This is a genomic window from Bifidobacterium magnum, assembly GCF_000741255.1.
GTDB classification, from domain to species: domain Bacteria; phylum Actinomycetota; class Actinomycetes; order Actinomycetales; family Bifidobacteriaceae; genus Bifidobacterium; species Bifidobacterium magnum.
In genome coordinates this window covers 402174-459844 of record NZ_JGZB01000004.1, presented here as the reverse complement: position 1 = coordinate 459844, position 57671 = coordinate 402174, and the positions used below count along the sequence as shown (strand labels likewise).

The following is a 57671-nucleotide window of genomic DNA, read 5'->3' as shown; positions in this document are numbered from 1 at the left end:
TTTTCACGCAGGAACGTGGTATATACGTTGCGGTCGTTCTGCGCTACGTCGATCACGCGCGTCTGACGTTCCTCGTCCCACGAAATGTATGCCCAAGACCAGAACATGTCCGCATAATAGTTCGTCAGACCGGCCATTTGCATATAGGTCGAAGGATTGAATTCCACGCAGGTCGTGGCCGTGAACTGGAACGCGCGCCAGCGGCGGGCAACGAGCGACAGCTCGAAGAGGTTGCACAGGGATCCCTGTCCATACAGCGTCAACGCGCCGTCGCCCACGGTGCCCATCGTCTCGTCGAACGGCACGCGCAGCGTGTTCCATCCGATTTCAAGTTCAGTGCTCGTGAAATCGTCTTCAATATTGTGCTGTTCAGGTTCGGTCGCGATGGCATCCACAGGTTCGGGCACATAGCGCTGTCCTGCCGGTCCTCCGACCACATACGGCCAGCCGTCCTCATCCCATTCGACTTTCTGGATGGAAGTCTCACGGCCCAGCGGGCACCAGCCGCGCGTACCGTGCACGGGTTCGGTGGCGTCATGCAGCGGACGGCCCGTCAGCGACGCGTAATACCACTCGCCGCTCGGCGTGTCCACGAGGGCGCCATGGCCCTGCTTCTGCAGATAGGATTCAGGAGTCACATAGTTGCCGATGAACGGGTTGTTCGGCATGACTTCGAAGGAATCGGCATCCAGCGTGCGTGAGCGCGCCACGGATTCCTGGTGTTCCCACATCGTGCCGCCTTCCGCGGCAAACAGATAGTAGTATCCGTCCTTCTTGTAGATGTGCGGGCCTTCGGTAACCTTGACGGCCGTACCCGCCCAGATGCGGCGTGCGGTTTCGGGCATGAGCTTCATGGTTTCCGTATTGAGCTCGGTAAGCGTGATGCCGTTGAACGGGTGGTGCCATTCACGGTAATCCCATGTCTGCTGAACCAGATACTTGCGGCCGTCATCGTCATGGAACAGGCTGGCGTCGAATCCCACGCCGTCGAGGCGGTAGGGATCGCTCCACGGTCCTTCAATGGACGGCGCGGTGATCAGATAGTTCGTGCAATCCTTGAAGGCGCCGTTGACGACTTTCACATCGGTGTAAATCAGCCAGAACAGGCCGTCGGCATAGGACAGGTCGGGGGCCCAAATGCCGCCCGAAGACGGATTGCCCTTCATGTCGAGCTTCGTGATGGAGTTGAGCGGGCTCGCGACGGGCTGCCAGTTGGCCAAATCTTTGGACTGGTGCAAAGTCACGCCGGGCCACCATTCAAAGGTGGAGTTCGCAATATAGTACGTGTCGCCCACGCGAATCATAGAAGGATCAGCATAGAAACCGGTGAGCACAGGATTAGAGATAGTCATAAGAGGCTCCAGTAATGAAAATGGCGCAATATGTGCCATGAAAAGAACTATGTGTGCGTACTGCAGCGAGGCAATAAATGACGCAATAATAGGGAAACCATGACGGATACCGCGTCGGCAACCGCAATATACGTCATGGTTTCATTTGTGGAGGTGGAAGAGAACGGATATCAGCCCTTCACAGCACCGGTCAGACCGCCCACGATCTTCTTCTGGAAGATCGTGAAGCAAATCAGCGCGGGCAGCATAGCAAGCGATGTGAAGGCAAGCACCTGAGCGGTATCCGCGGAATGCTGGGAGCTGAACATCTGCACGCCCAACGGAAGCGTGTAGTTATTCTCCGTGTTGAGCACGAACAATGGCAGCATGTAGGAATTCCAGCTCGACACGAAGGTCAAGATACCTACCGTGGCCACGCCTGGCATGGCAAGTGGCAATGCCATGCGCCAGAAGAAGCCGAGACGGGAGCAACCATCGAGCATGCAGGCCTCTTCCAACTCCAACGGAATGGACTGCAGGAACGGAACGAGAATGATGATCGCCTGAGGCAGACCAAATGCGATCTGCGGCAAAATGATGCCGCCCAGCGAGTTGGCCAAGCCCAGGTTGCGCACCATGAGGTACAGCGGCGTGATGGCGACGGTCATCGGGAACATCAGGCCTGCGGAGAACAGGGAATACATCGCCTTGGACATCTTGAAGTGGTAGCGCGAAATGGCGAAGCTCACCATAACCGCAAGCACGACGACGCCCACCACGGTGCAAATGGCCACGATAATCGAGTTGACCATCTCGATCCAGAACGTGGAGCTCGTGACCACGCTGATGTAGTTCTGCGCATTCCACGGGTTCGGCCATCCGGCAGGATCATTGGTGATCTGCGAGTTGGTGCGGAAGCCGCCGAAGATGATGTACAGCACGGGCGACACGCAGATCGCCACAAGCAACAGCGAGAAGAAATAGACGATCGGATTGCCCCACGGCGTCTTCTGCGAAACGCGGTAGCCCTCTTTCTTGAGGTTGCGCGGGGAATTGTTCTTGCGGGAGCGACGTCCCGAAACGGACAATGTTGCTGCGGACATATCACTTCACCTCGCTGTCTGCAATGGCGATGGCTTCCTTGGCCATCTGCTGTTCCTTCATGAGCTTCTTCTTGCGCTTCTTTTCGGACTTGGCGTCCGTCAGCGCGCCGTCAAGATCGCGGTTCAGCACGAAGTGCTGGTACGTGAGGGCGACGATGAGGGAGATGATGAACATGATGAGGGCGACTGCCGAGCCGTAACCGTAGTTGCCGGCGATGCGGCCTTCGCGCACCATGTAGGTAGCCATCGTGGATACGCCAGCCGTATCGGCAACGTACTGGCCCCAAATGATGTAGACGAGATCGAACAGCTGCAGGGAGCCGATCATGGAGAGGAACGCCCAGATGCGGATCGTCGGAGCCAGCAGCGGAAGCGTGATGTCCTTCTGCATCTGCCAGAATCCGGCGCCGTCCACCTTGGCCGCCTCGTACAGTTCTTCAGGAATCGACTGCATGCCGGCAAGCATAAGGATGACGGCGAAGCCGATGTACTTCCACGTAATGATCACGAGCAGCGTCCAGATGGCGTACTTCGGGTTGGCGATCCAGTCGATACCCGCGAGGTGCATCTTCTCGAGCAACGCGTTGATGGCGCCAGCCTTCTGGAGCAGCAGGCTCCAGCCCGTACCTACGATAACTTCCGAAACAACGTAGGGAACGAAGATCAGCGTACGGATCAGTGCGCGACCCTTGAACTTCTGGTTGAGCAGCAGTGCAAACAGGATGGAGAGCGGTCCCTGAAGAATAAGCGAACCGATGAGCACCAGGAAGGTGTGACCGATTGCCGACTGGAAAGTCGGGTCTTTCAGGGCCGTAATGTAATTCTGAAGTCCTACGAACGTTCCCGTAGTGGACGGGCTACCGAAACCCTTCCACTTATACAAACCGTAATATGCGCCCAAAATAATAGGCACGATCACAAAGAACACAAAAACAATGATGGCCGGTGCCGACAGCACCGTAATTTCAAATCCGTTGCGGACCTTGGCGCTCCGTGCCGACGCCTTCTTCTTATCTTGCGCATTCTTATCTTCATCGAGCGGCCGAGCGGTAATCGCCGCGTCCATACTTGCGCTCATAACGTATCTCCTGGCTGTGCAAACCTTTTACGTACTTCTGTTTGTGCATAAGTAACCGGTGCCGGTTTTTCACCGGCACCGGTTGCCTAGAGGGTGTGAACCAAGTTCACTGATGGGGTTACTTCGCCGCCGCGGACTTCATGGTAGAGATGATGTCGTCCACAGTGCCCTTGCCCGTGAGCATGTTGACAATCGCCGTGTTCAGGGCGTTGCCGACGTTGGAACCAAGATCGGTATCCATCCACTGCTGCATGGTCGGGGCCTTGTCGAGGTAGGAGATGACGGTCTTGAGGGCCGGGTCGGTGACTACGTTACGTGCCGGTTCGGAAGCCGGGATCGTGGAGAACGCCTTGGCGTAGTTCTCCTGGTTTTCCTTGCTTGCGATGAAATTCACGAACTTGACGGCGTTGTCGCCGGCGAGAGCGTTGACGGAGAAGAAGGTAACGCCGCCCATGAGAGCGCCTTCCTCACCCTTGCCGCCTTCGACGGACGGGAATGCGAAGTAGCTCAGATCCTTCATGGCGGTCTTGTCCGGGGTCAGATCCTTGACGACGCCCGGTTCCCAAGCGCCCATGAGTTCCATAGCCGCCTTATGGTTAGCCAGAAGGCCTGCGGAGGAGCTTGCGCCCTGCTGTGCGGAGGTGGTCAGGAAGCCGTCGTTGAACACGCCGAGTTTGTTGAGATCTTCGAGCTTATTGCCTGCGTCAACCCAGCACTGGTCAGAGAAGTCCTTGTCGCCGACTGCGCTCTGGAAGGCTTTCGGAGAGCATTCGCGAAGGGCGAGCCAGTAGAACCAGTGCGCCGCCGGCCATGCGTCCTTGGCGCCGAGGGCGATGGCGTCGATGCCGGCGTCCTTGAGCTGGGTCGCATCCTTGAGCAGATCATCCCAAGTGGTGGGGGTGTCGGTAATGCCGGCCTGCTTGAACAGGTCCACGGAATACCACAGGCCGCCCGGTTCCACGGAAACCGGCACGCCATAGACCTTGTCGTCAAAAGTGGCGGCGGTCAGCGCCGTCTTCATGTCCGTCTTGATGGTGTCGTCGATCTTGTCCGAAAGATCCATAAGCTGGCCGGCTTCAATAAGATCTTCCGTCTTTTCGCCACCACGCTGCATGAACACGTCCGGGCCCGTGGAAGGATCCTGCATAGCGGTCTGGAGCTTGCCGTCAAAGTCTTCGTTCTGGATGGACTGCACTTCCACCTTCACGCCAGGATTGGCCTTTTCGAAAGCGGCGGCCACATCGTCCCAGTACTGCTTGCCCTCACCTGCGGTGGAGTTGTGCCAGAACGTAATGGTGCTGTCATCCGCCTTGCTTGCGCCGTTATTGCCGCAAGCCGCCATGCTGAACATGGTTGCTGCCGCCAACGTCGCGGCTGCGATTGTCTTGAACTTCATCTTCTCCTCCTCGAAGAAAAGAAACCCGCCTCACAAAGTGTGGCGAGGAATTTATATATTCGGTTATTGATTGTGTGAATGGTTTTAGGGAGACAACAATGTCTCTTGTGTTGCAATAGATTTCCGAATATTTTCGAAAACTTTTTGTTGTTTTCGTTACGGACAATCATAGATGCGACTTTGTTAATCTGTCAAATTAAGTAGAATATTGTCATATATCGCTCGTTTTCATTGGAAATACAAGGAAAATACGACTGCGAAAAACGACACGAAACACGGATTAGTACAATTCGAAACTTTCGAATATACTATGTCCGACACAAGGAGGTGCGTATGCCAAATTCCTCTCACCGCAATGGTTCCAAAATTCGATTGTCGGACATAGCCGAAGAAACGGGCTTTTCTTTGGCCACCGTCTCTAAAACGCTGAACGGACGTTCCGACGTTGCGGAAGAGACGAAAGCGATTATCGAACGCACCTTGCGCAAGTATGGGTACGAACGACGCGTCACTCCCCCCAAAAAGGCGCAGCCCGTCATCGAAATCGTGTTTCAGACATTCGACACGCTATGGTCGCTGGAAGTGTTGCGCGGCGTGTTGGACAAGGCGAAACAGCTTGACTTGAGCGTCAATACCACCGAAAGCGGCGACCGACAGCGCCCCGACTCCTCGTGGGTGGACGGCATCCTGCGCAGACAGCCGTTGGGCGCCATTCTCATCTTTTCCAATCTCACCAATGCGGAAAAGGAAAAGCTGCACTCCCACAACATTCCCTACGTGATTTTCGACCCGTCAGGAGACCCGGCAGGCACCAAATACTCCGTACAGGCCGACAACTGGACGGGCGGCGTCATCGCGACACGCCATTTGCTTTCACTCGGACACCGCCGCATCGCCATCATCACAGGACCCGGCGAAATGATGTGCTCCAAGGCGCGCCTGGACGGATACAGTTCCGCCCTTTCGGAATACGGACTCACCACGGATCCGGAACTCATTATGGAAGGCGACTTCACCATGCCCGGCGGTTATGCGCAGGCCATGGAGCTGCTGAGCAATCCGGATCGTCCCACCGCCATTTTCGCGGGCAGCGACTTGCAGGCCATGGGCGTATACGAGGCCGCGCGCCAGCACAGGCTGCGCATCCCGGAAGATCTGTCCGTAGTGGGATTCGACGATGTACAGACTTCGGCGTTCCTCGGGCCGCCGCTTACCACCGTATTGCAGCCGCTACAAGAGATGGCCGAGGCCGCCATGCAACTGCTTATCGACGCCAACACCCAGAACCTTGGCGAGCGGCATATCGTCATGCCCACCAGTCTGGTAGTGCGCAACAGCACGGCGCCTCCGCACGCATGACCAATATGACTCTCCCCGGTATCTCGCGCTTAAGACGCGATACCGGGGAGATTCATATAGGGGGCCTACCAGTGTTTCACTTACTGTTCCACACCGAGCAGGCAACCTGTAAAGCTTTGCGACCATTCCGTCGACAGGAATTGTGCATTGGCCTGACCGAACACATCGAGCTCGCGCGCCACGCACGCCACAGTGCATCCATGTTCCGCCGCCACACATTCGTTCCACACGCGAGACGGCAATGCGCCCAAATACAGCGTGCTATAGGCAAGCATCACTACAGGGATCATGGGCTCTTCATATGGCGAGCTCTCATCGCCCCACGTGTAGCTGCGGTCGTCAACCCAATGGTCCGCCACCAATTTCCAGCGAACCAACGACTCGGACGGATCCCACAGGCATTCCACATAATGTCCGCTGTCCTCATAGAGGGACACGGACTTGCCCTGCGGCACAGCCATGGCCATATTGAGACGATCCATGCGCACATACCGCATATTCGGCACGGTCGGCAAGGCAAGTGTGCGGGAATCGTCAATATGCTGCGCATCCCAGTCAAGCAGCTGCAATTTCGATTCGTCGGCGTCTACAGACGCCTCCACAAGCTCGCCACTGGCGCGCTCAATGGTGAGCGTATCCGGCAGACGCCCCAGGGAACCGCGCAACACGGGCCAACCCAACGTATCTTCATGCGAGGGCATCAGCGGCTCGCGCGGCGGCACATTGCAGGACGGATCCACTTGCCAGGCGACCGGGGCGAGGAAAGTCTCGCGGCCCACATAATTCCAGGAGGCGCCCGTCTCCAGCACGCTTTCGCGCACGCCCAGGCACGCCAGCCACCATCCATAGCGGGGATGATGCATAAGATCCGCATGGCCCACGCATTGTACGGGAGCCATGTTGGACAAATTACGGTGCGTGATGAACGGGTTCTTGGGATTCGTCGCAAACATGCGCACGGTCTCGCACAAGACCGCGTCGCCGTCCTGCGTACGGCATGCACCATATTCGTCATGCCAACGATCAATCGCGGCATGCAAACCGCCACCGACATGGGCGCGCATGATCATTTCGCTATGGTCCCGGCTCGTACCACCTTCGGCGGTCATGAGGTACACCCACTCCCCCATACGGTACAGATGCGGACCTTCACACCACACGGCGCCAATCATGCTGCCGCGCCACAGCACGGTTTTGCATGGTTCAGACTGGGACAAATCGTCGAGCATGTCCACAAAGCGCCATGTTTGCGGATCAATGCGGCACGTCCAGACTTCCGTCTGTTGTTCCCATTGGGGATTGTGTGCGGGCCGCGTCTGCGTCCAGAACACATCCCCGTTGGCATCCTCGAAAATGTCGGGATCAATGCCTTCGGCACCTTCAATCCAGAACGGCCCGTTCCACGGCCCTTCAAGGCTGGACGCCGTCAACACGAAGTTGCCGTTGGCGCGCAGGCAGCGTTCCAATTCGGCCTCGTCAACGCCGGCAGCGCGGGCCTCGTCGTCCTGTAAACGGGCGATGGTGCAGGCGATAACATATTGGCCGCGAATTTTGCGGATTGTGGGCGCATACGCGCCGCCAGAATCCTGCACAAACGGCAGGAACAACCGGGCCGCCATGTTCTCGTCAATCGCAAAGCCTACGTTTTGCCAGCAATCAAGTTCACGAGAAGTATGGATCGGCAATCCGGGAACCGTATTAAACGAGGAATTTACCAGCACGGCGCAATCCAGGTCGCCGTCCCAGATCCAGCTGGGATCCGGGGCCATGCCACGAATCGCGGGATTCGTGATGGTGAAGGTATTGAGGGATTCCATGGGCTCGACTCCGTTGTCGCATCGCACAAAAATGGGATCGCCCTACTCCCGGACGATCCCATTGTGAAAGAGAGGAAAGGAGAAAGAAAGGAAAGCGAAGAAAAATTATTCTGGGGAAACAGGTGCGGGTGGTGCACATGTACGTCAAACATTCACGATTTTGGATGAACGGAAAATCTTGAATATCAAATGTGCACTACCGCATGGGACAGATGCCACGGACTTACCGGCTGACCGACTCTTGAAAAATTCCGGTAAGTCCGTCCATCTTAACGGTGATTGGAAACTCAGGCGTTGGCCAGAGCGTCAATCATGAAGTTGTTGATCGTGGCCTTGACGGACTCGAGGTGATCGGACTTCGTGGCGGCCAGCAGATCCTTCTGCGGGATGTCGATGGCGTAGTCGTTGAGGGACTCGAGCGTTGCCGTGCCATCTTCGACGGTTGCGCCGATACCTTCGGAGAAGGAGGCGTAACGGTTCTCCCAGAGGTTCTCGATGTACTTGTCCTGGTGCATCTTGTCAGCCACGATGAGGCCGGCCGCGAAGGCGTCCATGCCTGCGATGTGGGAGCGGAACAGATCCTGCCAGGTGAAGGAGGTACGGCGCGGCTTGGCGTCGAAGTTCAGGCCGCCGTGAGGACCAATCTGGCCGGCGCGGAGGACTTCCCACATCACGGAGACGGTCTCGGTGATGTCCGTCGGGAACTCGTCGAGATCCCAGCCGATGAGCTTGTCGCCCTGGTTGGCGTCGAGGGAGCCGAGCATGCCGGCGTCCACGGCGGTGCGGATCTCGTGCTGGTAGGTGTGGGTGGCGAGGTTGGCGTGGTTGCCTTCCAGGTTGAGCTTGAAGTCGTTCTCCAGGCCGTAGGTGCGCAGGAAGTTCATCGTCGTCGCTGCGTCGAAGTCGTACTGGAAGGTCGTCGGTTCCTTGGCCTTCGGCTCGATGAGGAACTGGGCGTCCAGGCCGATCTGCTTGGCGTAATCCACGCACATGTGGAAGAACTTGGCCATGTGCTCCTGCTCGCGAGTCATGTCCGTGACCCACAGGTTCTCGTAGCCTTCACGGCCGCCCCAGAACACGTAGTTCTCGGCGCCGAGCTGCTTGGCGATGTCGAGGGAGTTCTTCAGCTGGCCTGCGGCGTAAGCGTAGATGTCAGCGTACGGGGAGGTTGCGGCGCCGGAGACGAAGCGCGGGTTGGTGAACAGGGAGGAGGTGTTCCACAGCAGCTTGACGCCGGTGGACTTCATGTTCTCTTCGATCTTGTCCACCACGCGCTGCAGGTTGGCGTTGGTTTCACGAAGCGTGTCGCCTTCCGGGGCGATGTCGCGGTCGTGGAAGCAGAAGTAGTCCACGCCGAGCTTCTGGAAGAATTCGAATGCGTAATCGACCTTGGCGAGAGCCTCGTCCATCGGGTCGGAGTACTTGCCGTACCAAGGACGCTGAGCGGTGCCGTCACCGAACGGATCCACGAGCTGCTGATCGAACGTGTGCCACCAAGCAACACCAAAGCGCAGCCAGTCCTTCATCTTCTTGCCGGCTACAACCTTGTCAGCATCGAAGTAGTGGAACGCAAGACCCTCTTCCGGTCCCTTCTCGCGGCCAACATACTCGATCTTATCGATGTCCCACAATCCCATGATCACTCCTTTGTAGATCGATCGTGTATTAATTTGATCAACGAACTAAATCGTATGGCTCTATGATAAAACCTCATGCAAATGTTTGTCAATTCGATGAACTATACAGTGTTTTCGTTGGAAAATAGCCGTTTTTCAACAATTCTGACACGCCGGTAAAAAAAATTCACCCCTCCTTTCGCGCCTTGTCGATCATCAACGGTGCCGTACTCTCGCGCTCCACTAGGCGCAGGGAAAAGACCTCCCGCCACTCGCCTGGGCGCCTCGCTTATCGCCCACCCTCATCTCGACCAGGTCAAGGAAGTGGCCGACCTGTTCTCCAGCTTCGGCGTCGCCACCTATTTGAGCATCTTCTTCGGCGCCCCGCGCCGCATCGGAGGACTGCCCACCTCCGATCCGCTTGATCCCGCCGTACGCCAATGGCGGGCGGATATCGCCACAGACATTTATCGCACCATTCCCCAGTTCGGCGGATTCCTTGTCAAGGCGGACTCGGAAGGCGAACCGGGCCCCTACCAGTATGGTCGCACGCATGCGGACGGCGCCAACATGCTCGCCGAAGCGCTCGCGCCATATGGTGGCACGGTCATCTGGCGAGCGTTCGTCTACAACTCGAAGCAGGACTGGCGCGACCGCACCACGGACCGTGCCAAGGCCACCTCCTCGATCGCCGGCATCGCCGTCGGTTTCATGCTCGACAAGGTCGGATTCCAGTCCAGCGCCGAAGCGCAGACGGCCAGCGTACAGATGGCCATCGCCAACATCCTGTTGTTCGGCGTGTGTTCGCTTAGCCTGGTGGCGCTTGTGATCGCCTTGCGCTTCGCTTTGAACAAGAAGACGCACAAGGTGCTTATCGACGAGGTCCAGCGCCTGTGTGAGGGCGGCGATCCCGAAAGTGTCAAGCCTGAAGTGCGCCGTACCGTCGAATCCTTGACTGGCGTGGCTTACAACAAGTTGCACAAGTTCATCCCCGAAGACCAGGTACAACAAGACTTCGAGGACGCCACGCATGCCGACGCGAACAGTTCCTCGGCAAGCAAGCCCCAACAGTTCTTCTCCGACCCCGACATGGTCACAGCGTAAGGAGACATCATATGGAAACAACTCCCAGCATGGTTCTGCCCGCAATATTCGCCGACGGCATGGTCATCCAACGCGACCGGGATTTCCTCGTGTGGGGATGGACCGCACCCAGCACACCCGTCAGCGCACGACTGGAGCCAGCCGCAGGCGGCGAAGCTGTCACCGCATCCGCAACGAGTACAGCCGACGGCGCATTCGCCATCACGATGCCCGCGCAGCCGGCCGGTACGGGAGCCGTACTCACCGTTTTCACTTCGGTGCATAGCGTGCGTATCGAAGACGTGAGTTTTGGTGAAATATGGGTGGTGGGAGGCCAATCCAACGCCCAGCTTCCCCTCCGGCGCGTCTTGTCCCGTTTCCCGAGGGCGATCGAAGACGCCACCGACATGTCCATCCGCGTATTTCAGGCTCCCGAAGCTTTCAATTTCCATGGTCCGCAATCGGATTGCGCCGGCATGCGCTGGATCCGTACGGGAATTGCGCAACGACACGTTTGTCGAACGCATACGCCAAGCAGACGCGCGCAACGACGCCGAATACGACCGTGAGATAGACGAATACGACACGGGTCTGGCGCAACGCTGGAACGCGCCCGAATATGACGACGCCGACTGGTCGACAATGCGTTTGACGGACACGGCCCAACCGGAATTGCGCCAGCCCGGCGTCATCTGGATCCGCGGCACCGTCCGCGTTCCCCGTGAATTCGTCGGAAAATCGGGCGTACTCAATTTCGGCACCATGCAGGATGCCGATGAAATATACGTTAACGGAACGCTGATCGGCCAAACCGGATACCAATATCCGCCGCGCATCTATCGCATCGACCGTCTTGACGACACCTTGCAGATCACGATCCGGCTCAAAGTACATTACGGCACGGGAGGCCTGACGTCGGGCAAGACGCACACGATCACCGTATTCGAACCGAGCATGGACGCCGCCACATCCGCACCGCTCGGCGTAATCGACTGCGATACGCCGAGCACTTGGCGGTTCAAGCGCTCCATGTTCTTCCGCATGCGCCGGCAGGACACGTTTTTCCAATACAAACCCGCCGCCCCTTACAACGCCGTGCTTGCACCTTGGGGCAACGCCCATGTCACGGGCTTCGTATGGTATCAGGGCGAATCCAACACCTACGAGCCGCGCATGTATGGCGACAAACTTGTCGCGCTGGCCCAATGCTGGCGTGAACTGTTCACCACGCCGAACGCGCCGTTTTTTGCCGTACAGTTGCCCAACCTGGCGCTCGAACCATTCCATGACTGGGCGCGCCTGCGCAACGAGCAGCGCCGCATCATGACTTTGGCCAACACGGCGCTTGTCACCACGGCCGACGTTGGCGAAGACAACGACCTGCATCCCACCGACAAGCTCACGGTGGCAGAACGGGCCGCCACGGCCGCGATGGCGTTGGCCCACCATTCAGGAGAAGAGCCCATGGGACCGTTTACCTGGCATGCGACGCTAAGCCGCGACAACGTCATCTTCATCCATTTCCTGTATGCGGAGTCGGGATTGCGCATACGCGACGGATACCGCGCGCCCACTATCCCCATGATCCGCTACGCGTGGGAGGAATGCCCCGACCTCATTCTGGAAAACCGGCAGGGACTGCCGGCCTCCCCCTTCGAAATTCCGCTGGTCCGAGAAGACGAGGACATGGCCTAAACAACACAATCGCCGCCACGAGTTTCCTCGTGGCGGCGATTGCTATAGATATCCGAATTCGGGAATATCAGACGGCCTGAGCCGGAGTCCATTCCGAATAATCGTTGATCTGTTCCTTCTCCACACCGGCGCGGGCGCGAAGATCGGCTTCAATCTCTTCCAGAGAACGGTTGCGCGTCTCGAAGACGTACTTGCGCACGAACCAGATGGAAACGAGGCACAGCACGCCATAGCCAATGAACAGGCTGCCCGTGCCGAACAGGTCGAGCAGGAACGGGAAGGTAACGGACACGATCGCGTTGGCGGTCCAGTTCACGGCGCTCGCAAACGAGTTGCCAAGACCACGCACGTTCAGCGGGAACGCCTCGCCGATCATGATCCACATGACCGGGCCCCATGTGCCGGAGAAGAACGCGATGTACACGGTCAGGGCCACCACGCACACGATTGCGGCAAGCTGGGAGCCGTCGGACATGCGCATGGCGATGCTCATGACGAACAGCGAGACGGCCATGCCGACAGCGCCAACGATCAGCATGGTGCGACGGTTGACCTTGTCCATGATGGCGATGGCGATGGCCGTCACGATCACGTTGAACACGCCGATGCCGATGTGGGCAAGCAATGCCGCGGACACGCCGAAGCCGACTGCCGTAAAGATGGTCGGAGCGTAGTACAGCACGGTGTTGCAGCCCATGACCTGCTGGAAGATGGCCAGACCAATGCCGAGAACGAGAGCCGGGCGAACCGTCTTCTTGGTGAACAGCTCATGCCAGCCACCGCTTTCGCCTTCGATCTGGGCCTGACGCTGGATGCCGTCCAGCTCTTCCTTGACTGCGGCACTATTGTTGTCGTAGATGCCGTTGAGCACGTGGCGCGCTTCCTGCATCTGGCCCGTACGCACAAGGTAACGCGGGGATTCCGGCAGGAACAGACCGCCGAAGAACAGCACTACTGCCGGCACGGCCGCGCAGCCGAGCATCCAGCGCCAGCCCGTATACATGCCCGAGAACGTGTAGTTGGTGACATACGCCAGGAAAATGCCCGTCATAACCATGAGCTGGAACAGGCCCGAGACCGTACCGCGCTTGCTCGCCTGGGACAGCTCGCTCAAGTAGGTCGGGATCAGTGCGGAGGCGGCGCCCACGGCGAGGCCGAGGATCACACGGGAGATCAGCAGCGTCCAGACTTCCGGAGCGAAAGCGGAGCCCAGCGCGCCAATCACGAAGATCAATGCGGAAATGAGCAGCAGCTTGCGGCGGCCCAAACGGTCCGAAAGCGGGCCGATGAACAGCGCGCCGAGCACTGCGCCCAACAACACAGCGGACACGACCCAGCCCTGTCCCCAGGAACCGAGGTCCATCTGCTTTTCAATGAACAGAATTGCACCGGAAATTACACCGGTATCGTAACCAAATAGAAGACCGCCAAGCGCGCCAAAGAAATAGACGACGCCCTTCGGTAGTCGATGTGTCGTTGCTGCCATTGCAACCCTTTCTTTTCTCTTGGGCCGCAACGCTCGTCATTAAGCGCCACGGCCTCGCCCATCAAGCGGTGAGGCTGCTTTGCTTCATCGTTGTCTGAGTTGTAAACCATTCACTGTTTGGTTCACGCGACATAGTAAACGCATCACCACAATATAGTCAAACCGTTAAATTAAATAATTAAAATACGTAATCCCCTACGGAAAACTAGTTATTCAACGGTTTTACAAAGTGACACACCGAAGCCAAATTACGCCGCAAGCGAACACCGCTCTCCCACAAAATGGACGCCGCCGCCAATCGCACAAATCGTGCGTGTTACAGTGTCGCCAACTCATTACCAATTCTCGGGAAAGCGAACCATACTATGAGTGAACAAATCGACACGATCTGCGTACAGGGCGGCTACCATCCGGGCAACGGCGAGTCCCGCACGCCGCCGATCATCCAGGCCACCACCTTCAAGTACACGTCGAGCGAACAGATGAGCCACCTGTTCGACCTTTCGGAAACCGGCTATTTCTATACGCGACTGCAAAACCCGACCAACGATACGGTGGCCGCGAAAATTTGTGAACTCGAAGGCGGCGTGGCGGCCATGCTCACCTCTTCGGGACAGGCCGCGAATTTCTTCGCGCTGTTCAACATTTGCAATGCCGGCGACCATATCGTCTCCTCCAGCGCCATTTACGGCGGCACATTCAATCTGTTGAACGTGACGATGCGAAAGATGGGCATCACCTGCACATTCGTAAGCCCGGAGTGCAGCGAGGAAGAGCTGGAAGCCGCATTCCAGCCCAACACCAAGGCCGTGTTCGCCGAGTCCGTTTCCAATCCGGCCGTCATCGTGCTCGATTTCGACAAATTCGCTTCCGCCGCGCATCGTCACGGCGTCCCGTTAATCGTGGACAACACGTTCCCGACCCCGATCAACTGCCGCCCGTTCGAATTCGGCGCCGACATTGTGACGCACGCCACCACCAAATACATGGACGGCCACGGCTCGTGCGTGGGCGGCGCCATTGTGGACTCCGGAAACTTCGATTGGCTTGCGCACGCCGACAAATTCCCGGGATTGACCGAGCCGGACGACTCCTATCACGGCGTCCGCTATGCGCAAGACTTTGGTCCGGCGGCGTTCATCACCAAGGCGACCGCACAGCTGATGCGCGACTTCGGATCCACGCCCGCTCCCGTCAATTCGTGGATTATGGGCATGCATTTGGAGTCTCTCGCCGTGCGCATGGCCAAGCATTGCGAAAACGCCCAGAAAGTCGCGGAATGGCTGGCCCAGGACCCGCGCATTTCCTGGGTGCATTTCCCGGGCCTTCCCGAAGACCGCAATCATGAGCTCGCGGAACGCTACATGCCGCACGGTACTTGCGGCGTGATTGCGTTCGGTGTGCCGGGCGGCCGTGAAAAAGTGTCCGCCATGCTGGACCATTTGAAGCTTGTCTCCATTGCCACGCATGTCGCGGACGCACGCTCGTGCACGCTGTATCCGGCCGGCACCACGCACCGCCAGCTCACCGAGCAGCAGCTCGAGGAAGCCGGCGTGGGCATCGATCTCGTGCGCCTGAGCTGCGGCATTGAAAACGCGCAAGATATTATTGACGATCTCGACCAGGCGCTGGCGGCAGTAAGCGAGTGACATGCGGTTCCTATACTGGAACGCATGGAACGAACAATTGTCACCGCGCTCGCCGAACTCGGCAAGCCGTCCGCGCCTGCGGATCCGACCAATGAACAAGACCGGCAGATCGCCACGGACCTCGTGGACACGCTGCAAGCGCACCGCGCCGAATGCGTGGGCATGGGCGCCAACATGATCGGCGAGCGCAAGCGCGTCATCGTGTTTGTCGACGAGGATCTCGGCGGCAAGGCGACGGTCATGTTCAACCCCGTCATTACGGACGCCGAGGGCGCTTACGAAACGGAAGAAGGGTGCTTGTCGCTTGACGGCGAGCGCCCTACGAAGCGTTTCGACCGTATTGAAGTCGAGTACGACAACCGTCGCGGACGCCATTGCCACGCCCGTTTTTCCGGTTGGACGGCGCAAATCATTCAGCACGAAATCGATCACTGCAATGGAGTGATCATCTAGCGGCCTATTTTCGTTTTGACGGTGCTTTTTGACCGCGAAAAGGGATTTTTGCGTAGAAAAAGTACCGTCAAAATGAAAATGCGGGACGGAACTCTCGCGAATTCCGTCCCGCACTCAATTTATGCGACTCAGCCGCGCGTCAGCTTGCGGTGCAGACGGTGCGGACGGGACGCCTCTTCGCCCAGTCGGGCCACCTTGTTCTCCTGGTAGGCCTGGAAGTTGCCTTCGAACCAGTACCAGTTCGCCGGATGGTCATCGTCGCCTTCCCAAGCGAGGATGTGTGTGGCGATACGGTCGAGGAACCAACGGTCGTGGGAAATCACGACGGCGCAGCCCGGGAACTCGAGCAGCGCGTTCTCGAGGGATTCGAGCGTCTCGACGTCCAAATCGTTGGTAGGTTCGTCGAGCAGCAGCAGGTTGCCGCCCTGCTTGAGCGTCAGCGCGAGGTTCAGACGGTTGCGTTCACCGCCGGACAGCACGCCCGTCAGCTTTTGCTGGTCGGAGCCCTTGAAACCGAAGCTCGCCACATAGGCGCGCGTCGGCACTTCCACGCCGCCGACCTCAATGTAGTCAAGACCGTCGGAAACGGCTTCCCACAGGTTCTTGTTCGGGTCGAGGCCCTCACGGTTCTGGTCCACGTAGCTGATCTTCACGGTCTCGCCAACCTTGAGTGAACCGCCCGAAAGCTCCTCGAGACCCACGATCGTCTTGAACAGCGTAGACTTGCCCACACCGTTGGGGCCGATCACGCCCACGATACCGTTACGCGGCAGCGTGAAGCTCAGGTCGTCGATAAGCACGCGGTCGCCGAACGCCTTGTGGATATGTTCGGCTTCCAGCACCGTGGAACCCATGCGCGGTCCCGGCGGGATCTGGATTTCGGAGAAGTCGAGCTTCTTGGAGTTGCGCGCTTCCTGTTCCATCTGGTCGTAGCGTTCCAGACGGGCCTTGTTCTTGGCCTGGCGCGCCTTCGGCGAAGAACGCACCCACTCAAGCTCGTTCTTCAGTCGCTTGGCGAGCTTGGCGTCCTTGGCGCCCTGAATTTCCATACGCTTGGCCTTGGTCTCCAAGTACGTGGAGTAGTTGCCCTTGTACGGATACAGCTGGCCGCGGTCGACCTCGCAAATCCACTCGGCCACGTTGTCCATGAAGTAACGATCGTGCGTGACGGCGATGACGGCGCCCGGATACTGGTGCAGGAACTGTTCGAGCCATAGGATCGATTCGGCGTCCAAATGGTTGGTAGGCTCGTCGAGCAGCAGCAGATCGGGAGCTTCCAGCAGCAGCTTGCACAATGCCACACGGCGGCGCTCGCCGCCCGAGCACACGCTTACAGGCGTGTCCGGATCCGGGCACTGCAGGGCGTCCATGGCCTGTTCCAGCTGGGAATCGAGATCCCAGCCGTTGGCCGCGTCAATGTCTTCCTGCAGCTTGCCCATTTCTTCCATAAGCGCGTCGAAGTCGGCGTCGGGATCGGCCATTTCCTCGCCGATCTTGTTGAAGCGTTCCACCTTGGCGGCAATGTCGCCGAACGCCATCTTGATGTTCTCACCGACGGTCTTGTCTTCGTCCAGCGGCGGTTCCTGCTGCAAAATGCCGACCGTGAAGCCCGGCGTCAACGTCGCTTCGCCGTTGCTGACCGTATCCAGTCCGGCCATGATCTTCAGCAAGGTGGACTTGCCCATGCCGTTCGGGCCGACCACGCCGATTTTGGCGCCCGGCAAGAAGCTCAACGTCACGTTGTCAAGAATCACGCGGTCTCCGTAGGCCTTACGTGCGTTGATCATTTGATAAATAAACTCAGCCAATCCTGATTCCGATCTCTATTAATAAATAAAGCGGTCACAATGCAAGCACCATTATTCCTTAAGCGGTCTACAGACCGCAAGACTTCGGCCACACCCACTCGACAAGTCCGACCGTCTTTCACTGTTCGCAAGTTCGTAACCTAAACGCGCGGCGAATTAACGTAACCCCACTACACTATCCAGCGTTCGACATATCTATGAAAAGAGGGACCATGAGCCAAGATCAGACGCCGCTGGAACACCTATGCCATGTATTGGAACTTGGTGATCCCTCCACGTACCGTGATCATACTTACATTTGCGGGGAAAGCATGTATTTCCCGACGGGCCGCGTCTATGGCGGCCAAGTGATCGCCCAATCGCTGATCGCCGCTTCAAAAACCGTTCCGGAAGACCGTTTGCCCAATTCGATCCACGGGTATTTCATCGCTCCTGGAGACATTCATGAAGATCTGTTGTTCGACGTGGAGACGCTGCGCGACGGCCACTCGTTCTCCGCACGCCGCGTGAACGTCACGCAGTCCCAAGGCCCCATCCTCACAGCCATCGCCAGCTTCCAGAAGCGCGGCCAAACCGGTATTGAATTCGCCGATCCCATGCCGACCGACATTCCGGATCCGGAAACGCTGGCCAGCGCCAAAGACCTTATGGAACCGTTCGCCGACAAGTCCGCATTCGCCGAATATTATGCGGACCAGTCCCCGTTCGACCTGCGTCACGTCACGCCGACGATCATGCTGCATCCCGACAAGAAAAGTTATGAGGCCGATTCCGGCAAGCAGATGGTATGGATGCGGGCCGACGGCACGCTTGACGTTTCCCAGACCATGCATCGTGCACTGCTCGCGCTCGGCTGCGACCAGGTGATGATGGAACCCGTGTTGCGTCGCGGCGGCCTCAGTGTTGCGCAACCGGGCATGAGCTACGCGTCCATCGACCATTCGATGTGGTGGTATCGCGATATCGACGTGACGCAGTGGCATTTGTATGTGCAGGACTCACCCACCGCCGCGCACGGACGCGGCCTGGGCACCGCGAAAGTCTATGCGCAAGACGGTACGCTGGTCGCCTGCATGGTGCAGGAAGCCATGATTCGCGTACCGAACAAGTAACGGCCCGTCACCGCCCGTCTTTTGTGGCCACATACGGGCGGTGACGGCTTTGGTTGGCCTTGACATGCGGATGCTCGGGGCCTTCGTTCGGCGGCAGCTGGCACAGCCACTCGCTGATCATGCCGATAATCATGTCGAACAGCGCCGCCACCGCAGCCACGCCGCATTCGATCATAAGATCGCGGTAATATCCGATTTCCCAATGCTTCCACAGCATGCAGGCCTGTCCCGCGTACCAGCCGACCAGCAGCGCGCCCGCCACAACCAGCGCCTTGGCCAGCACCAGCGTGTTGACCGCCTTGTCCGGATCAATGAATGTGCGCAACGCGGCGCGCTTTTTGGGATCCGTGGTCGTGTACTTGTGCACCTGAATCGCCAGATACAGCACTACGAGGCCCAACACCACCATGAGCACGGACACGATCCACGGCGCCGCGATCATGTTGCTGCCATGACGCTCGCTCATCCACGCCATACCCACGCCGGCCACCAGTCCGATGGCCGCACACAGAACGTACACCCACCATGCAATGCGTTTCGCCATTTACTGTGCGCCCCCAATAATCCAATGGTCCGACTCCAGCCCCGCGAACATCGCGTCCGGCGCACTCGCCAGCAGGAACGGGACGGGATTGCCATCCAATGTAGCGTCGGGGTCCATATCCATCCATGGGGAAAGGAACGCCGCACGTTCGCTGTTGCCTTGCGCCCATGTGCCCGGCTGCATGGCGTCAGGCACGGATTTGTTGTCGAACGCCACCACGGACAGGTGCACAATGCCTTCATGCGTCATGCTCACGGCTTCCAATGCCCGGATCAGGTCCGCCAGGCTCATCGTGGTTTCAATGGCGAGCACGGCTGTGCTCGTGCCCGCGCCTTGCGCCGCGGCCACATGGTACAGCGGGGAAATGCCTATGATCTGGTTGCCGGGGATGCTGTCGAACATCACGATCGAGGCGCGCATGAGATCGGCCGCATTGGTGGCGGCGCTTTCCATGCCGACAATGGCCTCATGCTTTTGCGCCAATGGATCGGGCTTGTTCGGTGCTGGGGACACGGCGTCCGAGTCGGTCGTCACATGGTTCTCGGACTCGGCCGTGACGCTGGCTCCCGCCTGGGCGAACGGTTCGGAAGCAGACAAAGCCATATGCACATCCGCACGCACACGGGTGGCGTGTAGCCAGGAGAGCATGCCGTGCGCCAGCTGGTCGGCGATTGCCGCCATATCGATAGGTGAACCGTTCGCCGTGTGCGCCTGTCCTGCAAGATATTGCGCGCGTTCGGCCACGCGCGCCATATCGTACGCCATGTCGCTATTCGCCGTATTCCAGCGCAAATCCGCCCATACGCGCTTATCGCCGTCCTGCAACGCGATGCCGTTGCAATACAGCTCAATCATGGAACCGTCCCTTCTACAATAAAAGGTCTGATATATGCGGAGCACAATCAGGCCTTGTATACAGGTAATGTACCGAAGAACTACTGCTGCTGTACTCCAACAGTCTTCTTCAACTCTTCCGGAATCGGAACGGGCGGCAGGTCCGAATCGGGACGGTTCGGATTGCTCAGCCAGATCTCACGTTCCGGAGCCTTGCGGATGCCGGAGAAGATGATCTCGAGTTCCTTTTCGTTCAGCGTCTGCTTGACGAGCAGCTGGCGAACGAGTTCGTCGAGAATATCGCGGTTCTGCGTAATGATCGTCCACGCTTCCGTATGGGCGTTCTCGATCATCTTGAGCACTTCCGCGTCCATCTTGTTCTGCGTCTCGTCGGAATAGTCATGCGGACGCAGGCCGTCCATACCGTCGTCGGGGCTTTCCGTCCACTTGACGGCGCCGAGCTCCGTGGAGAAACCGTACTGCCCGATCATGGTGCGGGCGATCTTCGTCGCCTTCTCGATATCGTTGGAAGCGCCCGTGGACGGATCGTGGAATACGATCTCTTCCGCGGTGCGGCCGCCCATGGCGTATGCCATCTGGTCGAGCAGCTGGTTGCGCGTTTGCGAGTAACGGTCTTCGGTCGGCATGACAGCCGTGTAGCCGAGCGCGCGGCCTCGCGGCAGAATTGTGACCTTCGTCACGGGGTCGGTGTTGCGCAAGGCGGCGGCCACCAGCGCGTGGCCACCCTCGTGGTACGCGGTGTTGCGTAGCTCGTCGAGCGCCATGCCCTTGGAACGGCGGCGCGGACCGCTCATGACGCGGTCGATGGCCTCGTCAATGGCGCGGTTGTCAATAAGCTGGGCGCCCACACGTGCGCACAGCAATGCGGCTTCGTTGAGCACGTTCGCCAGATCGGCGCCCGTGAAGCCCGGAGTACGCACTGCGATGGAACGCAGATCGATGTCCGGAACGAACGGCTTGCCCTTGGCGTGCACCTTGAGGATGGCTTCACGGCCTTCGAGGTCCGGAGCCTCCACTGCGACCTGGCGGTCGAAGCGGCCCGGGCGCAGCAATGCCGGATCGAGCACGTCGGGACGGTTGGTCGCCGCGATGATGATGAGGTTCGTGTCGTTGTCGAAACCGTCCATTTCCACGAGCAGCTGGTTCAGCGTCTGCTCGCGTTCGTCATGGCCGCCGTTCATGCCGGCGCCACGCTTGCGGCCGACAGCATCGATCTCATCGATAAAGATGATTGCCGGGGCGTTCTTCTTCGCCTCGTCGAACAGGTCACGGACACGGGATGCGCCGAGACCCACGAACATTTCCACGAAGTCCGAACCTGCCATGGCGTAGAACGGTACGCCCGCCTCGCCTGCGATAGCGCGGGCGAGCAACGTCTTACCGGTTCCAGGAGGACCATACAGCAGCACGCCGCGCGGGATGCGCGCGCCGAGCGCCTTGTACTTGGAAGGATCCTTGAGGAAGTCCTTGATTTCCTCAACTTCCTGCACAGCGGCGTCTTCACCGGCGACATCGGAGAACTTGGTATGCGGGATCTGGCCGTCAAGCAGCTTGCCCGAGTTCTTCTTGCCACCCATGCCGAGCATTCCGCCGGCGGAGCCCATACGGCTCATGAGGAACCAAATCAGCACCAGGAAGATGACGAACGGCAGGATGGACGTCAACACGTACGTCCACATGCTCGTCGACTTCATGGTGGTGGTCCAACCCTTGGCCGGGGCGGCCTTTTCGATCGCGGTCACCACATCGGCACTTTGCGCATAGGCATAGTAGAACTGCACGTTCTTGCCATAGTTGCGCTCTTTGCCCGTGTCCGGACTCGTAGCCTTGTAGTCGTTTTTCAGCTCAAGCTTGACCTGCTGCGTGTTGTCCACGATCGTCGCGTAGGAAACATCGCTCGCATTGTCTTTCAGGATGGCCATACCATCTTTGGTGGTAATGGTCTGTGCGCCTGAACCCGAGAACAATTGGAACATCATTACGCCGATCAGCACAATGATGATGGCCCACAGCCAGGGAGAGCGCCAGAATGAACGCGGCCCGTTAGACTTGTTCCCGTTCCCGTTTTGGCCGTTGTTACCGTTGCCAAACGGGTTGTTGAACGGGTTCGGCCGATTTCCATTCTGATTCGGCCCCTGGAAACTCATGAATTTGCTCCTTTATACACCTCCGGCTTAAGCACGGCGATGGAGTCGAGGTTGCGATATTCCTCGTCATAGTCCAAGCCAAAGCCAAGCACGAATTCGTCGGGAATTACAAAGCCCTTATATTTCAACTCAACTTTAGCGGTATGGCGGGCCGGTTTTTCCAGCAGAGAGAAAATTTCCACGGATTTGGCGCCACGGCGGTTCAATTCACCTACGAGCCAATGCAAGGTGTTGCCGGAATCCACAATATCTTCCACAATGAGCACGTCTTCGCCGGCCACATCGTACGAAAGATCCTGGCGTACCGTGATCTTGCCCGTGGATTCGAATCCGGAGCCGTAGCTGGACAGCGACATGAAATCCATCTTCATCGGGATGGTCATGGCCTGCGTCAGTTCGTAATAGGTAGCTACAGCACCCTTAAGCACGCAAATAACAATAGGCGTTTTGCCTGCATAATCCTTGTCGATCTGCTTAGCTACTTCATGGATTCGGTTAACAATTTCATCATGAGAAAGCATCTCATGGTCTATGATGTCCTGCACGTCTGCGATTTGCATGCCCTTTATCTTTGCACAAACGAATGACGTGTGGCCAACGAAGTGCCGAATAGTGTTTTGCGACACGTACGGGACGCTGCCCGTGCCATGCGCAAATCAATTGGTCGATGGCCTCGATTTGGGCGGACCCGTGCGGAATATCGCAGTTCGCAAGCGCCTGGTCGAGCACGCGGAAACGCAGCGCCTCGGGTGCTTCCCGCAGCGCGTCGACATCAAGTTCGGCCAGCGTCTCCACGCATTCATCATCGCGAGCGCCGTCATCCCCGGGCGCCGCAGGTGTCGGAAGCGCCATATGTACAGCTTCGTCATATAGAGACGCGGCTTGGGCGTTCAGATATTCCACATCGCGGCGCGCGATGCGCGTGGCCGCCACGAGGCGCGACACCATGTCGCGGCCCGCGAAGCGGTTGAATTCGGGCATAAGCGTGTGTCGTACGCGTGAGCGCAGCGGATAGGCGGCCGGCAGCGGCTCCTGCGGCGCGATATGGTCGCCGTTGGTCGGGTCGTCCCACCAATGCAGCCCCAGATCCTGGCACATGGCCGTCGTCTGCTCGCGCGTCACGTCCATGAGCCAAGGGCGCAGGAATAGCACGCCGTCCACGCTGGTATGGTCGGGCATACCCGCAAGCGCGTCGGTTCCGGCCGCGCGAATCAGGTCGATAAGCACGCTTTCCGCCTGGTCGTTGGCCGTATGCGCCAGCAGGATGGCCGAAGCGTCATATTGTTGCGCCGTTTCCACGAATGCCCCGTAGCGTGAGGCGCGCGCGTCCGCTTCCTCTCCTTGGCCGCTTGCCGTCACAGTTACGGGCACCACCACCACGGGATCAAGTCCGAGTTCCCGGCATTGTTCGGCGGCGTGCCAGCTTACCTCATGCGAGCCTTCTTGGAGCTGGTGGTCCACGAGTACGGCTCCGCACCGCAATCCCCATGCCGCGCACACGATATGGGCCACGGCGGCAAGCGCCAGCGAATCGCGGCCGCCCGAGCATGCCACAAGCAGCAGCGGCGCGTCGGGGGGCTGGCTCATGGTGCCCGTGTTGTGCGAATTGGGCGGATTGGCGTCCGAGGTTCCAGCGTTCAAGTTGACGTCGCAATGCGCCGATTCCCGTTTTAAGCGCAGCCGAATATGCCATAATGCCGCCTTTCGATGGTCGCCGGACGCCCCGGCGCGACCGTTTACAGTTCGGTAAGCCCCGCCATGAACGTGTTCATGGCCGCTTTCGCCTTGGTGACGTCCTTCGGGTTGTTGATGACGATGCTGAACGCCGCCACTCCCCCGTTTTGCCGCGACACATTGCCTGTAAGCGCGGTGACTTGACTCAAGGAGCCCGTCTTCACGCGCATGAGTCCGGCTGCGTTGGCGGAGGCGAGGCGGTATTCGGCCGTGCCCACGAGTCCGGGAATGGACAGGCCTTCCGCCGCCGCCACGGCGTTGCCTGGCGTGAGGTTGCGTTCCTGGACGGACACGAGCGTCTCGACGGTCAAGTGCGATCCCGGTGACAGTCCCGAACAGTCCGCCATCTGCAGGTCACCCGTCGGGATGTGCAGTGTTTCAAGTTCTCGGCGCACGGCGGTGGTGGCGCCTTGCGGCGAATTGTCCTCGTGCATGTGGATGGCGAGCAGCCTGCCGAACTCTTCGGCGAGCGTATTGTCCGAATGACGCAGCATGAACCGCATAATCGAGCTCAATGTTGCGGAACGCACTTGTGCTACGGGCTCCAGTTTGGCGAGCTTGTCGTGGCCGGCGTTGTCGATGCCGCTGACGCCGCCCGTTACGGTGATGCCCGCGTCGCGCAGTTTTGCGGCGAACATGTTGGCCGTGTCTTGCGCGGTGTTCTGGGACAGCGGCGGATACGCTTCGAACAGGTCGGGATCGGCCGGCTGGTTGCCGTTCCATTGCCGGCCGCCGTCAATCGCCATTGAGGAGACGCCCGTGTAGTACAGGTTGTCGCCGTTGTTCTCGCCTACACGTTCCGGGTACCGTTGCGTGCCGAACAAGGTGTCGTCATATGCGAGTTTGACCGAGGTGATGCCGCGTTTGCCCAGTGCGGCCGCCGTCTGGTTGGCGAGCGTGGCCAGTCCCGCGCGCCCGTTGACGTGGTTGGGATCGCTTTGTCCGCTTGACAGCAGCATGTCGCCATTGCCTTGCAATACGATGCTAGCCGACTGCGGATCCTCATTCGTCACATACACATTGGTCGCCAGCGTCGATCCCATGTTCAGTTGGGACGCGGCCGCTAGGCTCGTCAGCGTTTTCATGGTGGAGGCAGGTTCGCGCGGTGCTGTCAATTCATGGGAAGCCACAATGGTGCCGTCGGTTTGCGCGATGGCCACCGACACGTCCGATCCGACACCATCCGCTGAGGTGAGCGCATCTACCAGCGTTTGCGCGCGCTCGGTATCAATAGTCTTGCCGGTGTCCGCCCGCCCCGGAAAATCAGCGGCGGGAATCGTCTCTTGGGGTGCGCCAAGCGTACGTACGGATACGGGGTCGGTAGTGATGACGCCATGCACGAGTCCCGTGGCGTCGGCCACGATATATGCCGCACACAGCGCCACCGTGACCGCAACCGTGATGATGACGCGCAGCCGGCGCGCCCGCACGGCACGAATATACTGCGCGTGCGATTCACTGTTCTGCTGCACGAACCGCGCCCACTTCCTTCATCTTGGGCTGATCGGCCTGCGATTCGGCGCTGTCGCTGCCACCGCTATGGACGATCGGCTTCCATTCGGCCTTGGAGAACACGGCTTGGAACGAAATCGGAATGTAGCTGAGCATGTACAGCGGGAAGCTCAGCACGTAGGCGATAAGCTCGCGGTTCGTGGCGCCCACCTGGTCGCGTTCGGCCAGAATAGTCAGCGCGGCAAGCGCCATCATGCCCACGCAGGACAGCACACAGCCTCCCACCCAGCTGCCGATATAGCCAAGCTGGCTGGACCATGTGACGAATCCGAACAATGCGAACAGCAGTCCGAGGCCCATGCGGATCATGGCGAGCAACATGAACGGGCACAGCAGCAATGTGAAGTCGATGGCCGAGAAATCGTGTTCCATGATGGCGCGGCGGATCAGAGACGGACCATAATAACGGAACACTTGCAGGAATCCCTTGCTCCAACGCAGGCGCTGGCGCCAGCTTTGGGCGAAGGTGACGGGCTGCTCGTCATACAGGATTGCGGTGCCGCAATAACCGATGCGGTCGCCATGGAGCAGCGAGTCCATCGTAAATTCGAGATCTTCGGTAAGCAGATGGAATTTCCAACCGCGGTTGCGCTGCATGATGGACTGCGCGAACATGAATCCCGTGCCGCCCACATGGCACGAATTGCCCAGCATCATGCGCGAGGCGCTCAGGAAGCGCGATTCGCGGATAAACCAGAGCGCCGAGCCGCTCGAGACCCAGTTTTCGCTGGTATTGACGGAATTGCGGTAGCTCGTCAAAATCTTGAATCCGGACTGGAACGCCTTGTTCATTTCGGCGATGTAGTGCTTGTCCAGGCGGTTGTCGGCGTCGAACACGATAAACGCGTCATACTGCTCGGCCACATGGTGGTCCATCATATAGTCGAGCAGATAGGTCAGCGCATAGCCTTTGCCGATTTGTTCCTGGTTGAAGCGTTCCACCACGTTGCAGCCCAAGGACCGCACGAGGTCCGCGGTATGGTCGGTGCAATTGTCGGCGACGAGCCAGATGTCCACAAGCTCGTAGGGGTACGTCTGCTGCTGGATGTCGTGGATCAGGTTGGAGATCACGGCTTCCTCGTTGCGCGCCGAGATCAATACGGCGTACCGCTTGTCCATAGGAGCGTCGGGGAATGGGGCGGGCTTGGAAAATAGTGATAGGACAATACATAAGCCTTGGTAGATGATGCCAACGGCACCCACCGCAACCATAAGAATGTTTACCACATTGAGCAAAGCCATTAGCGCCAGTTTCTCCTAGGATTCTTCCGGTCCTGTGTGTCACTGGCCGAGTTTACTCGAGACTCTTCCCCGTCCGTGTTGTCCGCGGCGGGGGGCCGCGGCAGGCGGGTTGTCTTGCAATCCTTGCAATCCCGTAGTCGTTTGGGCTGCCGCGGCCTTCTTCTTGGGAATGGCCACGGTGGCGGCGTCTTCCATATTCTGACTCTCCCCCGCACTCTTGGAGTCATTGGGTAAATCGTAGGCGGCGCGCTGCAATGCGCGAATACGGTCGTCGAACGTGACCTTGGACGAGCTGCCCTTGGCGGCGCGCGGCGGCATATGCTTGGCCATCTGCCCCGTGAGCGCTTCGGCGCCTTGTACAAGGTTCGATTTCTTTGTGGGCACGGGATCGTTCATGAGCGGCACATCGATAAGTTCATAGCGCTTCGTGTACACCTTGAACAACACCTGCAGGCTGGCCGTAATAGGCAGCGCGAGGAACGCTCCCAGTGCGCCGAAGATCGAGCCGAATACCAGCACGGCGAGGAACGCGACGCAAGGATTGAGGTCCATCGTACGCTGGGAGACCTTCGGAGCAAAGATGAAGTTCTCGATCTGCTGGTAGCAGGTGATGAACACAACCACACCCACCGCATACCAGATGCCGCGGTCGCCCCATGCGAACAGCACGGGCAACGCGCCGCCAATATAGGTGCCGATGGTCGGCACGAACTGCGAAACTAGACCGCAGAACAACGCCAACGGCAACCAGTATGGCACCTTGATCACAATAAGGAACACCGACATGAACGTGGCGCTGAGCGCCGCCAGAATCGAGCGCGAGAACAGGAATCCGGAAATCTGGTCCTGCACAATGCTCCATCCGAGAATGAACTTGCGCTGCGTGGTCGGGGCCATCCATTGGCACAGACTGCGACGCAGCTTCGGGCCGGCCACGGAAATATAGAACGCCACCATCAGCGCCGTCACCAAATCGATAAGGCCGCCGGCCACGCTCACGGTCGTACTGACAGCCTGTCCCGCAAAATCGGTGACCCAGGAAGTCTTGATATTTTTCATAATTTCGGAACTCAAGTCCGAAATTTGCGGCAGCTGCACATGGAACGAACTTTGCAACGTGGCCGCAATGTCCCTATATAGGTCCGGCAATCCGGAAACCATGGAAATAAGCTGGTTCACGAACATATTGCCGAACAGGAACAGCAATACGAGAATGATAATGATCAGGCCCACCAGACAGGTGACGGCCGCAATACCGCGTTTCCATCCGTGGCGGATCAGCATTTCCACAACGGGTTCCACCGCAAGGGAAACAAACAGGGCGATGACAATGTCTAAGACGATATAGGAAATTTTGCCCCAAGAGGAATAAGCGAACCATGCCACGAATACGCCAATGGCCGTATATAGCAGCGCACGGCTAAACCATTCGGGAGGGCGGCGAGGGTCACCCTTGGCCGGAAAAATTGAAGCCAAATCGAGTTTTTGGCTATTGGCTTTCTCTTCTTTTTCTATAGCATTAGACGTATTGCGCGAACCCATGTGGTTATTGTAACGATTAACCACCATTCTTGCTCATAATGAACAGTAACAGTCATGGCGAAACAATATTCTGGAACCTATGTTGAAAGTCTCGCTTATTATTCCGGCGTGGAATGAGGAAGAGCACATTGTCGACTGCCTCCTCAACGCCACACGGCAAACCGTGATGCCGCATGAGGTGCTCGTGGTGGACAACCGTTCCACCGACCACACGGTGGAGCTTGTCCAAGAATTTATTCGCGAACATCCTGAAGCCCCGGTGCAGTTGCTGCATCAGAACGAGGAACAGGGACTCATTCCCACCCGCAATTACGGTTTCAACCATGCAACCGGCGATGTGTTGGGTCGTTTTGACGCCGACTGCATGCTCAAGCCCGACTGGGTGGAGGTCGTTTCGGGCATTTTCACCGAAGACGCCGAAGCGATGGGCGCCACGGGACCGGTGACGTATTACGATATGCCGATCCGCAAGATCTCGTTGCGCGGCGACAACAGCGTGCGCCGTCATTCCTACCGCGCGGACGGCGGCCAGGTGCTGCTGTTCGGTTCCAACATGGCCGTGCGCAAGACGGCGTGGGACATTATCAAGGACGAGGTCTGCCCCGACAAGGAAGACAAGATGCACGAGGATATCGACATCTCGCTGCACCTGTTGGGACGCGGATTGAAAACCGTCTATTCCCAGCGCATGATTTGCGGCATTTCCGCGCGCCGCATGGACACGTCCCTGCGTTCGTTCCACAGCTATATGGACCGATTCAAGAACACGTTCAATGCGCACCCCGAACACTGGCGCAAACACAAGTCCGAACATACGCTGTATCTGATGTATCCGTGGCTGCACGCCCTCTACCCCATCTACCAGCAGTATTTGGAATTGCGCGACATCAATCCGGCCGTGCGCGTGTGGCTCAAGGAACAGATGAAGCGCGCGCGCAAATCCGGCGAAACGCTGGACGACCTTCCGGACAGCGAGCTGACGATGAACGCGGACGACGAAGCCACCAGCGACGGACTCGACGAGATGGTCGACGCCGGCACCTATACGACGGCTGACGAGTAATCGACCGTACGGTTATTCATATATACAGTTCATCTATATAAAGTCCATATATAAAAGGCGCCCCGCCATAACCAATACGGTTGTGCGAGACGCCTTTATTATTGTTAATTGTTATGCGGTTGTCCCGGCCGCGCCGCCATCCGCGAACGGAGGTGTTTCACAGCTGTTTCACGGATGGTGCGCGCGGCGGAATGAACCAAGCAGCTTACTTCGTAATCGTCATCTCATGCTTCTTGGTCCAGAAGCTCTGGATCTCTTCAAGCGAGCGGCCCTTGGTTTCCGGAACTAGGAACTTCACGCCGATGAAGGCCACAATATCCATGACGGCCCAGAACAGGAACGTGCCGCCACCCCAATGCGTGAACATGACGGGCGTGAACTGGGCGACAAGGAAGTTGGCGCCCCACGTGAACATGGTGCAGAAACCGGCGGCGCGACCGCGCATGTAGGTCGGGAACAGCTCGGAAACCATGACCCACGTGATCGGGCCGAGCGAGTACGCGAAGAAGATAATGACCATGCAGCTGAACAGCACGGTGAGCCAGCCGGCCCAGCTGAAGATCATCGACAGACCCATGAACACGTACGAGATGCACATGCCGATGGTGCCCGACAGCAGCAGCGGCTTACGGCCGATACGGTCGATCAGATACAGGCCGACGATCGTGGCGATGACGTTCACGGTGCCCGTCACGGCCGAGCACAGGAAGGCCGTGTTACCGCCCGGGAACAGATCCTGGAAGATGGTCGGAGCGTAGTAGAAGATGGCGTTCTGGCCGGCCCACTGGTTGAACAGCGCGAGGAAGATACCCACGATGAGCGCGTAGCTCAGCGGCTTCTTGAACAGGTCGGAGAACTTGCCCTTCTTGTCGTCGTCAATGGCGGTTTCAATTTCCTTGACGGAAGCGTTGGCGGATTCCGTGCCGCCAATACGCTCGAGAATCGTGAAGCCCTCTTCCTTGCGGCCGTGCTGCAGCAGGAAACGCGGGGATTCCGGCAGGAACACCAGCGCGATGAAGAACACGAGCGCCGGGATGGCGCCAATGCCGAGCATGAGGCGCCACGCCCTGTCCGCGAAGGACGAGTGGATGCCGCCGCCCATGGAGATGAAGAAGTTGATCACATCGGTCAGCAAAATGCCGATCGTGCACAGGAACTGGTACATGGCGGACAGCGTGCCGCGGATACGCGTCGGGGCGCATTCAGTGATGTACGTGATGGCCAGCGACGAAGACAGGCCGATACCGAGACCGCCGATAATACGGGCCGTGACGAGCGTGCCAGGTGTGGTGGTGGCGGCGGACCACAGTGCGGCCACGAAGAATAGCGCAGCGCCGACCATGAGCACCGGGCGGCGGCCGAACTTGTCGGACACAAAGCCCGACACGCCCACGCCAACCACGCCGCCAATCATGATGGACGACACGATAAGTCCCTGCATACCGTCGCTCAAGTTCCACAACGCGTTCAAATAGGTAATGGCACCAGAAACGCTGGTGGTATCGTAACCGTACAGCAGGCCGGCCAGACCCGCGCTAATCGCCAAAAAGACTACAAATTTCGTTGAACCGCTTTTATTGGTCGTCGCTACGCCAGTGTCGCCTTCGACAGGCTGCGACTCAATCGCCTCAGACATGATTCCTCCTTTGCCAATCATCTTCGGTTCCCGGAACTTTCTCTCTCTGCCGCTTGAATTCGACTTCGCATTCAAGCGCACGCCTTTCGACCAATGAAAGGCATGGTTCTTCGATCTATGAAGAATGTGTGAACCCCAAGAACATGACTTAGATTAGGTCGTTTGACAAATCATGCCACTGGGCAGGTGATCACGATTTTTCATCAAAAAATGCCGACATCCCAATATTTGCAAGATTTTACAGTTTTGTTCACTTTTGTTGTGTTATGCTAAATGTGAACGCTCACCCGCGCGTATTTAGATGGAGAAATGGTTATCTGTTCAATTTCGAAACATAATATGCACACGATGTGTCAAACTTGAGCGATTCATACGCGTTTTTATCGGAGATATTTTCCGACCAAATTCCGGATGACAGTTGCAGGGCAAGAAAAGTGCACAAGAAACAGTCCTGGATCAAGAGCCCCGCTCCCCTTCTATTGATTCCCCTACTACGCTGCGTAAATATACGCGGTCTACTTCTTATCTGCAGTTTTCGACCGTTAAATTTTGCGGGTTGCTGTTTAACCGCGTAAAAATACGCGGGTTACCCGTTAACTGCAGATTTGTTGCGTGAATATTTGCAAATAACGGCTTCGACTACAGTTTTTCACGTTAAAAACTGCAGATAACGTCTTAACCGCAAGTTTCATACGCGTTCCGCGGCGTGTCTCGACTAAAAACCGCGGTTAACGAGCAAACTGCAAAAATTCACGTAAATAATCGTCGTCTAACGAGTAAATTGCAAATTTTCACGCTCAAAAAGCGCAGATTAGATGTTAGCCTCGTATTTTTACGCACGAAAAGTGCAGATAATAGATTAGCTGCGGTTCTATGCACTAAACGTGCGAATAAGACAAAACCCCCGATTTTCACGCGGCACAATCGCAAAGAAAACAAAAACCCGCCAAAATGGCGGGCCTACTGGTGGCTCCGAGCGGCATCGATCCGCTGACCTAACGATTTTCAGTCGTTCGCTCTACCAACTGAGCTACAGAGCCATAAATTTTGAAAACTGGAGTCTTCAAAACTCGCGACTCCGGCCGGACTTGAACCGGTGACCTCCGCCGTGACAGGGCGGCGCTCTAACCAACTGAGCTACGGAGCCACTGTCCTACATCATGACAAGCAAAATGCAGACCAAGCGACTCCGGCCGGACTTGAACCGGTGACCTCCGCCGTGACAGGGCGGCGCTCTAACCAACTGAGCTACGGAGCCACTGTTTCCTGAAGAACTCTCGTTCCTCGGCAACAGGTGTTTATATTACACAACCCATTTCAAACCGCAACTTACGGCGTGTCGTATAGGGGGCATGCGCCAACCAATCACACGTCAAAAGCACTGCATTTCAAGCCCGAGGGAGGAACACCATACCGCCCGCACAGCCACCTCAAAGACCGAAGCACTCCCATATGAAAGCGGCCGGACCATCGGCTTACCACCAACGATCCGGCCGCTCCATACTTGCACAAACCTCTGCGAACCGGCGCGACCTCTCGCGCCCCATATCCGCCAATTCGTCCTATTGTCATCGTTACCACATATGACGGGCCGTTCCTCGCGATTCGCCGCTACCGCTACTCGGCGAATCCATCTCGGCCCGCTTGGCGAAGCTCTGCCATATTTCCATATTTCGCCTCGCCCAACATCCCCCGCCATACCGCGCCACGCACACTTCCTTGGCGCGACATTCACTCGCCTTCTTCCTTCTACCGTTTGCCTACGGCCCTGCCGCAAGCGCCTCTTGAACGGTTTCCTCAGCCCCTTCGTCACGGCAAACCAACATTTACCGCTACGATTACAGGCCACATGCACCCGATTCCACGGGTTCAACCACTCCCATGCGCATACTGCACTCGGACGCACGGACCCGTTACCTTGGCATCTCCAGGTTCCTCCCCCATTGGAATATGTTGAAGAAGAATATGGGGACATATGTTTGCATATTGTGCACCTATAGGTAAGAAACAACGGCACGCCGTTGTCCCGCTGTTTCCATACTGACAACACTACTCGTTCAAACATATGACCGTCAGCCCATGTCCACGTTACGAATGTTCAACGTCTCAAAAAAAATGAACATGAGAGTTCGGATGGCAATTATCGTATTTCACTTGTCATGTCGACATGCATTGCGGGCGGCATCGTCTTCATAACGACATCGCCCGCATCTTGCAATGCAACTAAACGCAGGTAACCGCACGCGGCTATTACCCACGCCCGCTACCGGTTATTTGGCGGCCTTGCGCGCCGCCTTGCGCTCGGCACGAGCTTGTTCGGCCGCCGCCTTTTCCTCGGCCTTTACCTGGTCGATAAACGCGAAGTGGTCCTTGGCCGGCTGCCAGCCCTTGTCCACAACCTTGACCTGCCAGATCCAGGCCGCCACAAACAGCACCACAGCCAACACAATCAGGCCAACCGCGCCCGGAGCGAATCCGAGATTGACCACACGGCCCACAATCGTGCCATACCAGCAGAAGTCGGCATCGCCGAAGGTGGAGTTCGAAACGCCATAGGAGCCCATCACACCCATTAGGGAAGCCGGCAGGAAGGTAATGAGCAGTCCGTTGACGAAACCGCCCACCACAGCACCCACACGACCGCCTGTCGCGTTGCCGAACACGCCGGCACCACCACCATCGAAGAAGTGGGGAACCATGCCCGGCAGAATCAGCGCAATGCCCCACAGCGGGCCCATCCATACAGCAATGATGCCCAATGCCACAAGGCCTCCCACGAAGGAGGAAAGGAATCCGATGAGGGAAGCGTTGGCGCCGTACGGGAACACAATCGGAATGTCGAGGGCCGGCTTGGCGCCCGGCACGACCTTGTTCGCAATGCCTTGGAAAGCAGGAACCAGCTCACCGAGGATGATGCGCACGCCATACAGGATGATGCTCACGCCAATGCCGAACTGGAGCGCCTGCGCGAATGCGGCCATAATGTAGGCGCCATAATCGGTCGGAGCGCTCGCGAACACCTTGAACAGTTCCTGTGCGGGAACCACAAAAATGGCCCAAATGGCAAAGATCAAATAGAGCACGACCATCAGCAGCGTGGTGGAGACCATGGAGTCGCGCAGGAAGCTCAATCCCTTCGGGAAGTTGATATCTTCCGTGGAGCGCGACTTCTTGCCGACAAGGCATCCCAACGCGCCCGAAGCCATATAGCCAAGCGAGTTGAAATGGCCTACGGAGATCTGGTCCGAACCCGTAACGCGATTGGTAAACGGCTGCGTAAACGCCGGCATGGCGACCATGGCCACAGCCATCAGCAATGCGCCAATAATCACCACCAGCACATCATGCCCGGATCCGAAGCCCACAGACAGTACGAGCGCCAGCATCATGGACATGAACACCATATGGTGTCCCGTCAGGAAAATGTACTTCAGTGGTGTGAACCGTGCGATAAGCAACATGAAAATGAAGCTCAACACAATGATGTAAGCGCTGGATGCGCCAAACTGCTGCGCTGCTTGCGCCGTAATCACTTCGTTGGTGGGCACCACGCCTTGGGCGCCCGTCGCCTTGAACACCAAGGTTCCGAACGGATCCAGAGCTGCGGTCACCACGCTGGCGCCCGCACCGAGGATCAGATAGCCCATTGCGGCCTTCAACGCTCCGGAAATCACTTGTCCTGCCGAGCGTTTCAAAGCGATCAAGCCGATTGCGGCAATAATGCCGATCAAGTATGCCGGCACATTCAAAATCTGCTGGCTTATGAAATTCAAAATAGTGACAAGAACATCCATTGTTCTGCATTCCCTTCTTCTTAAGTTCCCCCACGAAGAATGGGGCCATGCACTCCGCAGTCTCCCTTGACTGCGAGGCGCCGGGTATACGACCGTTCTCTCGGCGACCGCATACCCGAATACCGTATTGGCCGCGCGTCAGTTATGCGTAACGCTCCAGCACATCCTTGATCTCTTCAAGATCCATAAAGTTGGAAATGGCCTCCACAAGCGTGGTGGTTCCCTCCAATTCGGGGGCCAATTCCGCCGAAGTGAGCACCAAATCATTCATATTGGCGGTGCCCTTGGCGCTTCCGGCATCCGACGTGGTGACCACCACATCCATGCCCAGATCGGCCGCGGCCTGTTCCACATTGGTCTTCAACAGTACGGAAGTGCCGATGCCCATTCCGCATACGCAGAGAATATCCATAATTTCCACTCCTTTGTTGGGTTTTGGTTACAACTAGACGAGCGCCAGCAGCTCACGATTCGAGAATGGCGCGAATTTCCGCCGGCGTTTGCGCGTCAGCCAACGCCTTGACCTTGCCGGGATTGACGAGCGCGGAAGCGATGGCGGACATCACTTCAAGATGTTCGTTTTCATCGCGTCCGGCCAGGCCGATCACCAGTGAGACGGGATCGTTGTTCTTGCTGCCGAACTCCACGGGCTCGGCAAGCCGGACCCAGCTCAGTCCCGAGCGCATTACCGAATCGGACGGACGCGAATGCGCCAATGCCAGTCCCGGCGCGATCACGATATACGGCCCCAATTTGTTGACCGTCTCAATCATTTCATCGGTGTAGCCCGGTTTGGTCGCGCCCGAATCGACAAGCCCTTGGCCGGCCAGACGAATGGCGTCTTGCCAGTTTTGCGCCGTCACATCGAGGGCAAACGCCTCGTCAGGCAAAAATCCAGTGAAATCTACCATAATGTTGATCCCCCCTAGCGCGGCCCCAATGCCACGCATGTCATAAACCCGCCGCTACCCTGCGGCGCGTTACTAAAAAAGTATCATAAATCCAAAAATTCTCGTATCTTCAAAATGAAGGAATAGTATCCCAACAGGAAAATAAAACGTTTCGTCAATGGTTTTAAATGCGATACATATACATAAAATGCCTATAAATGGCGCTCTGAATTTGTATACAGTATCAAATCTTTTCTGCACACTCGCGCGATTAATTTGGACACATCCGTTCCACGAGCTGGAGGCCCCTTCCCAAACCCGCCCTTCCCTGATTGACTGGACGGCTGTACCCACGAACTTACATAGAAGGGAAAGTCATGGTACAGCCATATTTGAACTCGATGAACGACCACTTGTTTGCGCCGGAACTGACGATGGACCACCGCACCATCATTATGGAAATGGAAGAGTCCGCACACCAGTCGGCCTAGGCGACAACCATGGAAGATATACGAAAAAGGGCACCAACTGGTGCCCTTCCTTATTGGTACCCCCTAAGAGAGTCGAACTCTTGTTGTCAGATTGAAAGTCTGGTGTCCTAACCGTTAGACGAAGGGGGCGTATTCAATTATTTGATCCGCCAAGCATTGTACTTGCCGGACTTTGTACCCCCTAAGAGAGTCGAACTCTTGTTGTCAGATTGAAAGTCTGGTGTCCTAACCGTTAGACGAAGGGGGCTTCGACACAACTCGATTTATATTACCTGAGCTTGCGAGATATGCAAGTTCGGCGTGTTGCGAGCGTGTCGCGGACTATGCGATAGCGCGATCAATCACAGCATCACGCCGTCACATAGGTGAAATCGTGGATCACGCGGTTCGCTTGCAGGCCTTTCTTTTCGAAATTTGTCAGAATACGCCCCTCGAAACGCTCCGATTCCGCAAAGTCGGCGTGTTCCATGGCGGCGGCCATATCGGCGTTGCCTTTGCCTACGTGTTCAACAGGCAGGCTTACGGTCAGCGAGCCCGCGTTGGTAAAATCGGTGCGGCCGTCCATAATTTCGTGTACATGCAGCGCATAGTCCTCGATATCCGTGGCGATGCGCCAGCTACCGCCATCCGCGAGCGCCTTGCGCACGTCCGCAGCCAGTTCCGGTTGCACGATGCGGCGCTTGTGGTGCTTCATTTTCGGCCACGGATCTGGGAAGAACGTCCATACTTCGGCGAGGCTTCCTTCAGCCGCCGCGGCCAACAGTTCGGGCGCGTTGACTTGGGCGATTTTGAGATTGGCCAGCTCCTGCTTGCCGGCGAGCAGCATGGTGTGCGCGACACCCGGATCGTAGACTTCCACGGCGAGGAAATTGAGTTCGGGATGTGCGGCGGCCGCGGCGACCACATTCTCGCCCTGTCCGCTGCCGATTTCGACGATAAGCGGGTTGTCGTTACCCCAATGGTCGCGGACATACGCCGCGTCCAACGCAAAGTGCTCGGGGACGGTCAGGCTTCCCTCTTCTTCGGCGATCGGGAGCAGGTATTGGTCGGCATACCGGTCCCAGGCGCGCTGGAGGCGCGCGTCAAGCCGGCCGGAGCGTCGTACAAATGAGAGTACTTTACGATTGCGCATTGCGTCAGTCACTTCTTCCATATCTCATTTATAAGGCAAACCGGGAACGTCTCGACGTTCCGGCACACGTGCACTACCATATGGATTGGCGAATTTGAAGAAATTGTTCATAAATTTGCGTTCCGCTGGCCACCATGCGGCATATGCGTGCTATACTCAAAATCAATCAAAACTTAACATAGTAGAACATAAATCGAACGATTTGGCACGCACTCTCGCCGATGAGGGCAATGGGGTCACATTCGTTCTACAATCAGCACTTGATACATAGATTATTAGGAAAGGTCAATCATGACAGTTCTCGTCACCGGCGGATGCGGATACATTGGCGCGCACGTGGTCCACGCTCTTCACGAGAAGGGTGAGAAAGTTGTGGTCGTAGACGATCTGAGCTACGGCAAGCCGACGCGCATTGGTGATTCCCGCCTGTACGGCATGGACGTGTCCGATCCGGGCGCAGCCGAACGCCTTGCCCAGATCATGAAGGACGAGGACGTGGACGCCGTAATCCACTTCGCCGCACGCAAGCAGGTCGGCGAATCCGTGGAAAAGCCGCTGTGGTACTACCAGCAGAACATCAACGGCATGCTCAACGTGCTTGAAGCCATGAAGAACGCCGACGTCAAGAAGCTCGTGTTCTCCTCCTCCGCCGCCACCTACGGCGAGCCGCCAGTCGACGTGGTTCCCGAGGACGTGCAGATGAACCCGATCAACCCGTACGGCCAGACCAAGCTGTTCGGCGAGTGGATGGCGCGCGCTTGCGAAGAGCCGTTCGGCATTCGCTTCTGCGGCCTGCGCTACTTCAATGTGGCCGGCTGCGGCCCGGTGGAACTCGAGGATCCGGCCATCCTGAACCTTATCCCGATGCTGTTCAACCGTTTGAAGCAGGGCAAGGCCCCGGCTATCTTCGGCGACGATTACCCGACTCCGGACGGCACCTGCATTCGCGACTACATCCACGTGTCCGACCTGGCGGACGCTCACGTGGCAGCCCTCGACTATCTCGACCGCGACGAGCGCAAGTACGACGTCTTCAATGTCGGTACGGGCAAGGGCACGTCCGTGCGCCAGATCGTGGACGAAGTCAAGGAAGTGACGGGCCTGCCGTTCACCGAAACCGTCATGGCTCGCCGTGCGGGCGATCCGCCGCAGCTGATCGGCGACGCCACGCGCATCAACACGGAAATGGATTGGCACGCCAAGTACGACGTGGAAGAGATCGTGCAGTCCGCTTGGGACGCATGGCAGGCCAACCCGGAGCACCACATCGACGTCGCCACCTGGAAGCAGACCGACTGAGCCCAGCACCGGCATTAGTCCGAACATAACAATGGGGGGGCCGCGCTTGGCGTGCCCCCCCCATTTCGTATATATCAAGCGTCCCGTCCGCGGCACAGGCGGTACAGGCGCCAATCAGTCAAGCTGCTGCTCGACCCAGTCAGCGATATACGGCGCCGCCTCCTCGATCTGGTCGATGGCGATCTGGAAATCGCGCATGCCGCCATACCACGGATCCACGAGATCGATGCTGCTTTCATGGCCGGCCTTCGGCTTGGGAAGCGCCGGATCGAAGCTGCGGTACATATGCACCTCGCCCTGCTTGGTCGCGGGCAGAATATGCTTCAGCGACGCCATATGTGAAGCGGTCATTGGCAGGAACAAATCGGTCTGCGCGATTTCGTCGCGCGTGACACGGTGCGCAAAATGACGCTCAGGAAGCTCGTATCCGCGTTCCTTGAGCACACGCACGGCACGGCGGTCGATCGGATTGCCGTACTCTTCGTCGCTGACGCCGCTGGAAAGCACGCGTACGCGATCGGACAGGCCGCGCTTGGCGAACTCGTTGCGCAGCACGATCTCACCCATCGGAGAGCGGCAAATATTGCCCGTGCAGACGGTCATTACAGTATATGGATGCTCTTCGCTCATATTATTCTTCCTCAAGATCCTCGTCCCGCGAACCGCGACGCTCAAGAGTGAGGAAGCGGTACCGGCGGATCGACGAGTCTCCCGTACGTTCTGGAGTCTTCCAGCCCGTACGTTCGGTCAACTCCCACTGGCCACTCGCCAACAGCCGGTCCAGATCCGGAGCATAGGTGTCCGCTTCAACTTGCGTGTCGATCTGCGTCACATACAGCTTGGTGGCGAAAGGAAGCGTCTCCTCGAACAGCTGTGCGCCGCCAATCACCCAAATTTCGCTGCGATCCAGGCCGTCGTCCGGAATCGCTTCCTGACGGGCCAGGTCCAACGCGTCGTCCACGCTATCTACCACGCTCGCACCCGGGGCCACATACTCCGGATTGCGCGACACCACGATATTGTCACGGCTTTCCAGCGGTCGCGACTTCTTTGGAAGCGATTCCCACGTCTTGCGTCCCATAATCACAGGATGCGAGACCGTCAGTTCCTTGAAACGACGCATATCTTCCGAAAGATGCCACGGCATGCCGCCGTCGAATCCAATGGCGCCCGAGCGTCCCAACATATCAACGCCCTGCGCCCAAATGAGATTGATCGAAAACGTCTTGGGAAAATCGTCTCCCCAATCGTCCTCGAGATCTTCCTGCCCGGCAAATCCGGGCTCGGGTTCGTGATAGCCACTGCGGCTACTATCGTGCTCCATTTCTTTCACTCCTTGAAATCTTTAGTCGGCTCACAGTCTATTGTGTGGCTCAGACCGCAACCGGGGCCTTAATGGTGGGATGGTACCGATAATCGACAATTTCGAAATCGTCGTACGTATAGTCGAACAACGAATCGGCCTTGCGGATTTTCATGGTCGGATACGGGTACGGCTCACGCCCCAACTGCGTGAGCACCTGGTCAATATGATTGTCATAGATATGGCAATCGCCGCCCGTCCATACGAACTCCCCCAGTTCCAATCCGGCTTGCTGCGCCATCATCATGGTGAGCAGCGAATAGGAAGCGATATTGAACGGCACTCCCAGGAACATGTCGCATGAACGCTGGTACAGCTGGCAGCTGAGTTTGCCGTCCGCGACATAGAACTGGAACAACGCGTGGCATGGCGGCAACGCCATGCTCTCGACCTCGGCCGGGTTCCACGCCGTTACCACCATGCGGCGCGAGTCCGGATTGGTTTTCATCATATTGAGCACGTTCGTGATCTGATCGATCGTACGATCGGGGTCCTCGGGCGTGGGCGCGGGCCAGCTGCGCCACTGCACGCCGTACACGGGGCCCAAGTCGCCGTTTTCGTCGGCCCACTCGTCCCAGATATGCACGTTGTTCTCAAGCAACCAATTGATATTGCCGGAGCCTTTGAGGAACCATAGCAATTCGTACGCAACGCCCTTGAAAAAGACGCGTTTCGTAGTGAGCAGCGGGAATCCTTTGCTCAAATCAAATCGCATTTGTTGACCGAATAATGAGATGGTTCCCGTTCCCGTACGGTCATTCTTCAATGCGCCTTCCATGAGAATCTTGCGGAGCAAGTCCTCATAAGGCATGGGAACGTCGGTGTCAGGGCGCGCAGGTACTTGGCTGCGGATATCTGCAAGGTCTTGAACAGTCAAAGGCATGCCCCCTAGTATAAAGATCGGGTAAGAACGGAACTACTCGTTCCGGCAAAATTACTTGGGTTCTCTACAACCATGCCGTACGATGAAGGCATTGTTTGTTGAACCGACAAAGGAGATACCTATGGCGAAACGCATTTGGGTAGAACGCAACAAAGACGGCTCTTGGGACGCTTTCAGCGACGAAGGCGCCCACATCAAGTTCGGCCACGACCGCGGCCAGTTCACGCCGGGCGACCTCATGCGCGTGGCGTTGGCGGGATGCGCAGGCCTGTCCAGCCAGTTTGCGGTGGAGACGACCTTGGGCGAAGGCAAGGGCGCCAAAATTTTTGTGGAAGGCTCCTACGACCCGGAAACCGACTCCTACGTGAGTTTTGATGAACACGTGGTAGTTGACACCCTCGACTCTTCCTTGGACGCGGAAGACGCCCAAAAGCTCGCCAAGCGCATTGAAGCGCACATCAAGAAGGGCTGCACGGTCATGCACACCTACGAACAGGAAACCCCTGTCCGCATGGACATCACGGTGCGCCACTAAATTCGGCCGATGCTGCGGTGCCGCCGCATCACATAGTAAAACGCCTTGCGCAGGAAACCCGCGCAAGGCGTTTTGCATAGGTTACTTGTTTTACTTGTCGTCGCGTTCCGGATCAATCGCCACGTCGATTTCACGAATGACTTCGACGTCGGCCTTTTCCACGGGCATCTCCATTACGAGTTCGCCCATTTCGACGGCTTCCACCACTTCCTCCGGACGGGCGTGCTCCACAAAGCGGCGCGGCACCACGTATACAGGAGCGACCGAATGCTGCAGCAGGCCCTGGCTTGTCGAGTTGAACAGCAGTCCGGACAGGCCACCTCGTCCGCACGAGCCCACCACCACAATGTCGTGGTCGCGACTGGCGTGCGTCAACGCGCGTACCGGATTGCCCGGCACGAGCGTCTTGTGGATCTTCAGCGTGGGATACTTGCTCTCGATCGGGGCCAAACGCTCGTTGAGCGTGGTCATGTACGGGGCGGCGGCCTGCGGATCGTCCACATCCACGGAATCCGGCACCACGGAGATCACGTCGAGCTCGGCGTCCCAATTGTGGGCGAACTGAGCGCTCTTTTCGAGGGCGGCCAGACCCCACTTCGTGTCGTCGGAGCCTACGGCCACCTTCGTCACGATGTTGTTCAGGTGCAGCATGTTGCCTTCGCTGTCCATGTACGGCACCACCACGATCGGGCAGTAGGCGTACGCGGGCAAGCTCGAGCTCGTGGTGCCCAGCAGTCGTTCCGCCAGGCCTCCCTTGCCGCGGTTGCCGATCACGATGAGGTTGTAGTTGCGTGACAGTTCCACAAACACGCTGGACGGGTCTCCCGTCACAATCAGCGTTTGCGCCACCACGCCCTGTTCGTCGGCGATGGCCTTGGCCTTGGAAAGAATCTCTTGCGCGTCGCTATGGGCTACGGTGTCGTCATCCATAGCGGTATACGTGGCATCGAAGGATACGGCGGCATAGCTGGGCAATGAGTATGCGCACACAATCTGCAGCGACATGCCCATATGCTTGGCGTAATTGGCCGCCCACCAGGTTGCCTTGTAGCTTGCATGGGATCCGTCCACACCGACAAGAATCGTTTTCTCGTTCACCATGGAAACCTCCTATTCAATGCTTTCCATACGCATCATTACGTCGGTTACTACCCTTACCTTACCGCGAATGCCAAGCGTTGGATATGAATCAATACCAAATATTTTCAAGAACTAAACAAAAACGCACCCCGAAGGGTGCGTTTGATGCATATTAAGGTTCGCGCCGGTTTACAGCACGCGGCGAATCGAGTAGCCGCCCTGCAGCGTGGAAGTCGCCGCGACAGCGGTAATCTGCGTGCCATCGGACGGATTCAGCGCGTTGACGACCATGCCGTTGCCAATATAGATGGCGGCGTGGGCGCCGTTGGCGATAATGTCGCCAGGCTGGGCCTGCGCAAGGCTCGGAACGGCTGTGCCGACCATGGCCTGCTCGCCGGAGGTACGCGGCAGCGAAATGCCGAACTGAGAGAATACCCACTGGACGAAACCGGAGCAATCCCAGCCAGGAGATGGCGTATTACCGCCCATCACGTATGGTGTACCAACATAACCTTGGGCGAAGGCGGCAAGAGCTGCGCCGTTGCCGCTTTGCGGCGCCACGGGAGCGGCCGCAGCGGCCGTACCCGCGCTCGCGCCGGTATTGGCGGCGGTATCGGCAGTGGCAGCCGTATCTTCACGTGCATGCGAACGGCTGGCCGCAGCAGCAGCCTCTTCCTGTGCCTGGGCGCGAGCCTCGGCTTCAGCCTTAGCCTGGGCGGCGGCTTCCGCTTCCTTTTCGGCGGTGGACTGCGTCTGAGGAACATTGAGCGATTCAATGCCACCCCAGTTCGAGTCACCATTGACCGTAGTGGAAGTAGCCTCTGCAAACAGGTTCGCCTTTGCGGTGTTCACCTTGGGGAAGGAACGGCTTACCGCTACAGCGCCATTCGACGCCGTGTTGTTGTCGGCAAACGCCATAGGAGCGGCGGTGGTAAGAGCCAACGCTGCTGCAACCGTGGCGGTTACTAGAGAAAAAGATCGTTTCTTCATATTCATCACGTAATACGGTAGCAAGATGCATGAACCACTAAAATTCAAGAAATCCTGCAAAAGTCAATAAAATCAATGGTTCTTTAGTTGTCCGAACGTTCGCCGCTAGGAAGAATCGTCACGAAACGCTCACATACCGGTATGCAATCGAACGTTCGACGACAACTGGAAAGTCGATATCAGTAGTGGATGTACGTGAACTGGGCCGCTTCCGTGGCGGAGAACGTACGGTTGGAGATCACGCCAAGACCTTTGGCGTTGGATTCGGAGATTTCCACGGATCCGTCGGAGTTGACCTTCTCCACCACGGCGACGTGGCCATAGACGCCGCTGGCGCCGGCCTGGCCGGGAGAGAACATGACCACATCGCCCACTTCACGGGCCGTGTGATCCACCCAATATCCGAGTGCGGAAGCCGAAGCCGCCCAATTCTGCGCGTTGCCGAAGTAGGAACCCGTCGGCAGGCCAAGCTGCGCGCGACGCGTATACGCCCACCACGTGCACTGGCCGTACGGATACGCGTTGCCCGTATCGCCCGTGGCATGGTTCGGGTTGAAACCGGCAGGCAACACGTTGGTGTCCGCGGACATGCGCTTGGCGATCTGCGGGTTGTTGGCGATGGACTTGCTCATGGCGTCGGTGTCCGAAACGGTGTTCGACGAGCCGAGGCTCCAGTCGCCGTCATTCGAAGTGGCCTGAACATTGTCGGCCACGAGCGCTTCACGCGCCTCGGAGCGGGAGGCCGCTTCCGGGGTGATGCGCGTCATCTGCGTCGTGGTGGTTTCGTTTTCCGGCAGGGCCATGGACGACATGTCCTGCGTATTGGCGAACGCGATGCCCGTCGCTGCGGTGCCTACCAAAGCGGCCAGCGACGTGGAAGTAAGAATGGTATGACGACGCTGTGCGGCGCGTGCGGATTCGCGAATGGATCGACGCGTGCGCGGCACGACTTCGTTGATTTTCTCCAATACGGCTGCGTCGAGGGCGGCGATGCCGTTCATCGGGGCCACTGCGACAGCCGCATGCGCGCCATGGCGAGAAGTACCGCGCGCCGACGAGCTTTGAAATAGTGCATTCGCTAGGCTAGAAGCGCCATTGCCCTTATGGGTTTTTGGGGCTGCATGCTTCATACCGTAAATCACTCCTCAAATAGTTCGTTTTTCAAGCACGGTTTTCTCCGCGCAAACAGTCACGATTTCTTAGGTTACATCATGGTTGGCCCAAAGTGCACATCGACCACAAAAAATTCACCGAATTTGTACTGGCATAATTCCGGTAAAAGTGTTGAAAAATCAATATTTTTCCGACATTTTACGGAATTGTCGGAGAAATATAGAATTCACGAAATAATCACGTTCGATTTGATGTGCACCGCACCAATCGTCGAAACGATTTTTTCAATCAAAGCCGCCCGATTGCGGCGCGACTCCTCTATAGTGGTGGCCTATGAATCCAACAGACATTATTATTCCGCACGATTTGCTGCCGCAAGACGGCCGCTTCGGTTCGGGCCCCAGCAAGATCCGTCCGGCCCAAATCGATGCGCTGAGCGCGGCGGGGCGTACGTTGCTGGGCACGTCGCATCGTCAGGATCCCGTAAAAAATGTGGTCGGTTCCATCCGTGAAGGGCTATCGGAATTTTTCCATATTCCCGACGGGTACGAAGCGGTACTCGGCAATGGCGGCGCGAGCGCGTTCTGGGATGTGATCTGCGCAAACGTCATCACGCGCACCGCGGCCGTAGGCGTCTACGGGTCGTTTTCCCAGAAAATGGCCACTTCCATAGTCTCCGCGCCATTTCTCAACGATCCCGTGATTTATGAGTCGGCTCCCGGCACCTACCGTATCCCCGACTTCACGCCCGAGGCCGACACATACTGCTGGGCGCACAACGAGACGTCCACGGGTGTGGCGGCTCCCGTGCGGCGCGTCCCGGGCAGCCGGGAAGCAGGCGCGCTTACAGTAGTCGACGCCACGAGCGCCGCGGCCGCACTTCCCGTGGACATTTCCGAAACCGACATCTACTACTTTTCCCCGCAAAAGGCATTCGGCTCCGAAGGCGGCCTATGGATCGCCATCCTCTCCCCCGCCGCCGTGGAGCGCGCGTTCCATATCGGGGAAACGCTGGAATGCGCGCATGGCGAGCGCTGGATTCCGCCGTTCCTGTCGCTGACAAGCGCCATCACGAATTCGCGCAAGAACCAGACGCTGAACACCCCGTCGCTCAGCACGCTGCTGCTGCTGGACAATCAGGTGCGTTACCTGAACGAGCAGGGCGGTTTGGCATGGTCGTCCAAGCATTGCGCGGACAACGCGCAACTGCTGTACACCTGGGCTGAAGCGTCTTCGTTTGCCAATCCTTTTGTGGAGGATCCCGCGGCGCGGTCCAACTCCGTGGTCACCGTCGACCTGGTGGAGGATCTGCACGACAGCGATGTGTTGGCAGCCTTGCGCACCAACGGCATTGTGGATGTGTCTGGGTATCGCAAGCTTGGGCGTAACCAGTTGCGCGTCGGCGTATTCCCCAATGTACAAACGCGCGACGTGGCGCAGTTGACGCATTGCATCGACTATGTGGCGCGCCAGCTGCTCATGAACAGCTGAACTGCCTAGAACGGCGTGGAAGCCACGATATATGATCCGTTGGCGGCGGCCGAACCGTCGTCAACGGGTTCCACGCTGCCCCAGCCGTCGTCCGCCGGCACAAACACGGCTTCACCTTGACGCAGCACGCGCCGGTCGCGTTCCGTGACACACAGCACGGCGCCCTGCGTGCACAACACCACGCGCGGGCCCAAGTGCGGCACCACATTGCGGCCGCTAACTTGCTGCACCAATTTGTCATAGTGCCTGGTGAGCGCATCCATTACGGGCCACGATCCCTGAGCCGCGTCCACATGCCCGTACACGAGCATGTATTCGCGCACTTGCGGCCGGTAGAACACCATGGAACGTTTGGTCAGCGTTCCAATATGCGCGTCCGAGGGGTCAAGAGGCATACCGGGCTTGCAATTGAGCGCCTCCAAGAAATGGCCAAGATCCTTGTGTTTGACGGTCATGCCGGCGCGCAGCACATTGTCGGAATTCGTCATGATTTCCGCTCCCGTGCCTTGGATATAGACGTGCGGCATGCCGGCCTCTATATAGACGGATTCGCCTTCTTCCAACGTCAACGGATTCATCATGAGCAGCGCGAGTACGCTCATGTCGTCGGGGAAGCTTTGCGCGGCGCGGATTGCGAAATCGAACGCCATATGGTTGCGCGGATGGGCGGTGAACTGCGACTGGGCCTGCAGCAGATCCTGAACGAGTTCACTATTGCTTACTTCACTTGCGCTCGTGACGGCCGTATGGAACGCGCGGAACACGGCTTTGCGCGCCGGGGACCACGTCACCGATTTGGCCGGCATCATGGCGTCGGCTTGCGCGAAGTCGCGCGAATCCGCATGCCATAGGGACGGCTGCAAGGCGCGTGCCATGCGCTGCGCCACGGGATTGGCGAGCGCCGAAAGGTTCTTGAGCGCGAAGGAACGGCTTGCGAACCCCACACTGGCCCGGAACTGTTCCAAGGCCACGACCATTTCGCTTTTCTCGTTCATGTCTTTGAACGAGCGACGCGGATCGGTCAACGGAATGCCGAGCACGTTTTCCTCATGGAATCCCGCGCGTGCTTGGAATCCCACGGGATGAACTTGCAGCGAAAGCGGCTCGCGCGCGGAAATGACTTTGAACAGGAATGGCAATACGGGTCCGAATTCATTGGATCCGCGTACTCCCACCATCTGCTCGGGATTGTTGACTATGGCTTGCGGCACACGTTGCGCGTAGCCGTCATGCTGGGCGCCACGCGGAATGTCGATAAGCGACGGCGCCTGCTCATGCCCGCTAAACCACATTTCCGCCAGCGGCTGTTTCGAAGCGGTCTCGGGAAGGTGGAACATGCGCTGTAAACGGTCATACGAGCCCCACGCGTAATGCATGGCGACTGGATGGATCGTATACACGACGACTGCCCTCCGGAAAAATGTACGTTGGTATGTGCCCCAAGACACCGTATCTTATGTAAATATAGTCGGGCTTGCGAGCTTCGTTTACCGCTCAACGAACGCGGCCCCATCCGGCCACACCGTGCGTTATGGTGAACACCATGAAGTTCGCCCCCATCTATGATCCCAGCCATCGTCGTCCCGCCCCCAAACCAGTTCAGGTCGACTTGCGCAAGGTGTTCATGGCTGGAACGGCGTTGTGGGCGCTTGCGCTGATCATATGCAGCATCCTCATGTTCCTCGGATTCGGCCACATGCTCGTCAAAGTGCAAATCTGCGCGTTCGGCACGGCCGCCGGCATCTGCCTGCTGATCTGGGAATTCTTCGACCGTTGGGATTACCGCCGCTTGGGCGCCGACGACTAGCCTTCTTTTTTTACGCCACCGGGAGCATAAGCGTGAATGTGCTGCCCTGCCCCGGCCGGCTCCATACGCTTACGCTGCCGCGATGGGTAAGCGCCACGTGTTTGACGATGGCCAAACCCAGGCCCACGCCGTCTCCCGTGCGTTCGCTTTGGTTGGATCCGCGGAAGAAACGTTCGAAAATGCGGTCCTGTTCGTCGTGGGGGATGCCTTTGCCCGTGTCGATGACGCGCACAAGCACATGCGTGCGATCCTTGGAACGTGCCACGGACACGGATACCGTGCTTCCCGCATCCGAGTATTCGATGGCGTTATCCACCAGTTCGGCGAGCGCCTGCACAATCTGGTCGTCGTCACCGTGGATCTGCACGCTTTCGTCGCCGCCGACCGTCACATTCACGTGACGTTCGCGCGCCACATCGGCCAAACGTTTGACGGCTGCGCGCACCTGGTCAAACACCGTAATGAGGTTGGCGGCGCTTGGCGCGATCGGCTCCTGCGCTTTGATCAGCAGCAGCAAGTCGGAGACAAGATGGTCGACGTGCATCGTGGACCTGCGTACGGCGCGCGCGTCTTTGGCGATCTGTTCCTGGCTCAGTCCCCCGCGTTCCAGCGCATCCGACAGACGCAACAGTTCCGCGCCCGGTTTGAGCAATTGCTGGGACACGTTTTCAATAAAGTCGTCTCTCGTCTGTGCGAAACGGATCGACTCGCTCTGATCGTCGATCATGACGACCACGAAACGTTCATTGATTCTGCCGACCACGACGTTGAGCCAGTTGGGACGGCTGACGGTCACCATGCGCACTTGCGCGCGCTTGCGGTTCTCCTCGGCCGCCTGTTCGCTGGAAATCGAGTCGTATTCGAAATCGGTGGGCGCCATGTACAGCGGGGGCGTCGCCGTGGTGACGGACAGTTCAATACGGCCGCCCTGCTTGCGTACCGTCTCTATGGCGCGCCGGATTTCGGGAACGACGACCATATCGTCCTGTACAACTCCCAGCCGGTAGCTGGCGGGATTGGCGCGCACCACTTCGTCCGATTCGTCGACAACCACCGACGATCCGTGCATCATCGACAGCAGTGCGGCCGTGGAATCGTCAAGATCGTCCTCATCCTCATCGTCGTCGTCATCGTCATCTTTGCGGCGGCGCAGGCGGGAGGTCCAGCGATCCAGCGTATCCATGAACGAAACGCCGCCGAACGTGCGGGAAATAAGCGGGGCCACCAAGCCATACACATATACGAGAATCCCGATGACGGCGACGAGCACGAGCAACGCGAACGCGACGAACACGAGTGTGGAAGCGAGCGAAGAAGTCATAGGCACTATTGTCGCACGGATCCGCCGCACCGGTTCCCCAACGGGCCCCCCGCTACGGCTCAAGGTGAATAATCGGTGCGCAAAGTTGGGTAAAGGAACGTCATCTTCTACACTGGGACAGTAACTGACACAGATCCGCAGCTTACGGAGGAGGACGCAACATGCGCGTCATTTTTAACGAGGAACTTAAAGCGGTGGCCGACGATCTTGACCGCATGGCGCGCAACGTTCGCGACGCCATCCACGGGGCCGGCGAGGCGCTGCGCAACCAGGATATTGAAGTGGCGCAGTCCGTAATCGACGGCGATGTGGAAACCGACAAGCTTGCCGGCAGCATTGTGGACCAGTGCGTACGCCTGCTGGCGCGCCAGAACCCTGTCGCCATCGACTTGCGCGTAGTGGTGGCCACGATGCGCCTGTCGATCACGTTCGAACGCATGGGCGACCTGGCGCGCCACATCGCCCAGGCCGCGCGCCGCACGTATCCGAACAGCCCGATTCCGGCCGACGCGCAAGACACGTTCAACGCCATGCAGGATTTCCTCGACGTGACGGCGGACCGTCTCGTCACGATGCTGGCTGACCGCGATGTGGCCACGGCCGAATCGATTATCCGCGAAGACGACAAGCTTGACGAGCTGCATTTGAAGACGATGCGCATGGCCCAGTCGGACGACTGGCAGGTGACGCATCAGCAGATCATGGATGTGGTGCTTATCGGCCGCTTCATGGAGCGCCTCGGCGACCATGCCGTATCCGCGTCGCGCCGCGTGATCTACATCGTGTCGGGTTTCGACCCGGCCAAGGAGCCGGGCCGTGACGAAGGCACCGACATCGACTGACGGTTGGCACAGTCGCCACAGCGCATAACAAAGCGGTACATGCCATTGGCATGTACCGCTTTTCGCTATGTAAAGTGCGTTACTCGCGCGGAAGGACGCCGAAGACCTTGAGCATTTGCTCCACTTCGGTGCCCGAAGTTTCCTTGATCAGCGCATGGAACGCGGCCTTTTCGAACAGGTTGGCGTCCATCGTGGTGATGGGCTGGCCGTCGCGCAGTTTGACGGCGGCGTTCATCATGTCGCGCACGTCGTATTCGGAATTCCATACTTCCGGCACGCCACGGTCCACATTGCACAGCGTGTACACGGCTTCCATGCCCGTACGCATGGAATATTCGGTGGTGAAAATCGTGTCGCGCGCGGTTTCCGCGAACTCGCCGATGAACGCGAAATTCACGGCGCCGTCAGGCACCACGTCCGGACGGTCGCCGGCTTCGCGCGGCATGAAGAACGCGTCGATGAACGGCAGCATCACGGGCACGGAGTTGGCGTGCTTTTCGGCGAGCTCCTTGATCTGGTCGTCCGGGACGCCCAGATGGTAGAGCCATTCCTCGCAGATTTCCTCGCCCGTGCACTCCTGCATCGGCTTGCGCACGTAGTTGCCGGGCTTGTCCGGGAACAATCCGTACACCCATACGGAAATCTGGTCCTTGGGCTGCTTGCGGAACTGCTGCTGGCGGTTGACGGTCCAGCTCATAAGCCAGTTGGAATCCTCCACGGTCACGATGCCGCCCGTAACGGTGTGTCCGGAGAACGGGTCACGCTGGCAAATGCGCTCGATGTACGGCGGAATTTCCATGTCCAAAGTGGTTACGGTGGCGCTCATCCACTTCGTCTTTTGCGGATCGTAAATGAACTTGTCGGGGTGTCCGAAGCTCGGGTCCACTTTGGCGATCCTGCGCCACATGTCCCAACCGTTGCCCGGCTTGATCGTATCGTTGAAGCCTGCGGCGGTATGCTGGTCGCCTTCCGTGGTGTTCTCCACGCAACCGCCGTTCGTGATGAACACGAAGTCGTCTTCGGTCAGCTGCACCGTGTGCTGGCCCTTTTTGCCCGTATAGACGAAAGTGTCGGCCATTTTCTTGACGGGAGTGCTGAGCGGATTACGCGGGAAGGCGCCGTTTTCCGCCTGTGCGCGCTGGATTTCGTCCATGCCGGTTCCCGTGTTGGGCCTGACGGGACCGTCGCCGCCGCCGATCTTGAACGTGACGTCGTCCACCTTGGTGTTGTAGTGGAACTGGACGCCCGCATGTTTCAGATACTTGACGAGCGGCAGAATCATCGATTCATACTGGTTATAACGAGTGAAACGCAAGGCGCTGAAGTTTGGCAGTCCGCCGATATGGTGAATGAACCGGTGCAGATAGCGGCGCATTTCCGTGGCGGAATGCCAGTTTTCAAACGCGAACATCGTGCGCCAGTACAGCCAGAAATTCGACGTGAGGACCTCGTCGTCGAAATAGTCCGTGATCTTCTTGTTGTAGGTTTCCTCTTCCGTCGCCAAATACAGGTCGAGGATTTCCTTGCACGCCTTGTCGGAAAGATTGAATTTGTTGTCCGTGTGGGCGTCCTGTCCGCGGGAGCGTGTGGCGCGGCACTTGGAATAGTTGGGGTCCTCTTTGTTGAGCCAGTAGTATTCGTCAAGCATGGAATGCTTGGAATCCATAATGGACGGCACGTCGCGGAACACGTCCCACATGACTTCAAAATGGTTGTCCATTTCGCGGCCGCCGCGCATCACATAGCCTTTGCCCGGAATATAGGCGCCGTCCAGGGCGCCACCCGGCAGCGAGTCCTTTTCGAATATGTGGACATGCTTGCCCGGGATCTGCGCGTCGCGCACGAGATAGAACGCGGCCGTCAACGCGGCCAGACCCGTGCCGACAATATAGGCTTGCTTGTGTTCCATGCCCTCCGGTTTTTGTGGATGGGCGAACGCTTCATAATTTCCAGCCGAATAATACATGGCGTCTCCTTGATTGGGATGAACACCACCATTGTGGGGCGGCAAGGCTGGGCAAACGCTTAAAACGTTCTCTACCAGCCATGAAGCCGCCCCGTTTTACCGACACGGACCCATATATATGCGCAGCATTTTGCATATCGCGCAAAGGTCCGGATGTCGTGGCTACTCCACCGTGACCACGATCTTGCCGAGCGAACGGTGATCCTGCAGCTCGTGCAGGCCTTCCAGCAGACGGTCGAACGGCATGACGGAACCGATCATCGGATCGATTTCCTTATTGGCCATGAGCATGAGCACTTCCGTGGCCATCTGTCCCAGATCGCGCTTTTGCTCGGGATTGCCGCTTTCGTGGGCGCCACCCAAGTTGACCACATCCATGGACCAGGCGTTGGCGAACATGCGGGACGGATCCGGCGTCGGCACGCCCACAATCGTGACAAGCTGGCCGTTATAGGCGAGCATCTCGAAATCGGCTTGGGCGCTCGCGCCAGAAACGGTGTCGATAATGAGGTCCACGCCGTGACCGTTGGTGAGTTCGGCCACACGGGCGGCCACGTCTTCCTTCGTATAGTCGATCACGGCTTCCGGATGGAGCTTGCCCACAAAATCGAGCGAACGCGTGGAAACCGTGGTGTAGACGGTCAGGCCGTGCAGATGGGCGAACTGGATGGCGAGCGCGCCCACGGATCCCGAGCCGCCCTGCACAAGCACGGTTTGCACATTGTTGAGGTTCGGCTTGCGGTCCACCGTCTGGTATGCCGTCAGCGCGCCGCACAGCAGCGAGGCGGCCTCTTCAAAGGTGACGGGTTCAGGGATCTCGGCCAGTTCGTAAGTGGGTACCGAAACATACTGCGCAAAGCATCCGTCTTTGGCGAGGTTCAGATGGCCGGCCACACGCATGCCGACCTTCCACTGTTCCACGCCCTCGCCTGTCTCTTCAATGACGCCGGCCATGTCGAGTCCCAGGATGTGCGGATACGCCCATGCCGCATTATGGCCCGCGACAAGCTTGTAGTCCACGGGATTGAGGCCGACGGCCTTGACCTTGACCAGCACTTCGCCCGGTCGCGCCGCGGGCTTGGCAACTTCCATAAGCCGCACATCGTCAATGCTGGTGGCGCCTTCGTCGGGCACCACATACGCCTTCATCATGTCCATAAATCTTGTCCTTGCCTTTTTCCGCGGCGCGCACGCCCGGAATATGGTTGATTTCAGTAACTAGTAAGTATAGAAAACTTATGGACGCGCGGATGGCGCATAAAAACAGGTTTCCCTAAGCGCACATGTTGCGGATTTTCCTTCTGCATGTTGAGACGTAAACACCGGCGTGCCTGTCGCAAAAGGCAGAACCTACAAACAAAAGAACCAAAGAATAGAAAAGGGGCCTCCCTTTCGGAAGGCCCCTTGTTGCGTATTAACCAGACGCTAAGCGATCAGACGAAGATCACTTCTGACCCTGGGCGGCCACAGCGGCGGCGCCAGCGGCGGCGGCCTCAGGATCGAGGTACTCGCCACCCTTCTTGATCGGCTTGAAGTTTTCGTCAAGCTCGTACACCAGCGGCATGGCCGTCGGGATGTTGATCTTGGCGATCTCTTCTTCGGTCAGGCCGTCGAGCATCTTGACGATGGCGCGCAGCGAGTTGCCGTGAGCGGCGATCATGACGGTCTTGCCGGACTTGAGTTCCGGGACAATGTCGGATTCCCAGTACGGCTCCACGCGCGTGACCACGTCGGCCAGGCATTCGGCTTCCGGAACCGGATCGCCGGCGTAGCGGGCATCCTTGTTCTGTGCGTACTGATCGTCCGGATCGATCTCCGGCGGACGCACAGCGTAGGAACGACGCCACTGCATGAACTTCTCGTCACCGTACTCGTCGCGGATTTCCGTCTTGTTCTTGCCCTGGAGAGCGCCGTAGTGGCGTTCGTTCAGGCGCCAATCGCGCTTGACCGGGATCCACAGGCGGTCGGCTTCGTCGAGGGAGACGTTGGCCGTGTTGATGGCGCGGCGCAGCAAGGAAGTGAACACGATGTCCGGAAGGACGCCTTTCTCCTTGAGCAGGCGGCCGGCGTTCTTGGCCTCCTCAACACCCTGTTCCGTCAGCGGGACATCCACCCAGCCCGTGAACTGATTCGTCTTGTTCCATGCGCTCTGACCATGGCGCAGCAATACTAGTTTGTAAGTCATGGCCTCAAGTCTAACGCACCGTTCGCCCAAAGTTCGGCGCTTAGGAACATTTTTTGAGAAGCGCCGTCAGAACGCGGCGAAAATCAGCATGAGGGCGAATAGCAGCGCGCTTATGGAACAGGTGCGCATGGCGGCGTTGTAGGTGCGCTGGTAGAGCGCATTCAGCGCGCGCACCAACATGTCGAGGCACGCGATCATGGCGAGCAGACCGGCCATAAACCAGCCAAGCGAACCGAATGATTGCGTAAAAGTCGGGAACACCACGTTGCACCATGGCAGTACGATCAGCAGGATGGCGGCCCCCAGCAGTATGCCCGTCACCACGCGTCCCGTGGAACCTCCCAGCATGACCATCCATGTGCGCTTGCCGGCCTGTTCGTCGCTGGCTTCGTCGCGCAGATTGTTCATGCACAGCACACCCACGGCGATGAATCCCAGAATGACGCCCGCATACACGTCGGTAAAACGCAGCGCGCCCGTAAGCACATATGCGGTGCCCAGCACCGGCACGAGCCCGAAGAATACGAATACGGAGATTTCCCCGAAACCTGCGTACCCGTACGGATGCTTGCCGCCCACATACCACCACGCGGCCGCCAGACAGACAAGGCCCACCGCAATCAGCCACCAGTATCCCGTAAGGATTACCGCCACGAGTCCCGCAATGCAGGCGAGCGTGGCGTTGGCCGCCGCGGCCATAAGCACCTGCTTGGGGGCGATGCCACCGGCCACGAGCCGCCGCGGACCTTCCGAACGCGCATCCCCGGCGCGAAGCCGGTCGGTACCACGCACACCGTCGGAGTAGTCGTTGGCGAAATTGGCGGCGACTTGCAGGAACACGGCCACGCACAGGCACGCGACGACGAGGATCCAGAATCGCGCAACCGAGAAAGGCTGAGCCATATCCGCGCGATTGTTGTACGACAATGCGGCCGCGGCAGCCACAGGGGCTATGCCAAGCGGCAGCGTGCGCAAGCGCATGCCGTGGATGTAATCGCGTGCTTTCATGATGTACCTCGAAATGGCGCGGGCGGCGCGGACAAGTTATTGCCTAGTTATTGATTACTGGTGTTATTGATTACTGGTGCGATTCGGCGCCAGGGGTTTGCGGCTGTTGCGGCGCCTGATGAGGCTGCTGCGCCGGCTGCGGCATGGGCTGCTGAGTTGGTGCCGCCTGTGGAACCGCGGGAGCGGCTTGCGGTGCCGCCTGCGGTACGGGACGGCCCTGTTGCGGGGCCGGGGCCGCGGCGCCCTGCTGCGGCATCGGTGCGCCGCCCGCCTGCTGTGGCGGCATGTACTGAGCGGCACCGGATGCGGGCATGGCCATCGCCGGATATTGAGGATTGTTCATAGGTGCTTGATTCCCGTTCTTTTTCGCATTCACATCGTTGTAGTACGCAATAATGACGCCGATCAGCATCACGATGGCGCCAATGACGAGCATCCACGCGCCCGCACCGAATCCGTAAGTGATGCTGTACATGTTCGTACTACCGCCGGCACCGGATATTTCCACGGCCGCACGGGCCAGCGAATAGATCACCACGACGTCGTCGATAATGGTGACGATCAGCGCGGCCATATCCTGGCGCACCACGGCCAGAATGCCGACGATGACGGCCGCGATACACACGATCCAGCCGACGCCACTATACACGTCCTGGAGATTGACGGACTTGGTCACGGTCTGCGTGACGTTGAACCCGCTCCAATTGAGTCCGGCCGGACCCGCTCCGTATGTCATGGAAGTCTGCACGAACGGCGCGAACGTGCCCACGATGGTCAGTAGCGCTCCCAAAACCGTTACGATCAGCGCGGAATCGTATGTGTGCTTCCCTACGGTAATGGATCGCGTCGGAATACGTCGATTATTGCGTGGCGTTGGCTGCGGTTCCATCATCCCCTCCTCATGTGGCGACTGTTCTCAAGACAATATGAAACGTTCGTCTGAATATCTGCTGAATATTTTCGAAAAAATTAGACAAAAAATGGAAAAATGGCGCAAAAAAGCGGCGACTCGCTCGCTTGAGACAAGTCGCCGCCTACATCAATGCGTCAATCGGTCAGCCGACGAGCGGCTTGACGAGCGGGAACGTGATCGTCTCGCGGATCGTGGCGCCCGTCAGGGCGATCAGCAGACGGTCGATGCCCATGCCCATGCCGCCTGCCGGAGGCATGCCCACGCCGAGGGCCTCGAGGAAGTCCTCGTCGATATCGCAGGCTTCTTCGTCGCCGGCGAGCGCATCCTTGGCCTGAGCCACGAAACGTTCACGCTGCACGATCGGGTCGTTGAGCTCGGAGTAGCCCGTGGCGAGCTCGAAGCCGCGCACGTACAGATCCCACTTTTCCACTACGCCCGGCTTGGAACGGTGGCCCTTGACGAGCGGGGAGGTTTCCACCGGGAAGTCGCGCACGAAGGTCGGCTCGTACAGCTTGTCCTCATAGAAGTGCTCCCACAGGTGTTCCACGAGCTTGCCGCGGTTCTCCACCTCGTCGCGCTCCACACCGAGCTTGTCGGCGATGGCGCCCAGCGTTTCGATATCCGTTTCCGGCGTGATTTCCTGGCCGAGCGCTTCGGACAGCGAATCGTACATGCTCATCGTCTTCCATTCGCCGCCGAAATCGTATTCGGTGCCGTCCAGCAGCGTGACCTTGAGCGAGCCGAAGACGTCCATGGCGGTCTTCTGGATGAGTTCCTTGGTAAGCTTGGCGATCGTGTCGTAGTTGCCGTACGCTTCGTAGGCTTCCACCATCGTGAATTCCGGCGCGTGCGTGGCGTCCACGCCCTCGTTGCGGAAGTCGCGGTTGATCTCGAACACGCGGTCGATGCCGCCCACGAGGCAACGCTTGAGGAACAGTTCCGGAGCGATGCGCAGGTACAGGTCGAGGTCGAACGCGTTCATGTGCGTGGTGAACGGACGGGCCGCGGCGCCGCCGTGGATCGTCTGCAGCATCGGCGTTTCCACTTCGAGGAAGCCGTGGTTTTCGAACGTGTGGCGCAGCGAGGCGACAGCCTTGGAACGGTTGCGCACCATGTTGCGGATGTTTTCGTCGGCGATCATGCCGATGTAGGGCTTGCGCGTACGCGTGTCCTCGTTGAGTTCCTTGTGCAGGGCCGGAAGCGGCTGCAGCGCCTTGGAGGCGATGGCCCATTCGTCCACGAACACGGACAGTTCGCCCGTCTTGGAAGCGATGACGCGACCCTTGACGAACAGGTGGTCGCCCAGG

The 57671-nt window shown here is 58.2% G+C and carries 47 protein-coding genes, 5 tRNA genes and 1 pseudogene (2 of these 53 cut by a window edge); 13 read left to right on the top strand and 40 right to left on the bottom strand.

What is annotated here, in order from left to right:
• From BMAGN_RS05570 to BMAGN_RS05555, 4 genes are all read right to left on the bottom strand, one after another.
• On the bottom strand, positions 1 to 1352 hold the 5' portion of the coding sequence (locus BMAGN_RS05570; protein ID WP_022859013.1) for a glycoside hydrolase family 43 protein. The gene continues 274 nt to the left of window position 1, outside the view; only the first 1352 of its 1626 coding nucleotides appear in the window; it begins with the start codon at positions 1350 to 1352; its stop codon lies beyond the left edge, outside the window.
• Between the two features lie 170 nt (positions 1353 to 1522).
• Positions 1523 to 2434, bottom strand: coding sequence for a carbohydrate ABC transporter permease (locus tag BMAGN_RS05565; protein ID WP_022859012.1), 912 nt, complete (start codon positions 2432 to 2434; stop codon positions 1523 to 1525).
• Position 2435: 1 nt separating this feature from the next.
• The gene (locus BMAGN_RS05560) at positions 2436 to 3512 is read right to left on the bottom strand and encodes a carbohydrate ABC transporter permease (RefSeq protein WP_026501813.1); all 1077 of its coding nucleotides are present in this window, start codon (positions 3510 to 3512) and stop codon (positions 2436 to 2438) included.
• 118 nt (positions 3513 to 3630) lie between these two features.
• Complete coding sequence (locus BMAGN_RS05555; RefSeq protein ID WP_022859010.1) at positions 3631 to 4908, bottom strand: ABC transporter substrate-binding protein; 1278 nt, start codon at positions 4906 to 4908, stop codon at positions 3631 to 3633.
• A 333-nt stretch (positions 4909 to 5241) separates the two neighbouring features.
• Here BMAGN_RS05555 and BMAGN_RS05550 point away from each other — a divergent pair, with 333 nt between their 5' ends.
• Entirely contained in the window at positions 5242 to 6267 is a 1026-nt protein-coding gene (locus BMAGN_RS05550) for a LacI family DNA-binding transcriptional regulator (protein WP_022859009.1), read from the top strand.
• An 80-nt stretch (positions 6268 to 6347) separates the two neighbouring features.
• Here the strand turns inward: BMAGN_RS05550 and BMAGN_RS05545 are convergent, their stop codons facing one another.
• Entirely contained in the window at positions 6348 to 8084 is a 1737-nt protein-coding gene (locus tag BMAGN_RS05545; RefSeq protein ID WP_022859008.1) for a family 43 glycosylhydrolase, read from the bottom strand.
• Positions 8085 to 8371: 287 nt separating this feature from the next.
• Positions 8372 to 9721 carry a xylose isomerase gene (xylA, locus tag BMAGN_RS05540; RefSeq protein ID WP_022859007.1) on the bottom strand — a complete coding sequence of 450 codons (1350 nt, stop codon included), beginning with the start codon at positions 9719 to 9721 and terminating at the stop codon, positions 8372 to 8374.
• Between the two features lie 201 nt (positions 9722 to 9922).
• On the opposite strand from xylA, the gene BMAGN_RS07905 reads away from it, so the two are divergent.
• The 3 genes from BMAGN_RS07905 to BMAGN_RS05520 are packed head-to-tail and all read left to right on the top strand — an operon-like array spanning position 9923 to position 12478.
• Positions 9923 to 10804 (top strand): hypothetical protein, encoded by an 882-nt coding sequence (locus BMAGN_RS07905; protein ID WP_081640812.1) that lies wholly within the window; start codon positions 9923 to 9925, stop codon positions 10802 to 10804.
• An 11-nt stretch (positions 10805 to 10815) separates the two neighbouring features.
• Entirely contained in the window at positions 10816 to 11352 is a 537-nt protein-coding gene (locus BMAGN_RS08305; protein WP_152593246.1) for a hypothetical protein, read from the top strand.
• On the top strand, positions 11282 to 12478 hold the full coding sequence (locus tag BMAGN_RS05520) for a sialate O-acetylesterase (RefSeq protein WP_022859005.1): 1197 nt from the start codon (positions 11282 to 11284) through the stop codon (positions 12476 to 12478). Before BMAGN_RS08305 ends, BMAGN_RS05520 begins: the two co-directional genes overlap by 71 nt.
• A gap of 67 nt (positions 12479 to 12545) precedes the next feature.
• Here the strand turns inward: BMAGN_RS05520 and BMAGN_RS05515 are convergent, their stop codons facing one another.
• On the bottom strand, positions 12546 to 13964 hold the full coding sequence (locus tag BMAGN_RS05515; protein WP_051126578.1) for a sugar porter family MFS transporter: 1419 nt from the start codon (positions 13962 to 13964) through the stop codon (positions 12546 to 12548).
• A 365-nt stretch (positions 13965 to 14329) separates the two neighbouring features.
• Here BMAGN_RS05515 and BMAGN_RS05510 point away from each other — a divergent pair, with 365 nt between their 5' ends.
• Together BMAGN_RS05510 and BMAGN_RS05505 are read left to right on the top strand one after the other, a co-directional pair.
• Positions 14330 to 15613, top strand: coding sequence for an O-acetylhomoserine aminocarboxypropyltransferase/cysteine synthase family protein (locus BMAGN_RS05510; protein WP_022859003.1), 1284 nt, complete (start codon positions 14330 to 14332; stop codon positions 15611 to 15613).
• Between the two features lie 24 nt (positions 15614 to 15637).
• Positions 15638 to 16066: a peptide deformylase gene (locus BMAGN_RS05505; protein ID WP_022859002.1), complete on the top strand. Its 429-nt coding sequence runs from the start codon at positions 15638 to 15640 to the stop codon at positions 16064 to 16066.
• A gap of 128 nt (positions 16067 to 16194) precedes the next feature.
• On the opposite strand, the gene ettA is transcribed toward BMAGN_RS05505, so the two are convergent.
• Positions 16195 to 17874: an energy-dependent translational throttle protein EttA gene (gene ettA, locus BMAGN_RS05500; protein ID WP_022859001.1), complete on the bottom strand. Its 1680-nt coding sequence runs from the start codon at positions 17872 to 17874 to the stop codon at positions 16195 to 16197.
• A 212-nt stretch (positions 17875 to 18086) separates the two neighbouring features.
• Between ettA and BMAGN_RS05495 the strand changes: the two genes are divergently transcribed.
• The gene (locus BMAGN_RS05495; protein ID WP_022859000.1) at positions 18087 to 18986 is read left to right on the top strand and encodes an acyl-CoA thioesterase; all 900 of its coding nucleotides are present in this window, start codon (positions 18087 to 18089) and stop codon (positions 18984 to 18986) included.
• 7 nt (positions 18987 to 18993) lie between these two features.
• Here BMAGN_RS05495 and BMAGN_RS05490 read toward each other — a convergent pair whose 3' ends face one another.
• The 8 genes and pseudogenes from BMAGN_RS05490 to BMAGN_RS05455 form a co-directional block, all read right to left on the bottom strand.
• On the bottom strand, positions 18994 to 19530 hold the full coding sequence (locus BMAGN_RS05490) for a DUF3180 domain-containing protein (protein WP_022858999.1): 537 nt from the start codon (positions 19528 to 19530) through the stop codon (positions 18994 to 18996).
• The gene (locus tag BMAGN_RS07900; protein WP_022858998.1) at positions 19531 to 20385 is read right to left on the bottom strand and encodes a hypothetical protein; all 855 of its coding nucleotides are present in this window, start codon (positions 20383 to 20385) and stop codon (positions 19531 to 19533) included.
• Positions 20386 to 20465: 80 nt separating this feature from the next.
• Entirely contained in the window at positions 20466 to 22532 is a 2067-nt protein-coding gene (gene ftsH / locus BMAGN_RS05480) for an ATP-dependent zinc metalloprotease FtsH (RefSeq protein WP_022858997.1), read from the bottom strand.
• The gene (gene hpt / locus BMAGN_RS05475) at positions 22529 to 23092 is read right to left on the bottom strand and encodes a hypoxanthine phosphoribosyltransferase (RefSeq protein WP_022858996.1); all 564 of its coding nucleotides are present in this window, start codon (positions 23090 to 23092) and stop codon (positions 22529 to 22531) included. The genes ftsH and hpt overlap by 4 nt, the downstream gene beginning before the upstream one ends.
• A pseudogene (gene tilS, locus BMAGN_RS05470) lies at positions 23055 to 24225 on the bottom strand (tRNA lysidine(34) synthetase TilS). Before tilS ends, hpt begins: the two are co-directional and overlap by 38 nt.
• A 43-nt stretch (positions 24226 to 24268) precedes the next feature.
• Positions 24269 to 25738 carry a D-alanyl-D-alanine carboxypeptidase/D-alanyl-D-alanine-endopeptidase gene (locus BMAGN_RS05465; RefSeq protein ID WP_022858994.1) on the bottom strand — a complete coding sequence of 490 codons (1470 nt, stop codon included), beginning with the start codon at positions 25736 to 25738 and terminating at the stop codon, positions 24269 to 24271.
• Positions 25722 to 27020, bottom strand: coding sequence for a glycosyltransferase family 2 protein (locus BMAGN_RS05460; protein ID WP_022858993.1), 1299 nt, complete (start codon positions 27018 to 27020; stop codon positions 25722 to 25724). The genes BMAGN_RS05465 and BMAGN_RS05460 overlap by 17 nt, the downstream gene beginning before the upstream one ends.
• A gap of 39 nt (positions 27021 to 27059) precedes the next feature.
• Entirely contained in the window at positions 27060 to 28562 is a 1503-nt protein-coding gene (locus BMAGN_RS05455; protein WP_081931561.1) for an AI-2E family transporter, read from the bottom strand.
• A gap of 79 nt (positions 28563 to 28641) precedes the next feature.
• Between BMAGN_RS05455 and BMAGN_RS05450 the strand changes: the two genes are divergently transcribed.
• The gene (locus BMAGN_RS05450; RefSeq protein WP_022858991.1) at positions 28642 to 29625 is read left to right on the top strand and encodes a glycosyltransferase family 2 protein; all 984 of its coding nucleotides are present in this window, start codon (positions 28642 to 28644) and stop codon (positions 29623 to 29625) included.
• Between the two features lie 205 nt (positions 29626 to 29830).
• Here BMAGN_RS05450 and BMAGN_RS05445 read toward each other — a convergent pair whose 3' ends face one another.
• From BMAGN_RS05445 to trmB, 10 genes are all read right to left on the bottom strand, one after another.
• On the bottom strand, positions 29831 to 31261 hold the full coding sequence (locus BMAGN_RS05445; RefSeq protein ID WP_022858990.1) for a sugar porter family MFS transporter: 1431 nt from the start codon (positions 31259 to 31261) through the stop codon (positions 29831 to 29833).
• Positions 31262 to 32225: 964 nt separating this feature from the next.
• Positions 32226 to 32301 (bottom strand) — tRNA-Phe (locus tag BMAGN_RS05440).
• 33 nt (positions 32302 to 32334) lie between these two features.
• Positions 32335 to 32408, bottom strand: a tRNA-Asp gene (locus BMAGN_RS05435).
• A gap of 37 nt (positions 32409 to 32445) precedes the next feature.
• Positions 32446 to 32519 (bottom strand) — tRNA-Asp (locus BMAGN_RS05430).
• 1012 nt (positions 32520 to 33531) lie between these two features.
• A complete protein-coding gene (locus BMAGN_RS05425) occupies positions 33532 to 35055 on the bottom strand; it encodes a PTS ascorbate transporter subunit IIC (RefSeq protein WP_022858989.1) in 1524 nt (507 codons plus the stop codon).
• A gap of 142 nt (positions 35056 to 35197) precedes the next feature.
• A complete protein-coding gene (locus tag BMAGN_RS05420) occupies positions 35198 to 35467 on the bottom strand; it encodes a PTS sugar transporter subunit IIB (RefSeq protein WP_022858988.1) in 270 nt (89 codons plus the stop codon).
• Positions 35468 to 35519: 52 nt separating this feature from the next.
• Entirely contained in the window at positions 35520 to 35966 is a 447-nt protein-coding gene (locus BMAGN_RS05415) for a PTS sugar transporter subunit IIA (RefSeq protein WP_022858987.1), read from the bottom strand.
• 524 nt (positions 35967 to 36490) lie between these two features.
• A tRNA-Glu gene (locus BMAGN_RS05410) sits at positions 36491 to 36565 on the bottom strand.
• Positions 36566 to 36611: 46 nt separating this feature from the next.
• Positions 36612 to 36683, bottom strand: a tRNA-Glu gene (locus BMAGN_RS05405).
• A 102-nt stretch (positions 36684 to 36785) separates the two neighbouring features.
• Positions 36786 to 37568, bottom strand: a complete 783-nt coding sequence (gene trmB, locus BMAGN_RS05400; protein ID WP_338010446.1) for a tRNA (guanosine(46)-N7)-methyltransferase TrmB — start codon at positions 37566 to 37568, stop codon at positions 36786 to 36788.
• A gap of 291 nt (positions 37569 to 37859) precedes the next feature.
• Here trmB and galE point away from each other — a divergent pair, with 291 nt between their 5' ends.
• Complete coding sequence (gene galE / locus BMAGN_RS05395; protein ID WP_022860146.1) at positions 37860 to 38867, top strand: UDP-glucose 4-epimerase GalE; 1008 nt, start codon at positions 37860 to 37862, stop codon at positions 38865 to 38867.
• Positions 38868 to 38981: 114 nt separating this feature from the next.
• Here the strand turns inward: galE and BMAGN_RS05390 are convergent, their stop codons facing one another.
• Genes BMAGN_RS05390 through BMAGN_RS05380 form a run of 3 tightly spaced genes read right to left on the bottom strand, consistent with a single transcriptional unit; the run spans position 38982 to position 41041 of the window.
• Positions 38982 to 39497, bottom strand: coding sequence for a low molecular weight protein-tyrosine-phosphatase (locus BMAGN_RS05390; protein ID WP_022860145.1), 516 nt, complete (start codon positions 39495 to 39497; stop codon positions 38982 to 38984).
• Between the two features lies 1 nt (position 39498).
• Positions 39499 to 40191, bottom strand: coding sequence for a dihydrofolate reductase (locus tag BMAGN_RS05385; RefSeq protein ID WP_022860144.1), 693 nt, complete (start codon positions 40189 to 40191; stop codon positions 39499 to 39501).
• A 49-nt stretch (positions 40192 to 40240) separates the two neighbouring features.
• Complete coding sequence (locus BMAGN_RS05380; RefSeq protein ID WP_022860143.1) at positions 40241 to 41041, bottom strand: thymidylate synthase; 801 nt, start codon at positions 41039 to 41041, stop codon at positions 40241 to 40243.
• Positions 41042 to 41234: 193 nt separating this feature from the next.
• Here BMAGN_RS05380 and BMAGN_RS05375 point away from each other — a divergent pair, with 193 nt between their 5' ends.
• Positions 41235 to 41648 (top strand): OsmC family protein, encoded by a 414-nt coding sequence (locus BMAGN_RS05375; protein WP_022860142.1) that lies wholly within the window; start codon positions 41235 to 41237, stop codon positions 41646 to 41648.
• A gap of 90 nt (positions 41649 to 41738) precedes the next feature.
• Here the strand turns inward: BMAGN_RS05375 and BMAGN_RS05370 are convergent, their stop codons facing one another.
• The 3 genes from BMAGN_RS05370 to BMAGN_RS05360 form a co-directional block, all read right to left on the bottom strand.
• Positions 41739 to 42749, bottom strand: a complete 1011-nt coding sequence (locus BMAGN_RS05370) for a universal stress protein (protein WP_022860141.1) — start codon at positions 42747 to 42749, stop codon at positions 41739 to 41741.
• A gap of 168 nt (positions 42750 to 42917) precedes the next feature.
• Complete coding sequence (locus BMAGN_RS05365) at positions 42918 to 43724, bottom strand: C40 family peptidase (RefSeq protein ID WP_026502094.1); 807 nt, start codon at positions 43722 to 43724, stop codon at positions 42918 to 42920.
• A gap of 173 nt (positions 43725 to 43897) precedes the next feature.
• Positions 43898 to 44848, bottom strand: a complete 951-nt coding sequence (locus BMAGN_RS05360) for a CHAP domain-containing protein (RefSeq protein WP_026502093.1) — start codon at positions 44846 to 44848, stop codon at positions 43898 to 43900.
• 316 nt (positions 44849 to 45164) lie between these two features.
• Here BMAGN_RS05360 and serC point away from each other — a divergent pair, with 316 nt between their 5' ends.
• Positions 45165 to 46322: a phosphoserine transaminase gene (gene serC / locus BMAGN_RS05355; protein WP_022860138.1), complete on the top strand. Its 1158-nt coding sequence runs from the start codon at positions 45165 to 45167 to the stop codon at positions 46320 to 46322.
• A gap of 5 nt (positions 46323 to 46327) precedes the next feature.
• On the opposite strand, the gene manA is transcribed toward serC, so the two are convergent.
• Positions 46328 to 47722 carry a mannose-6-phosphate isomerase, class I gene (gene manA / locus BMAGN_RS05350; RefSeq protein ID WP_022860137.1) on the bottom strand — a complete coding sequence of 465 codons (1395 nt, stop codon included), beginning with the start codon at positions 47720 to 47722 and terminating at the stop codon, positions 46328 to 46330.
• 143 nt (positions 47723 to 47865) lie between these two features.
• On the opposite strand from manA, the gene BMAGN_RS05345 reads away from it, so the two are divergent.
• Positions 47866 to 48129, top strand: a complete 264-nt coding sequence (locus tag BMAGN_RS05345) for a hypothetical protein (RefSeq protein WP_026502092.1) — start codon at positions 47866 to 47868, stop codon at positions 48127 to 48129.
• Positions 48130 to 48139: 10 nt separating this feature from the next.
• Here the strand turns inward: BMAGN_RS05345 and BMAGN_RS05340 are convergent, their stop codons facing one another.
• Positions 48140 to 49450: a sensor histidine kinase gene (locus tag BMAGN_RS05340; protein WP_026502091.1), complete on the bottom strand. Its 1311-nt coding sequence runs from the start codon at positions 49448 to 49450 to the stop codon at positions 48140 to 48142.
• 161 nt (positions 49451 to 49611) lie between these two features.
• Between BMAGN_RS05340 and phoU the strand changes: the two genes are divergently transcribed.
• Positions 49612 to 50292 carry a phosphate signaling complex protein PhoU gene (gene phoU, locus BMAGN_RS05335; protein ID WP_022860135.1) on the top strand — a complete coding sequence of 227 codons (681 nt, stop codon included), beginning with the start codon at positions 49612 to 49614 and terminating at the stop codon, positions 50290 to 50292.
• A gap of 79 nt (positions 50293 to 50371) precedes the next feature.
• Here the strand turns inward: phoU and BMAGN_RS05330 are convergent, their stop codons facing one another.
• From BMAGN_RS05330 to lysS, 6 genes are all read right to left on the bottom strand, one after another.
• On the bottom strand, positions 50372 to 52258 hold the full coding sequence (locus tag BMAGN_RS05330; protein WP_022860134.1) for an oleate hydratase: 1887 nt from the start codon (positions 52256 to 52258) through the stop codon (positions 50372 to 50374).
• A 162-nt stretch (positions 52259 to 52420) separates the two neighbouring features.
• Positions 52421 to 53416 carry a zinc-binding dehydrogenase gene (locus tag BMAGN_RS05325; protein WP_022860133.1) on the bottom strand — a complete coding sequence of 332 codons (996 nt, stop codon included), beginning with the start codon at positions 53414 to 53416 and terminating at the stop codon, positions 52421 to 52423.
• Between the two features lie 286 nt (positions 53417 to 53702).
• A complete protein-coding gene (locus tag BMAGN_RS05320) occupies positions 53703 to 54443 on the bottom strand; it encodes a phosphoglyceromutase (protein WP_026502089.1) in 741 nt (246 codons plus the stop codon).
• Between the two features lie 66 nt (positions 54444 to 54509).
• Entirely contained in the window at positions 54510 to 55451 is a 942-nt protein-coding gene (menA, locus tag BMAGN_RS05315; RefSeq protein ID WP_022860131.1) for a 1,4-dihydroxy-2-naphthoate octaprenyltransferase, read from the bottom strand.
• 70 nt (positions 55452 to 55521) lie between these two features.
• Positions 55522 to 56343: a hypothetical protein gene (locus BMAGN_RS07895; RefSeq protein WP_022860130.1), complete on the bottom strand. Its 822-nt coding sequence runs from the start codon at positions 56341 to 56343 to the stop codon at positions 55522 to 55524.
• A gap of 163 nt (positions 56344 to 56506) precedes the next feature.
• Positions 56507 to 57671 carry the 3' portion of a lysine--tRNA ligase gene (gene lysS / locus BMAGN_RS05305; RefSeq protein ID WP_022860129.1) on the bottom strand. Its footprint extends 485 nt past the window's final position, so only the last 1165 of its 1650 coding nucleotides appear in the window; its start codon lies off the right edge, out of view; its stop codon occupies positions 56507 to 56509.

What these genes read in the sequence shown, in the direction of transcription:
- BMAGN_RS05565 (WP_022859012.1), bottom strand. Translation starts at nt 2,434, where the DNA reads ATGTCCGCAGCAACATTGTCCGTTTCGGGACGTCGCTCCCGCAAGAAC.
- BMAGN_RS05560 (WP_026501813.1), bottom strand. Translation starts at nt 3,512, where the DNA reads ATGAGCGCAAGTATGGACGCGGCGATTACCGCTCGGCCGCTCGATGAA.
- BMAGN_RS05555 (WP_022859010.1), bottom strand. Translation starts at nt 4,908, where the DNA reads ATGAAGTTCAAGACAATCGCAGCCGCGACGTTGGCGGCAGCAACCATG.
- BMAGN_RS05550 (WP_022859009.1), top strand. Translation starts at nt 5,242, where the DNA reads ATGCCAAATTCCTCTCACCGCAATGGTTCCAAAATTCGATTGTCGGAC.
- BMAGN_RS05545 (WP_022859008.1), bottom strand. Translation starts at nt 8,084, where the DNA reads ATGGAATCCCTCAATACCTTCACCATCACGAATCCCGCGATTCGTGGC.
- xylA (WP_022859007.1), bottom strand. Translation starts at nt 9,721, where the DNA reads ATGGGATTGTGGGACATCGATAAGATCGAGTATGTTGGCCGCGAGAAG.
- BMAGN_RS08305 (WP_152593246.1), top strand. Translation starts at nt 10,816, where the DNA reads ATGGAAACAACTCCCAGCATGGTTCTGCCCGCAATATTCGCCGACGGC.
- BMAGN_RS05515 (WP_051126578.1), bottom strand. Translation starts at nt 13,964, where the DNA reads ATGGCAGCAACGACACATCGACTACCGAAGGGCGTCGTCTATTTCTTT.
- BMAGN_RS05510 (WP_022859003.1), top strand. Translation starts at nt 14,330, where the DNA reads ATGAGTGAACAAATCGACACGATCTGCGTACAGGGCGGCTACCATCCG.
- BMAGN_RS05505 (WP_022859002.1), top strand. Translation starts at nt 15,638, where the DNA reads ATGGAACGAACAATTGTCACCGCGCTCGCCGAACTCGGCAAGCCGTCC.
- BMAGN_RS05495 (WP_022859000.1), top strand. Translation starts at nt 18,087, where the DNA reads ATGAGCCAAGATCAGACGCCGCTGGAACACCTATGCCATGTATTGGAA.
- BMAGN_RS05490 (WP_022858999.1), bottom strand. Translation starts at nt 19,530, where the DNA reads ATGGCGAAACGCATTGCATGGTGGGTGTACGTTCTGTGTGCGGCCATC.
- BMAGN_RS07900 (WP_022858998.1), bottom strand. Translation starts at nt 20,385, where the DNA reads ATGATTGAGCTGTATTGCAACGGCATCGCGTTGCAGGACGGCGATAAG.
- ftsH (WP_022858997.1), bottom strand. Translation starts at nt 22,532, where the DNA reads ATGAGTTTCCAGGGGCCGAATCAGAATGGAAATCGGCCGAACCCGTTC.
- hpt (WP_022858996.1), bottom strand. Translation starts at nt 23,092, where the DNA reads ATGCAAATCGCAGACGTGCAGGACATCATAGACCATGAGATGCTTTCT.
- BMAGN_RS05460 (WP_022858993.1), bottom strand. Translation starts at nt 27,020, where the DNA reads ATGGCTTTGCTCAATGTGGTAAACATTCTTATGGTTGCGGTGGGTGCC.
- BMAGN_RS05455 (WP_081931561.1), bottom strand. Translation starts at nt 28,562, where the DNA reads ATGGGTTCGCGCAATACGTCTAATGCTATAGAAAAAGAAGAGAAAGCC.
- BMAGN_RS05450 (WP_022858991.1), top strand. Translation starts at nt 28,642, where the DNA reads ATGTTGAAAGTCTCGCTTATTATTCCGGCGTGGAATGAGGAAGAGCAC.
- BMAGN_RS05445 (WP_022858990.1), bottom strand. Translation starts at nt 31,261, where the DNA reads ATGTCTGAGGCGATTGAGTCGCAGCCTGTCGAAGGCGACACTGGCGTA.
- BMAGN_RS05425 (WP_022858989.1), bottom strand. Translation starts at nt 35,055, where the DNA reads ATGGATGTTCTTGTCACTATTTTGAATTTCATAAGCCAGCAGATTTTG.
- BMAGN_RS05420 (WP_022858988.1), bottom strand. Translation starts at nt 35,467, where the DNA reads ATGGATATTCTCTGCGTATGCGGAATGGGCATCGGCACTTCCGTACTG.
- BMAGN_RS05415 (WP_022858987.1), bottom strand. Translation starts at nt 35,966, where the DNA reads ATGGTAGATTTCACTGGATTTTTGCCTGACGAGGCGTTTGCCCTCGAT.
- trmB (WP_338010446.1), bottom strand. Translation starts at nt 37,568, where the DNA reads ATGCGCAATCGTAAAGTACTCTCATTTGTACGACGCTCCGGCCGGCTT.
- galE (WP_022860146.1), top strand. Translation starts at nt 37,860, where the DNA reads ATGACAGTTCTCGTCACCGGCGGATGCGGATACATTGGCGCGCACGTG.
- BMAGN_RS05390 (WP_022860145.1), bottom strand. Translation starts at nt 39,497, where the DNA reads ATGAGCGAAGAGCATCCATATACTGTAATGACCGTCTGCACGGGCAAT.
- BMAGN_RS05385 (WP_022860144.1), bottom strand. Translation starts at nt 40,191, where the DNA reads ATGGAGCACGATAGTAGCCGCAGTGGCTATCACGAACCCGAGCCCGGA.
- BMAGN_RS05380 (WP_022860143.1), bottom strand. Translation starts at nt 41,041, where the DNA reads ATGCCTTATGAGGACTTGCTCCGCAAGATTCTCATGGAAGGCGCATTG.
- BMAGN_RS05375 (WP_022860142.1), top strand. Translation starts at nt 41,235, where the DNA reads ATGGCGAAACGCATTTGGGTAGAACGCAACAAAGACGGCTCTTGGGAC.
- BMAGN_RS05370 (WP_022860141.1), bottom strand. Translation starts at nt 42,749, where the DNA reads ATGGTGAACGAGAAAACGATTCTTGTCGGTGTGGACGGATCCCATGCA.
- BMAGN_RS05365 (WP_026502094.1), bottom strand. Translation starts at nt 43,724, where the DNA reads ATGAATATGAAGAAACGATCTTTTTCTCTAGTAACCGCCACGGTTGCA.
- BMAGN_RS05360 (WP_026502093.1), bottom strand. Translation starts at nt 44,848, where the DNA reads ATGAAGCATGCAGCCCCAAAAACCCATAAGGGCAATGGCGCTTCTAGC.
- serC (WP_022860138.1), top strand. Translation starts at nt 45,165, where the DNA reads ATGAATCCAACAGACATTATTATTCCGCACGATTTGCTGCCGCAAGAC.
- BMAGN_RS05345 (WP_026502092.1), top strand. Translation starts at nt 47,866, where the DNA reads ATGAAGTTCGCCCCCATCTATGATCCCAGCCATCGTCGTCCCGCCCCC.
- BMAGN_RS05340 (WP_026502091.1), bottom strand. Translation starts at nt 49,450, where the DNA reads ATGACTTCTTCGCTCGCTTCCACACTCGTGTTCGTCGCGTTCGCGTTG.
- phoU (WP_022860135.1), top strand. Translation starts at nt 49,612, where the DNA reads ATGCGCGTCATTTTTAACGAGGAACTTAAAGCGGTGGCCGACGATCTT.
- BMAGN_RS05330 (WP_022860134.1), bottom strand. Translation starts at nt 52,258, where the DNA reads ATGTATTATTCGGCTGGAAATTATGAAGCGTTCGCCCATCCACAAAAA.
- BMAGN_RS05325 (WP_022860133.1), bottom strand. Translation starts at nt 53,416, where the DNA reads ATGGACATGATGAAGGCGTATGTGGTGCCCGACGAAGGCGCCACCAGC.
- BMAGN_RS05320 (WP_026502089.1), bottom strand. Translation starts at nt 54,443, where the DNA reads ATGACTTACAAACTAGTATTGCTGCGCCATGGTCAGAGCGCATGGAAC.
- menA (WP_022860131.1), bottom strand. Translation starts at nt 55,451, where the DNA reads ATGAAAGCACGCGATTACATCCACGGCATGCGCTTGCGCACGCTGCCG.
- BMAGN_RS07895 (WP_022860130.1), bottom strand. Translation starts at nt 56,343, where the DNA reads ATGATGGAACCGCAGCCAACGCCACGCAATAATCGACGTATTCCGACG.